Annotated in this window: 45 protein-coding genes and 1 tRNA gene (1 of these 46 running past the window's edge); 14 read left to right on the top strand and 32 right to left on the bottom strand. The window is 67.8% G+C overall.

Features of this window, described 5'->3' with window-relative positions; translation table 11 throughout:
• The 3 genes in view from ACJASC_RS09465 to pdeM are tightly spaced (at most 49 nt apart) and all read left to right on the top strand, a layout consistent with a single transcriptional unit that may run on beyond the window.
• Nucleotides 1–304, top strand: partial view of a MarR family winged helix-turn-helix transcriptional regulator gene (locus tag ACJASC_RS09465; RefSeq protein ID WP_021692692.1) — the 3' portion only. Its footprint begins 302 nt before the window's first position; 304 of the gene's 606 nt are visible here — the last part of the coding sequence; its start codon lies beyond the left edge, outside the window; the stop codon is at nt 302–304.
• A gap of 31 nt (nt 305–335) precedes the next feature.
• Nucleotides 336–2,768, top strand: a complete 2,433-nt coding sequence (locus ACJASC_RS09470) for a ligase-associated DNA damage response DEXH box helicase (protein WP_415145477.1) — start codon at nt 336–338, stop codon at nt 2,766–2,768.
• A 49-nt stretch (nt 2,769–2,817) separates the two neighbouring features.
• A complete protein-coding gene (pdeM, locus tag ACJASC_RS09475; protein ID WP_415145479.1) occupies nt 2,818–3,507 on the top strand; it encodes a ligase-associated DNA damage response endonuclease PdeM in 690 nt (229 codons plus the stop codon).
• 73 nt (nt 3,508–3,580) lie between these two features.
• Here pdeM and folD read toward each other — a convergent pair whose 3' ends face one another.
• The 20 genes from folD to ACJASC_RS09575 form a co-directional block, all read right to left on the bottom strand.
• Nucleotides 3,581–4,474 carry a bifunctional methylenetetrahydrofolate dehydrogenase/methenyltetrahydrofolate cyclohydrolase FolD gene (gene folD, locus ACJASC_RS09480; protein ID WP_415145481.1) on the bottom strand — a complete coding sequence of 298 codons (894 nt, stop codon included), beginning with the start codon at nt 4,472–4,474 and terminating at the stop codon, nt 3,581–3,583.
• Nucleotides 4,471–4,776: a chorismate mutase gene (locus ACJASC_RS09485; protein ID WP_021695484.1), complete on the bottom strand. Its 306-nt coding sequence runs from the start codon at nt 4,774–4,776 to the stop codon at nt 4,471–4,473. The genes folD and ACJASC_RS09485 overlap by 4 nt, the downstream gene beginning before the upstream one ends.
• 52 nt (nt 4,777–4,828) lie before the next feature.
• On the bottom strand, nt 4,829–6,505 hold the full coding sequence (locus ACJASC_RS09490) for a formate--tetrahydrofolate ligase (protein WP_415145483.1): 1,677 nt from the start codon (nt 6,503–6,505) through the stop codon (nt 4,829–4,831).
• Nucleotides 6,506–6,583: 78 nt separating this feature from the next.
• Nucleotides 6,584–7,183, bottom strand: a complete 600-nt coding sequence (locus tag ACJASC_RS09495) for an MOSC domain-containing protein (protein ID WP_415145485.1) — start codon at nt 7,181–7,183, stop codon at nt 6,584–6,586.
• A gap of 121 nt (nt 7,184–7,304) precedes the next feature.
• The gene (gene ftsH / locus ACJASC_RS09500; protein WP_415145487.1) at nt 7,305–9,221 is read right to left on the bottom strand and encodes an ATP-dependent zinc metalloprotease FtsH; all 1,917 of its coding nucleotides are present in this window, start codon (nt 9,219–9,221) and stop codon (nt 7,305–7,307) included.
• 83 nt (nt 9,222–9,304) lie between these two features.
• Nucleotides 9,305–10,543: a tRNA lysidine(34) synthetase TilS gene (gene tilS, locus ACJASC_RS09505; protein WP_415145489.1), complete on the bottom strand. Its 1,239-nt coding sequence runs from the start codon at nt 10,541–10,543 to the stop codon at nt 9,305–9,307.
• 10 nt (nt 10,544–10,553) lie between these two features.
• Nucleotides 10,554–11,387, bottom strand: coding sequence for a tol-pal system protein YbgF (gene ybgF, locus ACJASC_RS09510; protein ID WP_021695479.1), 834 nt, complete (start codon nt 11,385–11,387; stop codon nt 10,554–10,556).
• Nucleotides 11,387–11,944, bottom strand: coding sequence for a peptidoglycan-associated lipoprotein Pal (gene pal / locus ACJASC_RS09515; RefSeq protein ID WP_021695478.1), 558 nt, complete (start codon nt 11,942–11,944; stop codon nt 11,387–11,389). Before pal ends, ybgF begins: the two co-directional genes overlap by 1 nt.
• Nucleotides 11,945–12,017: 73 nt before the next feature.
• Complete coding sequence (gene tolB / locus ACJASC_RS09520) at nt 12,018–13,349, bottom strand: Tol-Pal system beta propeller repeat protein TolB (protein WP_021695477.1); 1,332 nt, start codon at nt 13,347–13,349, stop codon at nt 12,018–12,020.
• A 121-nt stretch (nt 13,350–13,470) separates the two neighbouring features.
• Nucleotides 13,471–14,697, bottom strand: a complete 1,227-nt coding sequence (locus ACJASC_RS09525; protein ID WP_415145492.1) for a hypothetical protein — start codon at nt 14,695–14,697, stop codon at nt 13,471–13,473.
• 12 nt (nt 14,698–14,709) lie between these two features.
• Nucleotides 14,710–15,204: an ExbD/TolR family protein gene (locus tag ACJASC_RS09530; RefSeq protein WP_415145494.1), complete on the bottom strand. Its 495-nt coding sequence runs from the start codon at nt 15,202–15,204 to the stop codon at nt 14,710–14,712.
• A 1-nt stretch (nt 15,205) separates the two neighbouring features.
• Nucleotides 15,206–15,880, bottom strand: a complete 675-nt coding sequence (tolQ, locus tag ACJASC_RS09535) for a protein TolQ (protein ID WP_415145496.1) — start codon at nt 15,878–15,880, stop codon at nt 15,206–15,208.
• Nucleotides 15,881–16,053: 173 nt separating this feature from the next.
• The gene (gene ybgC / locus ACJASC_RS09540) at nt 16,054–16,449 is read right to left on the bottom strand and encodes a tol-pal system-associated acyl-CoA thioesterase (protein ID WP_415145498.1); all 396 of its coding nucleotides are present in this window, start codon (nt 16,447–16,449) and stop codon (nt 16,054–16,056) included.
• Nucleotides 16,446–17,069, bottom strand: a complete 624-nt coding sequence (locus ACJASC_RS09545) for a hypothetical protein (RefSeq protein WP_415145500.1) — start codon at nt 17,067–17,069, stop codon at nt 16,446–16,448. The genes ybgC and ACJASC_RS09545 overlap by 4 nt, the downstream gene beginning before the upstream one ends.
• 63 nt (nt 17,070–17,132) lie before the next feature.
• Complete coding sequence (gene ruvB / locus ACJASC_RS09550; RefSeq protein WP_021695197.1) at nt 17,133–18,167, bottom strand: Holliday junction branch migration DNA helicase RuvB; 1,035 nt, start codon at nt 18,165–18,167, stop codon at nt 17,133–17,135.
• 49 nt (nt 18,168–18,216) lie between these two features.
• Nucleotides 18,217–18,906 (bottom strand): Holliday junction branch migration protein RuvA, encoded by a 690-nt coding sequence (ruvA, locus tag ACJASC_RS09555; protein WP_415145502.1) that lies wholly within the window; start codon nt 18,904–18,906, stop codon nt 18,217–18,219.
• The gene (gene ruvC, locus ACJASC_RS09560) at nt 18,903–19,424 is read right to left on the bottom strand and encodes a crossover junction endodeoxyribonuclease RuvC (RefSeq protein WP_415145504.1); all 522 of its coding nucleotides are present in this window, start codon (nt 19,422–19,424) and stop codon (nt 18,903–18,905) included. Before ruvC ends, ruvA begins: the two co-directional genes overlap by 4 nt.
• A 102-nt stretch (nt 19,425–19,526) precedes the next feature.
• Complete coding sequence (locus tag ACJASC_RS09565; RefSeq protein WP_415145506.1) at nt 19,527–21,578, bottom strand: ATP-binding protein; 2,052 nt, start codon at nt 21,576–21,578, stop codon at nt 19,527–19,529.
• Nucleotides 21,562–23,061, bottom strand: a complete 1,500-nt coding sequence (locus ACJASC_RS09570; RefSeq protein ID WP_021695202.1) for an ATPase domain-containing protein — start codon at nt 23,059–23,061, stop codon at nt 21,562–21,564. Before ACJASC_RS09570 ends, ACJASC_RS09565 begins: the two co-directional genes overlap by 17 nt.
• A gap of 110 nt (nt 23,062–23,171) precedes the next feature.
• Complete coding sequence (locus ACJASC_RS09575) at nt 23,172–24,761, bottom strand: alpha-amylase family glycosyl hydrolase (RefSeq protein WP_021695203.1); 1,590 nt, start codon at nt 24,759–24,761, stop codon at nt 23,172–23,174.
• A gap of 97 nt (nt 24,762–24,858) precedes the next feature.
• Here ACJASC_RS09575 and ACJASC_RS09580 point away from each other — a divergent pair, with 97 nt between their 5' ends.
• On the top strand, nt 24,859–25,884 hold the full coding sequence (locus ACJASC_RS09580; RefSeq protein WP_415145509.1) for a substrate-binding domain-containing protein: 1,026 nt from the start codon (nt 24,859–24,861) through the stop codon (nt 25,882–25,884).
• Between the two features lie 264 nt (nt 25,885–26,148).
• Nucleotides 26,149–26,355 carry a DUF1127 domain-containing protein gene (locus ACJASC_RS09585; protein WP_415145511.1) on the top strand — a complete coding sequence of 69 codons (207 nt, stop codon included), beginning with the start codon at nt 26,149–26,151 and terminating at the stop codon, nt 26,353–26,355.
• 132 nt (nt 26,356–26,487) lie between these two features.
• Here the strand turns inward: ACJASC_RS09585 and ACJASC_RS09590 are convergent, their stop codons facing one another.
• The 7 genes from ACJASC_RS09590 to ACJASC_RS09620 form a co-directional block, all read right to left on the bottom strand.
• Nucleotides 26,488–27,648 (bottom strand): ATP-binding protein, encoded by a 1,161-nt coding sequence (locus ACJASC_RS09590; protein ID WP_415145513.1) that lies wholly within the window; start codon nt 27,646–27,648, stop codon nt 26,488–26,490.
• The gene (locus tag ACJASC_RS09595; protein ID WP_415145515.1) at nt 27,645–28,643 is read right to left on the bottom strand and encodes a SpoIIE family protein phosphatase; all 999 of its coding nucleotides are present in this window, start codon (nt 28,641–28,643) and stop codon (nt 27,645–27,647) included. Before ACJASC_RS09595 ends, ACJASC_RS09590 begins: the two co-directional genes overlap by 4 nt.
• Nucleotides 28,640–29,047: an ATP-binding protein gene (locus tag ACJASC_RS09600; RefSeq protein ID WP_415145517.1), complete on the bottom strand. Its 408-nt coding sequence runs from the start codon at nt 29,045–29,047 to the stop codon at nt 28,640–28,642. Before ACJASC_RS09600 ends, ACJASC_RS09595 begins: the two co-directional genes overlap by 4 nt.
• Entirely contained in the window at nt 29,044–29,406 is a 363-nt protein-coding gene (locus ACJASC_RS09605; RefSeq protein WP_415145519.1) for an STAS domain-containing protein, read from the bottom strand. Before ACJASC_RS09605 ends, ACJASC_RS09600 begins: the two co-directional genes overlap by 4 nt.
• Nucleotides 29,399–30,280 carry an STAS domain-containing protein gene (locus tag ACJASC_RS09610; protein WP_021695210.1) on the bottom strand — a complete coding sequence of 294 codons (882 nt, stop codon included), beginning with the start codon at nt 30,278–30,280 and terminating at the stop codon, nt 29,399–29,401. Before ACJASC_RS09610 ends, ACJASC_RS09605 begins: the two co-directional genes overlap by 8 nt.
• A gap of 98 nt (nt 30,281–30,378) precedes the next feature.
• A complete protein-coding gene (locus ACJASC_RS09615; protein ID WP_415145521.1) occupies nt 30,379–31,545 on the bottom strand; it encodes a Fic family protein in 1,167 nt (388 codons plus the stop codon).
• A gap of 498 nt (nt 31,546–32,043) precedes the next feature.
• Nucleotides 32,044–32,133: transfer RNA gene (locus tag ACJASC_RS09620), tRNA-Ser, on the bottom strand.
• Between the two features lie 204 nt (nt 32,134–32,337).
• Between ACJASC_RS09620 and ACJASC_RS09625 the strand changes: the two genes are divergently transcribed.
• The 7 genes from ACJASC_RS09625 to ACJASC_RS09655 all read left to right on the top strand — a co-directional run bounded on the left by ACJASC_RS09625 (nt 32,338) and on the right by ACJASC_RS09655 (nt 38,843).
• A complete protein-coding gene (locus ACJASC_RS09625; protein ID WP_415145523.1) occupies nt 32,338–33,162 on the top strand; it encodes an SPOR domain-containing protein in 825 nt (274 codons plus the stop codon).
• Nucleotides 33,163–33,250: 88 nt separating this feature from the next.
• Complete coding sequence (locus ACJASC_RS09630) at nt 33,251–34,507, top strand: D-alanyl-D-alanine carboxypeptidase family protein (protein WP_415145525.1); 1,257 nt, start codon at nt 33,251–33,253, stop codon at nt 34,505–34,507.
• A 7-nt stretch (nt 34,508–34,514) separates the two neighbouring features.
• Nucleotides 34,515–35,144 carry a dTMP kinase gene (gene tmk / locus ACJASC_RS09635; RefSeq protein WP_415145527.1) on the top strand — a complete coding sequence of 210 codons (630 nt, stop codon included), beginning with the start codon at nt 34,515–34,517 and terminating at the stop codon, nt 35,142–35,144.
• Nucleotides 35,141–36,232 (top strand): DNA polymerase III subunit delta', encoded by a 1,092-nt coding sequence (locus ACJASC_RS09640; protein WP_415145530.1) that lies wholly within the window; start codon nt 35,141–35,143, stop codon nt 36,230–36,232. Before tmk ends, ACJASC_RS09640 begins: the two co-directional genes overlap by 4 nt.
• A gap of 6 nt (nt 36,233–36,238) precedes the next feature.
• Entirely contained in the window at nt 36,239–37,045 is an 807-nt protein-coding gene (locus ACJASC_RS09645; RefSeq protein ID WP_415145532.1) for a TatD family hydrolase, read from the top strand.
• Complete coding sequence (locus ACJASC_RS09650; protein ID WP_415145534.1) at nt 37,042–37,842, top strand: MBL fold metallo-hydrolase; 801 nt, start codon at nt 37,042–37,044, stop codon at nt 37,840–37,842. Before ACJASC_RS09645 ends, ACJASC_RS09650 begins: the two co-directional genes overlap by 4 nt.
• A gap of 71 nt (nt 37,843–37,913) precedes the next feature.
• Nucleotides 37,914–38,843, top strand: a complete 930-nt coding sequence (locus tag ACJASC_RS09655) for an AEC family transporter (protein ID WP_415145536.1) — start codon at nt 37,914–37,916, stop codon at nt 38,841–38,843.
• Nucleotides 38,844–38,927: 84 nt separating this feature from the next.
• Here ACJASC_RS09655 and ACJASC_RS09660 read toward each other — a convergent pair whose 3' ends face one another.
• The 4 genes from ACJASC_RS09660 to ACJASC_RS09675 form a co-directional block, all read right to left on the bottom strand.
• Complete coding sequence (locus tag ACJASC_RS09660) at nt 38,928–39,782, bottom strand: ABC transporter permease (protein ID WP_021692072.1); 855 nt, start codon at nt 39,780–39,782, stop codon at nt 38,928–38,930.
• A gap of 3 nt (nt 39,783–39,785) precedes the next feature.
• Nucleotides 39,786–41,342, bottom strand: coding sequence for an ABC transporter permease (locus ACJASC_RS09665; RefSeq protein WP_045319522.1), 1,557 nt, complete (start codon nt 41,340–41,342; stop codon nt 39,786–39,788).
• Between the two features lie 107 nt (nt 41,343–41,449).
• Entirely contained in the window at nt 41,450–42,574 is a 1,125-nt protein-coding gene (locus ACJASC_RS09670) for an extracellular solute-binding protein (RefSeq protein WP_415145539.1), read from the bottom strand.
• A 113-nt stretch (nt 42,575–42,687) separates the two neighbouring features.
• Nucleotides 42,688–43,788: an ABC transporter ATP-binding protein gene (locus ACJASC_RS09675; RefSeq protein ID WP_021692075.1), complete on the bottom strand. Its 1,101-nt coding sequence runs from the start codon at nt 43,786–43,788 to the stop codon at nt 42,688–42,690.
• Between the two features lie 530 nt (nt 43,789–44,318).
• Between ACJASC_RS09675 and ACJASC_RS09680 the strand changes: the two genes are divergently transcribed.
• On the top strand, nt 44,319–45,038 hold the full coding sequence (locus ACJASC_RS09680; protein WP_415145541.1) for a tyrosine-type recombinase/integrase: 720 nt from the start codon (nt 44,319–44,321) through the stop codon (nt 45,036–45,038).
• Between the two features lie 581 nt (nt 45,039–45,619).
• Nucleotides 45,620–45,931, top strand: coding sequence for a hypothetical protein (locus ACJASC_RS09685; RefSeq protein WP_415145543.1), 312 nt, complete (start codon nt 45,620–45,622; stop codon nt 45,929–45,931).
• 121 nt (nt 45,932–46,052) lie between these two features.
• On the opposite strand, the gene ACJASC_RS09690 is transcribed toward ACJASC_RS09685, so the two are convergent.
• A partial coding sequence (locus ACJASC_RS09690) for a hypothetical protein (RefSeq protein WP_415145545.1) occupies nt 46,053–46,240 on the bottom strand: 188 nt, incomplete at its 5' end.

A 46,240-nucleotide genomic window follows, 5' to 3' on the forward strand; every position in this document is an offset into this window, starting at 1 on the left:
CGTGTCGGACCTGATCGCCCGCGGCTTTGCCGAGCGCGCGGCGAGCCAAGCGGATGCGCGACGCACCATCGTGGCACTGACCGCTTCGGGGCAGGCGATCGTCGAGGCGGTGCGGCGCTACAAGTTTCTGCTTCTGGGCGGGTTCCTCTCGGGCTGGACCGCCGAGGAAACCGAAACCCTGCTGCCGCTGCTCGAGCGTTTCTCGCATTGGTCCGAGACCGGGGCCACGGCGACCGAGGCGGGCCTCGATGCGCGCATCGCAAGCCTGCGCGACGAACTGGCGCAGCGCCTCGCGGCGCTTTGAAAGCCGGGCCGCCGCGCCTAGATGGCAGGGGATGACCACCCTGCCCCCCTCCTTCGAGACCTGGTTCGCCAAACGCGGCTGGAGCATCCATCCGCACCAGCGCGAAATGCTGACCCGCGCCGATGCGCCGGCCTTGATGCTCATCGCGCCCACCGGGGGCGGAAAGACGCTCGCCGGGTTTCTGCCCACCCTCGCGGAGCTGGCCGACGGCGCGCATCAGGGGCTCCACACGCTCTACATCTCGCCACTCAAGGCGCTGGCCACCGACATCCGCCGCAACCTCACCATCCCGATCGAGGAGATGGACCTGCCGATCCGGGTCGAGGACCGTACCGGCGACACAAGGCAGACGGCCAAGAAGCGCCAGCGCGCCGACCCTCCACATATCCTGCTGACCACGCCCGAGAGCCTTGCGCTGCTCATCTCCTATGAGGACGCGCCGCGCATCTTCGCGGGGCTGCAACGGGTCATCGTGGACGAGATCCACGCGCTGGCCGAGGGCAAGCGCGGCGACCAGCTGATGCTGACGCTCGGGCGGCTCGCAACCCTGTCGCCCGGGCTACGCCGCGTCGGCCTTTCGGCCACGGTGGACGACCCCGCCGCGCTGGCGGCGCAGCTCGCCCGCGCGCCGGAACCGTGCGAGATCATCGAGGCCGATCCCGGCCCCGATCCCGACATCTCGATGTTGCACACCGAGGCCCCGCCGCCATGGGCGGGAGCGGGGGGCGGCTATGCCGTGCGCGAGGTTCTGGCGCAGGTGAAACGGCACAAGACCACGCTGATCTTCCACAACACCCGCGCGCAGGCAGAGATCTTCTTTCACAAGCTCTGGCTCGCCAACGAGGACGACCTGCCGATCGGCATCCATCATGGCAGCCTGAGCCGACAGGTCCGCGCCAATGTCGAGGCGGCGATGGTCGCGGGCGAGCTCAAGGCCATCGTCTGCACCGGCAGCCTCGATCTCGGGATCGACTGGGGCGACGTGGACCTCGTGATCCAGATCGGCGCGCCCAAGAACGTGAAACGCCTCGTGCAGCGGATCGGGCGGGCCAACCACCGCTACAATGCGCCCTCGAAGGCGCTTCTGGTGCCCGCCAATCGGTTCGAGGTGGTGGAATGCATGGCAGCGCTTGAGGCTGTGAAGGCGCGCGAGCTCGACGGCAACCCCAAAGGCCCCGGCCCGCTCGACGTGCTGTGCCAGCACATCATGATCACCGCCTGTGCCGCGCCCTTCGACGAAGACGCGCTCTTCGCCGAGGTGAAGACCGTCGGCGCCTATGCGGGCATCAGCCGGGCGCAGTTCGACGACTGCCTCGATTTCGTGGCGACGGGCGGCTATGCGCTGCGCGCCTATGACAAGTGGAAGCGCCTGCTCAAACGCCCCGACGGGCTGTGGCAGCTGCGCGACCCGCGCTCCGCCCTGCGCATCCGCATGAACATCGGCACGATTCAGGATGCCGACATGCTGAAGGTCCGTATGCGCGGACGTGGCGGACGCCCCTTGGGCGAGGTCGAGGAAGGCTTCGCGTCCTCGCTGACGCCGGGCGACACATTTCTCATCGGCGGTCAGGTCGTACGCTACGAGACGCTGCGCGAGATGACGGTCGAGGTCACCCGCCGCGCCGACCGAGAGCCGCGCATCGCCACATATGCGGGGGCCAAGATGCCGACCTCGGCGCAGCTTGCCCACCGCATCCTCGACACGCTGCAGCGCCCCGACTGGCCCGAGCTGCCACGCCATACGCGCGACTGGCTGCACCTGCAGCGCGAGGTGTCGCAGATGCCGCAGCGCGGCCGCATCCTCGTCGAGACGTTTCCGCATGACGGACGGCACCATGCCTGCTTCCACACTTTCGCGGGGCGGCACGCGCAGCAGACCCTGGGCCTTCTGCTCACCCGGAGGATGGAGACGCTTGGTCTGCATCCGCTGGGCTTCGTCGGCACCGATTATGCCACGCTGGTCTGGGGCCTCGACGAGCTAACCGATCCCGCCCCGCTGTTCGAAGCGGACGGGCTGCGCGAGGGGTTGGAGGGCTGGCTCACTTCCAACGCGGTGATGAAGCGGACCTTTCGGGGCGTGGCGAGCATCGCCGGACTGATCGAGAAGAACCTGCCGCAGCTGCACAAGACCGGTAAGCAGGCGACCTTCTCGTCCGACATCCTCTACGACACGCTGGCGAAATACGACCCCGAGCACCTGATCCTGCGCGTCACCCGCGAAGAGGCGATGCGCGGCCTCGTGGATTTCGCCCGCGTCGAGGAGATGCTTGAGCGCACCAAGGGCCGGGTCGATCTGGTGCGCGCCAAGCGCCCCACCCCGCTCGCCGCTGCGATGCTGCTGGAGCGCGACCGGGTGCCGGTGGCGGGCGCGGGGCGCGAGCGTCTGGCCGAGGAGGAGGCCGCGCGCCTGTTGAAGGAATCGGGCCTCGCGGCTTTCGGGGCGGCCACCATCGCGGGGGTGTGAGGCGCGGGGCGCTTGCACGCGGCGCCCCGCGCGGGCATGGGACCGTTCCATGAACGGAATCGAGATCCCTTTCCAAGGCGAAAGCCTGTGCGCGCTGGGCTCCGGCGCGCTTTATTGGGCCGCACGCGACCTTCTGATCGTCTCGGACCTGCACTTGGGCAAATCCGAGCGGATCGCGCGGCGGCGCGGCACCATGCTGCCCCCCTACGAGACCCGCGCCACGCTGGAGCGGCTGGCGGCGGACCTGAACGCCACCGGCGCGGGCGGCGTGCTATGTCTGGGTGACAGCTTCGATGATCTGGATGCCGCGCAGAGCCTCGACGCGCAGGATCGCGCGCAGCTCGTTTCTCTGATCAAAGGCCGCGCATGGCATTGGGTCGAGGGCAACCATGATCCCGGCCCGGCGGGGCTACCGGGCGCGCATCATGCCGAGATGGTCATGGGACCGCTGACCTTTCGCCACGTCGCCGAGCCAGGCGCACAGGGCGAATTGTCGGGCCACTACCACCCCAAGCTCGGCCTGCCCGGCTGCGGCGAAGCGCGGGCCTGCCTGCTCTTCGACGCGGCGCGGATGATCCTGCCCGCCTACGGCGCCTATACAGGCGGCATGCCTGCCACGGCGCCCGAACTGCGCGCGCTGATCGGCGCTCCGGCCTTCGCGGTGCTGACGGGGACGAAGCCGCTGCTCGTCCCCTATCCCGCGCGCACGGGCGCGGGGCGGGGTCGCCGACGGTTCTAGATCATCAGCGCCTCAGGCTCGTCGAACAGTAAGCCCTTCGAGCGGGTTCAGACGATGAGCCCTTCGGAGACGTTCAGACAGTAAGCCCTTCGGGCTCGGGCAGGCCGTTGGCCCGGCAGGCAGCGGTGAGCGTGTTGGCGAGCAGACAGGCGATGGTCATCGGCCCGACGCCGCCGGGTACCGGGGTGATCGCGCCCGCGACCTCCCGGACCTCGTCGAAATCGACATCGCCCACCAGCCGGGTCTTGCCATCCTCGACCTCCACCCGGTTGATGCCAACGTCGATCACCGTGGCGCCGGGCTTGATCCAGTCGCCCTTGATCATGCCGGGCCGGCCCACGGCGGCGACGACGATGTCGGCACGGCGCACGACATCGGCGATGTCCTTCGTGCGGCTGTGCGCGATGCTCACCGTGCAGTTTTCGCCCAGGAGCAGATGCGCCATCGGCTTGCCCACGATGTTGGAGCGACCGATCACCACCGCCTCCTTGCCCGACATGTCGCCCAAGTGATCGCGCAACATCATCAGGGAGCCCAGCGGCGTGCAGGGCACCATCGCCTTCTGGCCGGTGCCGAGCAGGCCGACATTCGAGATGTGAAAGCCGTCCACGTCCTTGGCCGGATCGATCGCGTTGATCACCGCGTCCGAGTTCATGTGACACGGCAAAGGAAGCTGCACGAGGATGCCATGCACCGACCTGTCGGCGTTCAACTGCTCGACCAGAGCCAGAAGATCCGCTTCCGAGGTCTCCTCCGGCAGGCGATGCGAAAAGCTTTCCATGCCGACTTCGCCCGTCATCCGGCCCTTGGACTTCACATAGACTTCCGAGGCCGCGTCCGTGCCCACCAGCACCACGGCGAGGCCGGGGGTGATGCCATGCGCCGCCTTGAGCGCCGTGACCTGTTCGGCCACACGGCCCCGGATGTCGGCGGCAAAGGCCTTGCCGTCGATGATCGTGGCGGTCATGTCGCGTCCCCCTTGCCCAGAACCTCTTCCTCGCGCGCGATGAAATGCTCCATCATCTCGCGCCACAGCCGCTCGGCGAGATCGGTATCGAGCCCTTCGGCATGGGCGCGCGCGATCACCTTTTCCAACACGTCGCGCACGCGGGTGTCGATCCGGGCGGGGAGCCCCTCGCCCGGCTTCAGCTCGATCGCCCGCTCGATCATCGAGGCGCGGCGTGCCAGAAGCCGCACCAGATCCGCATCGATCGCGTCGATCTCGCGTCGAAGCGTTGCCATGTCGCCGATTTCGGCCGCTGCACTCATCGGAACCCCTTTCGCAAAGCTGCTGGCGCGCCTTTTCCCACAGCTTGACGAGCTAGAACAGCCCCTCGACGTGACCGTCCTTCGACAGGCGGATACGCTCGGCGGCGGGGCGGCTCGGCAGGCCGGGCATGGTCATGATCTCTCCGCAGACCGCGACGACAAAGCCTGCCCCTGCCGAAAGCCGCACCTCGCGCACCGGCACGTCATGGCCCGTGGGCGCGCCGCGCCGGGTCGGATCGGTGGTGAAGCTGTATTGCGTCTTGGCCATGCAGACTGGCAAATGGCCATAGCCCTGCGCCTCCCACGCGTGGAGCTGGTCACGGATCTTGGCATCGGCGATGGCCTGATCGGCATGGTAGATGCGCCGCGCGATGGTGTCGATCTTGTCGAACAGCCCCATCTCGTCCTCATAGAGCGGCGAGAAGGCCGAGGCGCCGCTTTCGGCCAGCGCCACGACCCGCTCGGCCAGTGCCTCGGCCCCGCGCCCGCCCTCGGCCCAATGGCGACACAGCACCGCTTCCGAACCGTGATGGCGGACATACTCCATGACGGCGGCGATCTCGGTCTCGCTGTCGCCGTCGAAATGGTTGATCGCCACGACCACCGGCACGCCGAACCCCTTGAGGTTCGACAAATGCCGCCCGAGATTGGCGCAACCGCGCGCCACGGCCTCGGGGTCGTGGTGGTCCAGATCCTCCTTGGCGGTGCCGCCATTCATCTTGAGCGCGCGGATCGTCGCCACCAGCACGGCGGCGTCGGGATGCAGCCCGGCCTTGCGGCACTTGATGTCAAAGAACTTCTCGGCCCCGAGATCGGCGCCGAAGCCCGCCTCGGTCACCACGAAATCCGCGAGCTTGAGCGCCGTGGTGGTGGCAATGACCGAGTTGCAGCCATGCGCGATGTTGGCGAAGGGGCCGCCATGCACGAAGGCGGGGTTGTTCTCGAGCGTCTGCACGAGGTTGGGCTGCATCGCGTCGCGCAGCAGCACCGTCATCGCGCCGTCGGCCTTGAGATCGCGCGCGAAGACCGGCGTGCGATCCCGGCGATAGGCCACGATCATGTCGCCGAGGCGCCTTTCAAGGTCGTGCAGATCGGTGGCGAGGCACAGGATCGCCATCACTTCGGAGGCGACGGTGATGTCGAAGCCCGCCTCGCGCGGAAAGCCGTTCGAGACCCCGCCAAGGCTCGCCGTGATCTGCCGCAGCGCCCGGTCGTTCATGTCCATCACCCGCCGCCACGTGATACGGCGGATGTCGATGTCGAGCTCGTTGCCCCAGTAGATGTGGTTGTCGATCATCGCCGAGAGCAGGTTGTGCGCGCTCGTGATCGCGTGGAAATCGCCGGTGAAATGGAGGTTCATCTCCTCCATCGGCACGATCTGCGCATATCCGCCGCCAGCCGCCCCGCCCTTCATACCGAAATTCGGGCCCAATGATGCCTCGCGGATGCAGATCGCCGCCTTGCGCCCGATCCGGTTGATGGCATCACCCAAGCCCACGGTGGTCGTGGTCTTGCCCTCGCCCGCAGGCGTCGGGTTGATCGCCGTCACGAGGATCAGCTTGCCGTCGGGCCGCCCCTTGAGACTGTCGATGAAAGGCTGCGATATCTTGGCCTTGTCGTGGCCATAGGGGAGCAGGTCGCCCTCCTCGATGCCGAGCCGCGCGCCGATCTCGCGGATCGGCAGCTTGTCCGCCGCGCGGGCGATCTCGATGTCGGTTTTCTGCGCCATGTCTGAGCTCCCTCTTCCCTGTCCCAGCGTCGCGGCCCGGGCGGCGCTGTCCCGCACCCCGGCGACCCTTCGACGCGCTTAAACGTCGCTCTTGGCATCGGGACGCCACGCTCTCTGGTCCGGCAGATGCAGCCGCAGCGCGTCGCCCCGGCGCAGCGTGCCGGGCCGCTCGACCCATGCGGTGACGCCCCGCAGGCCATGGGCGGCGGCCTTGAACCCCTTGCCCTGCCCGGGATGGGCCGCCTCGATGGTCATCGCGGGAAACTGGCAGGGGCGGTTCTGCATGTCGATCACCAGCGTGCAGCCATCCGGCCCCTGCAGCCGCGCCGAGGGTGGCAGGTGGCTGAAGTCCGGCAGCCCCTCAACCACGACCGAGGCCCCGAGCCACGCAGGATCGATCCTCTCCAACCCGAGCTTGGCGGCGATCGTCGCCAGTTCCTCGGCCCCAACAATGCTGAGCTGGCGGCTGTTGCGGATCTCAGTGCCCCGGACGTGCTGCGAGGTGACGCGCGAGCATGAGGGCCGCGTCAGCCCCGCATGGACCTCCCCGGCGAGCCCGTCGAAGCCCAAGGGCATCTCCTCCAGCGCCTCGGTCTCGATCGGCTTGGCCTCTCGGTGCGGCACGCGACCGAGCCAAGTTATGCGGCCGTGAAATTCGGTAGGGGCAAGGGCGGGCATGGGCAACTCCGGACGGGAATGCGTCACTCTTGCCAGCCGGACGGGCCGCGCTCAAGCGGCCGCGAAAAAGCCCCGGCGCCTTTCGGTGCCGGGGCTTGCCGCCTGTTGCGTGAAACGCGGATCAGGCGCTGGGTTCGGGGACGCCGCCATCCGTGGGCTTGGGCTTGCGGGTCTTGGGGATCGCCGTGACCGACGCGCCGCCACCCTGTTCGGGCTTCTGGCTGTCGTCGTCATCGCCACGGTTGAGCGGCTCGCCGGCGATCACGCGGGTGATCTCGTTGCCGGTCAGCGTCTCGTACTCCAGAAGACCCTGCGCCAGACGCTCCAGATCCTCGCGTCGCTCGGTCAGAATGCGCTTGGCGGTGTCATAGCCTTCGTCGATGATCCGGCGGACCTCCTCGTCGATGACCTTCTGGGTCTCGGCCGAATGACTTGCCCCGCCCGAGTAGGAGCCGAGATAGCTCTGCTGCTCGTTGGCATAGTCGATATGGCCGATCTTGTCGGAGAAGCCGAACTGCGTGACCATCGCACGGGCGATCTTGGTCACCTGCTGGATGTCCGAGGTCGCTCCCGAGGTGACGTTCTCACGCCCGAAGATCAACTCTTCGGCCACCTTGCCACCCATCGCCATGGCGATCTTGGAGGTGTATTTGGTGTAGGTCACCGATAGCTGATCACGCTCGGGCAAGCTCAGCACGAGACCCAGCGCGCGACCGCGCGGGATGATCGTCGCCTTGTGGATCGGGTCGTGCTGCGGAACGTTGAGACCGACGACGGCATGGCCCGCCTCATGGTAGGCGGTCAGCTTCTTCTCGTCCTCGGACATCACCATGGAGCGGCGCTCGGCCCCCATCATGACCTTGTCCTTGGCACTTTCGAAATCGATCATCGTGACGAAGCGGCGGCCGACACGCGCGGCCATCAGCGCCGCCTCGTTGACGAGGTTGGCGAGATCGGCGCCCGAGAAACCGGGGGTGCCGCGCGCGATGATGCGCAGGTCCACGTCGGGGCCGAGCGGCACCTTGCGGGCATGCACGCCGAGGATCTTCTCACGGCCCTTGATATCGGGATTCGGCACCTGAACCTGACGGTCGAAGCGACCGGGGCGCAGCAGCGCGGGATCGAGCACGTCGGGACGGTTGGTCGCCGCGACGATGATGATGCCCTCATTGGCCTCGAAGCCGTCCATCTCGACCAGAAGCTGGTTCAGCGTCTGCTCTCGCTCGTCGTTGCCGCCGCCATAGCCGACGCCACGCGACCGGCCCACGGCGTCGATTTCGTCGATAAAGACGATGCAGGGCGCGTTCTTCTTGGCCTGCTCGAACATGTCGCGAACGCGGCTGGCGCCAACGCCCACGAACATCTCGACGAAGTCGGAGCCAGAGATGGTGAAGAAGGGCACGCCCGCCTCGCCCGCGATGGCGCGTGCCAGAAGCGTCTTACCGGTACCCGGAGGGCCCACCAGCAGCGCGCCTTTCGGGATCTTGCCGCCGAGACGCGAGAATTTCTGCGGGTTGCGCAGGAACTCGACGATCTCCTCAAGCTCGTCCTTGGCCTCGTCGATGCCCGCCACGTCGTCGAAGGTGACGCGGCCATGCTTCTCGGTGAGCAGCTTGGCGCGGCTCTTGCCAAAGCCCATGGCCCCGCCTTTGCCGCCGCCCTGCATGCGGTTCATGAAGTAGATCCACACGCCGATCAGAAGCAGGAAGGGCAGCAGCGACAGCAGGAAGGTGGTGAAGCCCGACTGTTCCTGGCTGCGCGCGCTCACCGGGATGTCCTGATCGATCAGCAGTTGCGTGACCTCGGCGTCCTCGGGCTTGATGGTGACGTAGTCGCGCCCGTCGGTGCCGCGGTAACGCACCTCCTCGCCGTCGAGCGTGACTTGCGAGACGTTGCCCGTCTCGACCGCTTCAACGAAGTCGGAATAGTTGCGGGTATTCGACTGGAGCGTGGACTGCCCGCCGCTGAACAGGTTGAACAGCGCCAGGATCAGCAAGAAAAGCACGACCCAGAAGGCGATGTTGCGCGCGTTGCCCAAGAGATTTCCTCCGAAAATTGGTTTGGCCGCGCAAAACGGAAGTCGCGGGCCACGAATTCAAAATAGAGATTGCCGCGCCATCTTCAATGCGGAAGCGTCGGATAAGGGAACTCCGCGACAATCCGCGCGCGATACGCCGCGTCGGGTACCACGCAAGGCGCCGCGATGAGCATCCCATCCCGCCAGATTGCCGGGCTCGACAGCAGCGCAGCCCTCGGCAGGCCCAGATCGCGCCAGCCCGGGCACTGCGCGAGACCAGGCTCATCAAGCGCCCCGATCGTAACACCTTCATCGGCCCCGCAGATCCGCCACCGCCTGTCCCAAATGGCACCCGCCGGTACCGGGGCTTCGACGCGCCCTGGCTCACGGCACAGCCAGAGCCGCCCGCCCTTTTCGGCCAGCAACACGCCCGACAGGCTGCGCCACCGTCCCTCACCTGCGCGACCCAGCGCGTCGCGCAGGCTTTCCAGACGGGGCCGGTAGTCGCACGCCCCGATCCAGCGCAGCGCCGCCGAGACGAGCCGCAGCCGGGTTTCTTCGGGTGCGTCGCGCAGTATCACGGCGTCGATCTCGACCGCGCCCGCCCGAAGCCGCACCGCCTGCAACGACAGCGTGGCAGCGAGATGTTCGAGCGCCGCGCGCGCCATCGCCATGCGATCCGCCGTATCGGCCAGCCCTCCTGCCGCGATGCCGACAGGAACGAGTGCATCGAGCGCCGCGCGGGCACGGACCCGTTGGAACCGCGGATCGGCGTTGGAGGGATCCTCGACCCAGCCCACGCCCTGCGCCATGAGCCAGCCGCGCAGATCGTCGCGCCGCAGCCCAAGGAGCGGCCTGAGCCATGTGAGCCCGTCTGCCTGCCGCCGCGACGCCATGCCCGCGAGCCCATCGACGCCCGAGCCCCGCGCCAGCCGCATCAGCACCGTCTCGGCCTGATCATCGCGGGTGTGCCCCAGGGCCACCGCGCCGAGACCGTGGCGCTGCGCCCAATCTGCGAGCAGCCTGCGCCGCGCCCGCCGCGCCGCGTCCTGCAGATTTCCGCGTCTGTCCCAGCCGGTCCAGTCGAGGATCTCGTGCGGCACGCCGAGACCCGCGCAAGCGGCCGCCACGGCCGCGGCCTCGGCGCGGGCCTCGGGGCGCAAACGATGATCCACCGTGGCGGCACGAAGCGTGATGCCCCGCGCCTGTGCCTCGGGCGCCAGCATGTGCAACAGCGCCATCGAATCGCTCCCCCCCGACACGGCAAGACCGAGCCCCTCGCAAGGCCCGGTCTCGAAACATGCCGCGGCGGCGCGGACGAGAGCGTCCGGCGTCAGGCTCATCGGCCCGCCATCACTGGCAGGACAGGCTCCGCATCGCGGTCTGCGCCTCGGCGGCGGCCGCATCGCCGGGGAACCGCGTGCCAACCTCGCCCAGCGTCACGCAGGCGTCGGGCACCTGCCCCAGCGCAGCGAGGGACTGGCCCAGCTTGAACAGCGCCTGCGCCGCGACCTTGCCGTCGGGATCGCCCGAGAAGCTGTCGAGATAGGCGCGCGCGGCCCCCGAGCTGTCGCCCAGACCCGACAGGGCCTCGCCGCGCTTGAACAGGGCCTCGGCGCTCAGCGCGCCGCCGGGATAGGTCTGGACATAGGCCGCAAACTGGTCAGCGGCGCCGCGAAAGTCACCTTGGGCGAGCGCCTCCGACGCCCGCTCGAAATCCGCCTGCTCGCCGATGGCAAGCGCGGGACCGGACCCGGTCGGAGCCGGGGCCGCAGGGGTGGGAACATTGGCGGCGCTGTCGACGCCACCGAGGCTGGGCGTGTCGCCCAGCTGGCCGATGTCGCACCCGTCCTCCAGCTCGCAGATCCGGAATTCGAGATCGCCGACCCGGTTGGTGCCATCGGTGGTGAGCCGGTTGATCCGGAACTCCAGCTCCTCGGTCTTGGAGGTCAGGCCCTGCAACTGCGCCTCGATGGCGTTGAGCCGCTCCAGCGCCGAATTGCCGCCCACCGCCGAGGGTGCGGCCCCGGTGGTGTTCAGCTCGGATTTGAGCGACTGGATGTCGCCATAGAGCACCGACAGTTCCTGACGAATGTCGGCGAGGGTCTTGTCTTGCTCCTGCGCCACGCCGGCGGCCGGGGCCGCAAGGGCACACAGAAGCGCGAGCGGGCGCAGAAGCGGGCGCATCAGCTCAGCGCTCCGGCTGCGATCACGGTGACGGCACGACGGTTCTGGGCATAGCAGCTCGGGTCCGAGCAGGTCGCGACGGGGCGTTCCTTGCCATAGGAGATGGTGCGCAGACGCGACGAGGGCACCCCACGCGAGATCAGGTATTCGCGCGCCGCGTTGGCACGCCGCGCACCCAAGGCCACGTTGTATTCGCGGGTGCCCTGCTCGTCGGCGTGGCCTTCGATCACTGCGAGGTAATCGCTGTTGGTCATCAGCCATTGCGCCTGGCCGTCGAGCGTCGCCATCGCCTCGGAGGTCAGGGTCGACTGGTCGACCGAGAACAGCACCCGGTCGCCGATGCTCTGGGCGAAGTATTCGGGGCTGTTGGGGTTGCCCGCGCCGCCGAGGCCGCCCTGGCCGATCCCGGCCGACTGGTCGAAGCCCGCGCCCGCACCGGCGCCCGCGCCGAGACCGTCGGCGCCCGCACCGGCACCCGCGCCGAAGCGGTCAGGCCGCGTGCAGGCCGAGAGCGCCAGAGCGCCGATGAGAATGGAAGCGGTGAGATACTTGTTCATGTGTCAGGTCCTGCCCCTCGAGGAGTGTTTGTCGGCATGCCTAGCACGGGGTCGCCCCCGTGCAAACGGCGCGTCATTGCTGCAGCGGTCCCCAGGAGGGATCCGAAGAGAAGCCGCCCGTCGGCACGGGCTTGAGATTGCGGCCCGAGATATCGACCGAATGGACCTGCGGTCCGCCGGAGGCGCCTTGGGTCTCGCGCGTGAACATCAGCACCCGGCCGTTGGGGGCCCAGGTCGGGCTCTCGTCGAGGAAGGATGAGGTGAGCAGCCGCTCCTCGGATCCGTCGGTGCGCATCACGCCGATGTGGAACCGGCCCGCGTTCTGCTTGGTGAAGGCGATGAGATCGCCGCGCGGCGACCAGACCGGGGAGCCATAGCGCCCTTCGCCGAAGGAGATACGCTGCGGCTCACCGCCGGAGGCGGACATGACATAAATCTGCTGGGTGCCCGAGCGGTCGCTCTCAAACACGATCCGGCTGCCGTCGGGCGACAGCGACGGCGAGGTTTCGATCGAAGGCGCCGAGGTCAGGCGGCTATGCGCGCCCGAGTTCAGATCGGTGCGGTAGATGTCGGTGTTGCCACCGGTGGAGACCGAGTAGATCACCGCGCCGCCATCCTTGGAAAAGCGCGGGGAGAAGGCCATCTCGCCCTCGACCGTGCTGATCTGCCGGCGGCCGACGCTGGCCACGTCGAGAAGGTTGATCCGGGGAAAGCCGCTCTCGTAGCTGGTATAGAGCACCCGGTCGCCATTGGGCGAAAAGCGCGGGGCCAGCACGAGGCTGTTGCTGTCGGTCAGGAACTGCCGGTTCTCGCCGTCGTAATCCATGATGCCCAGACGCCGCGCACGGTTGTCCTTGGCGCCGCTCTCGGAGACGAAGACGACGCGGCTGTCGAAATAGCCGCTTTCGCCGGTGATGCGGGAATAGACCGCATCGGCCACCTTGTGACCCATGCGGCGCCAACCGCCCCGCGTGCCCGCGAATTGCAACCCTTCGCCCAGCTCGGCGCCGGTGAACACGTCATAAAGGCGGAACTTCACAGTGAGTTGGTCGCCATTGACCGCGACGGCGCCGGTGATCAGCGCCTGCGCGTTGATCGCGCGCCAGTCGGGATAGGCCACCGGGCTGGCAAAGCTCCCGGGCGTCGAGATGAAGGAAGAGGACGGGATCTCGCGGAACAGGCCGGTGCCGCTGAGATCCTGCGCGACGACGCGGGTGATGTCGGCCGCAAGCTGCTCGGCTCCTGCAGTCTCGGCCTGAAAGCCCGGCACCGCAAAGGGCAGCGGTTCGATCACGCCTTCGGAGATGGTGATCCGCAAAGGGCCGCCCTGCGCGAGCGCGGGCGCCGGAAGAGCGGCAGCCGCGACGAGCGGCGCCAGCAGAAGCGCGATGGTTCTGGTCAGCATCATTGTCCTCGTTCCGTCAGGCCGCGGGGGTCTGTTCCCCCTTCTTGGGCAGCCGCATGTGGTTGGGCAACGCCCCGTTCGGGGCGCGGGTTCAACGGTGTCGCGGGCGAGAGGCGCGGCATCAGCGCATCCTCATGCCCGAGGGGTCGAAGGTCATCTCGACCTCCTTCCATTGCTCGTACTTGTCGGCGGGCAGCACGTAGCCGTCCTTTTCGCAGCGCAGGATGGCGCGGCGCGCCGACTGGTAGGCCGCCTCGATCGCCGCCTCGCTGCCGCCATCGCCCGAAACGCGGCGCACATCGCCCTGCACCCGGCCCTGCGGGTCGAGATCGAAGGCGACGGTAAGCGTCACTCGCGCCGCCTCGGAGCCGACATCGACGTTCCAGCATTGCTGCACCGCAACGCGGAAGGCGTCCTGCTCGCCGCCCGTCATCGGCGGGCCGGGATTGGCGGCTGCGGCGGGGGCCGACGGCGCGGGCGTGCTCGCCAGGGCTGCGGCCAGCGCATCCGCCACGGCATCGCTGGTATCAGTGCTGGGCGCGGGCGCGGGCTCGGGGTCCGGCTCGACGTCCTGCGACTGCGCGGGCTGGGTCTCCGCCGGGGTCTCCGGAGCCGGTTCGGGCGCAGGCGCCGCGCGAGCGGGCCGTGACGGCGGGCGTGGCGCGGAGGGCGGCGCGAGGGCCGCGACCTGCGGCGCGGGCGGCATCTCGGGGGCGCTCGCGGGCTCCTCGGCTTCGGTCACGATCTCCGTCGCGGCTTCCTCGGGCGCGGTCGCCTGTTCCTCGATCTCGGCGACCTCGGCGCTCTCGGCCTCCGGCGTCGCGGCCTCGCGCACCTCGTCTGCCACCTGCACGTCGGGCGGCGGCGGGGCGACGGCCTCGGGGGCCACGCGGGGCGCGGGGCGCGGCACCGGGCGCTCGGAAATGTCGGGCAGCGGGCTCGGCGGTGGGGCCGAAGCCGAAGCCGGAGGCGGCGGCGGCGGTGGCGCGATCTCCTCCACCGCCTCGGCGGGCGGCTCAGGCAGCGGTTCGGGCGCGGGCGGCGGCGGCGTCTCCTCGGACGGCGCCTCCGGCGGCGGCGGTGGCGGCGCGGCCTCCGTCGGTGTCTCTGGCGGCGCTTCGGGCGCGGGCGGGGTCTCCTCGACCACGGGCGTCTCGGGGGCCGGGGGTACCTCCGTCTGCGGCTGTGGCGAGGTGGCGGCGACGAGGGCGGCATATTCCTCGCCCGAGACCACGGACACGGGTGCCACCTCGAAATCCAGCGGTTCGCTGTCGAGACCCCAGCCCATGACGAGCCAGAGCAGCAGGCCGGCATGGCCGATGCCCGAGATGTAGCCCCCCGTGCTCATGACATCAGGGCCTCAGCCGCCCGAGGGCAGCGCGGTCGGCGCGCCCGCGCCGAAATCCGAGCCGCCCACGTCGGTGACGAGGCCGATGTTCGAAAAGCCGCCCGCATTGAGCGCGCCCATGACCTCGGCCACGCGGTTCCACGCGTTGGCCCCGTCGGCGCGCAGGAAGATGCGGTTGCTGGTGCGTTCGGATGCGATTGCCTGAAGCCGGGTGATCAGTTCGCCCTGCGGCACTTCGGTGGTCTGGATCATCAGACCACCCTCGGCGGTGACGGTGACGGTCAGCGGCTCTTCCTCGTCCGATGGCAGCGCCGAGGCGGCGGTCTGCGGCAGCTCCACGGGGATGCCCACTGTCATCAGGGGGGCCGCGACCATGAAGATGATCAACAGCACCAGCATCACGTCCACGAAGGGCGTGATGTTGATTTCGGCCATCGGCTGCGCCCGGCCCCGGCGGCGACCGCGACGATTGCCGCCGCCACCCGATTTCATGACACCTGCGCCCATCTCAGCTGTCCAGCTGGCGCGACAGGATGGTCGAGAACTCGTCGGCGAAGGCCTCGTAGCCGCCGATCAGCCGGTCGGCATCGGCCGACAGCTTGTTGTAGAAGATCACGGCCGGGATCGCGGCCATCAGGCCGAGACCGGTGGCAAGCAGCGCCTCGGCGATGCCCGGTGCCACCACGGCGAGGTTGGTGTTCTGCGCCTCGGCAATCTCGATAAAGGCGTTCATGATGCCGAAGACCGTGCCGAAGAGGCCGACGAACGGCGCGGTGGAGCCCGTGGTGGCGAGCACGGGCAGACCGCGCTGCAGGCGCGCGGCCTCCTTGGCGATGGCCACGTCCATGCCGCGGTCGATCCGCGCCTGCGCGCCCGCGATCAGCCCGCCATCCTGCCGGTGCGAGCGCCGCCATTCGGTCATCCCGGCGCTGAAGATGCGCTGCGACGCGCCATGCGGCTCGGCGCCGATTTCATCGAAGAGCTGGTCGAGCGGCTCGCCGGACCAGAAGGCGCGGTCGAAACGCGCGGCCTCGGCGCGGGCGGCGCGGTACTGGATGATCTTGTCGACGATCACGGCCCAGCACCAGATCGAAGCCAGGATCAATGCGATCATGACCAATTTGACGGTGATCGTCGCGCGGGCAAAAAGCGCCCACATCGAGAAGTCGGTTACCTGATCCATCTGCCTGCTCTTTGTGTCGCGCGCACGGCCTCTCGCGGGCCGCCTTGGCCGCGCATAACCGATCCGCCGGGCGAAATCCACTTCGCGCTTTGCACGGCGGCGTGACCTGCGACAGCCCCCGCCAATGCGCCCGCGCCCGGTCGGCGGAACTCCGCGCACCCCGGCGCGCGCCGTCAGTCTTCGGCGATGGCGCGCTTGAGAGCTTCGGGAAGTCGCTGCGGTCGCCCCGTGTTCGACAGGGCTACGAGCTGCACGCGTGCCACAAAGCACGTCTCGTCGTCCCGCCGCACCGTCTGCGTCAGCGTGATCCGCGCGCCGCCGATTTCCTCGACCCGCGTCTCAACCGCTAGCACGTCGTCGAATCGCGCGGGCGTCAGGTAGTCGGCCTCGACGCGGCGCACCGCGAAGACGATCCCCTCCTCGGTCTTGAGCCGCGACTGGTCGACGCCCAGACCCCGCACCCATTCGGTGCGAGCGCGCTCGATGAACTTCAGGTAGTTGGCATAATAGACGATGCCCGCGAGATCCGTGTCCTCGTAATAGACCCGGATTTCGAAACAGTGGCTCAATGGTCCATCCGCGCCGCCAGGCGCAGCGCGGTCGCGGGATCGTCGGAGGCGGCGGGCAGCACCGGGTCGTAGGCCGCGCGGATGAGCGAGGCGATCTCGGGTTTGAGCACCACCGTGCCATCGGGCACCGAGGCCAGAGGCGAGGCCGCGTCGAAAGCGGTCTCGGACCATGTCAGCATCGACAGCACCGCCTGGCTCAGCGCCAGCACGTCGGCCGGCGTATCAAGTGCCTCGCCCTTCATGCGCAAAAACACGATGCCCGCGCGGATCGCGCCGTCGGGCTCGAAGCGAAAGGCGCGGTACTGGCTGGCGTCGCCTTCTTCGAGCTTGGTCAGAAGTTCGGGCAGACCCGGCACCAGCTTGTCGAGATCGGGCACCGCCGTCAGCTCGTCCCATTCCCGGCAGAAGAACATCAGCAGGTTCACCCCAAGCTCGGGGTCGGTCTCGGCCATGTCGTGATCGGCAAGGTGGCACAGCGCCTGCAGCGCCGATTTCAACACCGAGAGCGTCTCGTCCTCGACGCCGAAGACCACCGGCGCAATGGGGCGGCCCCAGCGGGCGCACATGTAGCTGCCGTCACCTCGGGTGAACATCGCCTCGACGGTTTTCGCATCCAGCATGGCCGGTCCTCCTGTTTCACGAGGGAATACGCGGCGCGGCCCCGCGCGTCCAGCGCCGGAGGCTCAGTCGAACAGCACGCCCTGCCCCGCCTCCGGGGGACGCGGCACCGCCAATCCAAGGTGTCGCCATGCGGCATGCGCCAGCATCCGGCCGCGCGGCGTGCGCTGGATCAATCCCTGTTGCAGCAGGAACGGCTCGATCACCTCCTCGAGCGCATCGCGGCTTTCGGACAGAGCCGCCGAAAGCGTCTCGATCCCCACCGGGCCGCCGCCATAGGCCTCGGCAATGAGGCGCAGGTAGCGCCGGTCGGCTCCGTCAAGGCCCAGATCGTCGACGCCGAGCCGGGTCAGCGCGCTGTCGGCCAGCTCCTGCGTGACCCGCCCGTCGCCCTCGACAACCGCGAAATCGACAACCCGGCGCAGCAGCCGCCCGGCGATCCGAGGCGTGCCGCGCGCCCGCCGCGCGATCTCGCGCGCCCCTGCGTCATCGGCGGGCGTGCCGAGCAGGCGAGCATTGCGGGTGACGATCTCGTGCAACTCGTCGACGGTATAGAATTGCAGCCGCGTCGGGATGCCGAAGCGGTCGCGCAGCGGCGTGGTCAGCAGACCGAGCCGGGTCGTGGCCCCCACTAGCGTGAAGGGCTGCAGTTCGATCCGCACGGTGCGCGCGGCAGGCCCCTCGCCGATCACCAGATCGAGCGCGTAGTCCTCGAGCGCTGGATACAGCACCTCCTCCACAGCGGGGTTGAGCCGGTGGATCTCGTCGATGAAAAGCACGTCGCGCGGCTCGAGATTGGTGAGGATCGCCGCGAGATCGCCCGCCTTGGCCAGCACGGGCCCCGAGGTCATGCGAAAGCCCACGCCCAGCTCGCGCGAGATGATCTGCGCCAGCGTCGTCTTGCCCAGACCCGGCGGGCCGTGGAACAGCGTGTGGTCCATCGCCTCCCCCCGGATCCGCGCGCTCTCGATGAAGATGCGCAGATTGGCGCGGGCCTCGGCCTGACCGATGAATTCATTGAGCCCCTGTGGCCGCAAAGCGCGGTCGTGGTCCTCGGGAAGCCGTTCGGGGCGCAGCGCGGGATCAGGGGTGTCGGTCATGGTTCGGTCCTATGCATCGCGAGGATGCCGCAAAAGAGGGCGCGGCAACTCACCGCTCCTTGGGCGCAAGCTTGCGCAGCGCCGCGCGGATCAGCGCCGCGGTGTCGGCCTCGGGCGCCTCATGCGCGGATTCCGCCACCGCGCCCGCCGCCTCGGACAGCCCGTATCCGAGATTGCCCAGCGCCGAGAGCGCCTCGGCCTGCGCGGCGGCGCTGCCCTCGTCCTTCTTTCTGGCGGGCTTGCGCTTGGGCGCAAGGGTCTCGCCCGGCGCGTCCTCGATCACCGCATCGGCGTCTTCATCGCGCATCGCGGCGGGCTGTGCGCCCATCGACATGATCGAGGGCGCCTTGTCCTTGAGTTCGTTGACCACCCGCTGCGCGGTCTTGGGGCCGACCCCCTTGGCCCGCGCCACCGCCGACCAGTCGGCCAAGGCGATCGCCCGACCAAGCCCGTCCGCGCCCAGCGCGCCGAGGATCGCCAAGGACGCCTTGGCGCCGATCCCCTGCACCGTGAGCAATAGCCGGTGCCATTCCTTTTCGACCAACGTCGGAAAGCCGAAAAGTTGCAGGATGTCCTCGCGCACCAGAAGTTCGGTATAGAGCGCCACCGCCTCGCCCGGTCCGGGCAGCTGTGCCAGCACCCGATCGGAGACATAGACCACATAGCCCACGCCGCGCACGTCGATCAGCACGTGATCGGAGGCGCGATATTCGAGCCGTCCGGCGATGCGGCCGATCACGCCCGCACCCTCCCTGCCTCGGCGCGCGCCACCGCCGCCGCCAGATGCCCCGCCGATTGCAGGTGATGCGCGTGGCAGATCGCGACCGCAAGCGCGTCTGCGGCGTCGGCGCTGTCGAGCCTCACACCCGGAAGCTGAAGCTTGACCATGTGCTGCACCTGCGCCTTGGCGGCCGCGCCGTTGCCGACCACCGCCTTCTTGATGGTCGATGGCATGTATTCGCCCACCGCCAGCCCCGCCTCGGCCGGGATCATCAAGGCGATGCCCCGCGCCTGGCCGAGCTTGAGCGTGCCCGCGCCGTCCGAGTTGACGAAGACATGCTCCACCGCCGCCGCCTCGGGGCCATGCTCGGCGATCACCGCGCGCAGCCGGTAGGCCAGAGACAGAAGCCGCTCGGCAAGGTCGTCGCCCTCGGAATGGCAGGTGCCGTTGGCGACGTGACGTAGCCGCGCGCCCGTGCTCTCGATCACGCCCCAGCCGAGATTCCGAAGACCCGGATCAATACCGATGACTCGCATGTGCCCCCATCTGCCGATCGCGACTGCCCTGCGCCCCGGCCTTGTTCTACGTGGTTTTTCCGATCCCTAGCACAAACCACGAACGCAAACCATGCCGCGATGTCAAAGTCCCATCCGGGCGATCTCTTCTTCGAGCTGGCGTTGCATATATGGCTTGGCCAGTCGCGGCAGGTCGATCATGCCGCCCTCGGGCAGCTCGGCATAGCCGGTGGCCAACAGGATCGGCAGATCGGGCCGCAGGTCGCGGGCATGGCGCGACAGCTCGCCGCCATTCATTCGCGGCATCGAGAAATCGGTGATCATCAGGTCGATCTCCGCATCGCTTTCAAGCACCGCGAGCGCCTGTTCGCCGGACCCCGCCTGGGTGACGTGATGGCCCAGATCCTCCAGCAGATCGACGCTGCTCATCGCGATCAGCGCGTCGTCGTCGACAAAGAGAATCCTCAGCACCCCACGCGAAGCTTGCGCGGTGGCGGGCGGCGGCGCGGGACGCTCAGCGCCCTTCTCCTCGACCTGCGCGACCGGCAGCCACAGCTCGGCCCGCGTGCCCTCGCCGGGACGGCTCCAGAGGCGCAGCGCGCCCTGTAGCTGCTGGGCGAGGCCGTGGATCATCGACAGGCCGAGTCCCGTCCCCTTGCCCAACTCCTTGGTCGAAAAGAACGGCTGCGTCGCCTGCTCCAGCGTCGCCGCATCCATGCCAAGCCCGGTGTCGCTGACCGAAAGTCGCAGGTAGCGGCCCGCCGCGAGATCCTCGTCGCCCGTGGCCTCGCACAGGTCGACGGCGATGGCGAGCCGACCACCGCCGGGCATGGCGTCGCGGGCGTTGACCGCGAGGTTGAGCAATGCGAGGTCGAACTGGTTGCCATCCACCTGCGCCGGCGGCAGCCCGTCGGGGAGGCTGAAGCTCAGCTCGACCCCGTCACCGACGGAGCGGCGCAGCAGGTCCTCGGAGCCGCGCACCAGATCGGCCAGACCACGCGGTTCGATCTTGAGCTCCTGCCGCCGGGCGAAGGCCAGAAGCCTCTGGGTCAGCGCCGCGCCGCGCTGCGCGCCCTGGATCGCGCCGTCGATCAGCCGCGCCGCGCGCGGGTCGTCCGTGACATGGCGCGACAGCAGGTCGAGATTGCCAAGCACAGCCATCAGCAGATTGTTGAAATCATGCGCCACGCCGCCGGTGAGCTGGCCGATCGCCTCCATCTTCTGGCTTTGCAGAAGCTGGCCTTCGGTGCGTTCGCGCTGACGGATTTCCTCGAGCACGCGGGCATGCGCGCTTTCCAACTCGGCAGTGCGCTGCGCCACGCGGCGCTCCAGCTCCTCAGTCTGCTCACGGTGGTTGGTCTCGGCCTGCTTGCGGGCGGTCACATCCGATGTGACACCGATCAGCCGCGGCGTGCCGTCGGGATCGTGCTGGATACGCGCATGCGCCTCGGCCCAATGCAGGCTGCCATCGGGCCAGACCGTGCGAAACTCCACCGCGTAATCCCGACCCTCGATGGTCGCATTTTCGATCGTCGCCATCACCCGGTCGAGGTCATCCTCGTGAATGCTGCTCACGAAATCATGAAAATCGAAGGTCCCGTCCGCGGGTCGACCGAAGATCGTCCGCAACGTCGGAGAACAGATCAGCTCCCGGCTGGCGGGATGAAGTTCCCAAGCACCGAGCCGTCCAGCCATGAGTGCGGTGCGCAGCGTCTCATCGCTGCGATGCAGTTGCATGACGGCGGCACGGGTCTCGAACTGCCGCTCTCGGCCACGCCGGGCGCCGCGCACGACGCTTGCGAAGGTCGTGGCGTGAAACGGGCGCTCAAGGAAGGTGACATTGCCGAGGATCTCCGACAGCCGCGCGGCTTCGGGGTTGCGCTCGGGCCCGCCGCCATGCCGGGTGAGCACGATGAAGGGCAGCGCCGACCAGTTCGGCTGCGCGCTTATCGCCGCCAAGAGCGGCGCGAGGTCGGCATGGCGCACCGTTTCTTCTGTCAGGATGCCGAAGGCCGTGTCCTCTCCGAGGCCCGAGACGAAAGCGTCGAGATCGTCGCATATCTGCGAAGCCTGCCCGACCTCGGTGAGCAGGGCCGCCGCCAGTCTGGAATCCCGCCCATGCGGCGTCAGGATCAGAGCGCGCGCGCTGGCGAGAGCATCACCGGACGACGTCATTCGCGTTTGCCTCCATCAACGGGTCGGAGGCGCCGACGAAATCGGGCACGCCACGCAGCACCCCCTGGAAGCCGTACAAGGGCGCGCCAAGCTCGAGCCCGCGCTGCGTGATTTTGAACTCGCGGATCGTGTCTTCATGCGGGCCGGTGCGCTTCTTGACCACCGACACCGCCCGGCGGACCCGGCCCAGCGCCTCGAAGTAACGCAGCAGGATCACCGTGTCGGCGATGTACGTCACGTCGAGCGGCGACTGCATGTCGCCGACGAGGCCGTGCTGCGCCACAGTCAGATAGGTCGTGGCTCCCTGACGGTTGAGGAACTGCAAGAGTTCGTGGATGTGCAGTACCAGCGCGTTTTCTTGCGGCATCGCGGCCTGATAGCCGTTCATGCTGTCAATCACGACGGTGCGCGCGCCGTTCCGGGTCACGCAGTCGCGCACCCGCTGCGCGAATTCGCCGGGCGACATCTCGGCCGCGTCGATCTGTTCGAGCAGCAGCGCGCCGCTCTTGCGCATCGCCGCGATGTCGATGCCGATCTTCAAAAGCCGCATCTCCAGCAGGCCCAACTCCTCGTCGAAGGAGAACATGGCCGCCTTTTCGCCCCGTTCGATGGCGGCGATGGCGAATTGCAGCGCGAACAGGCTCTTGCCGGTGCCCGACGGCCCAAGAAGCAGAGTGCTCGTCCCGCGGTCGATGCCGCCGCCAAGAAGGCGGTCGAGCGCCTCGATGCCGCTGGCCTGCGCGTCGCGCTCGTAACCCACCCGATGTTCCAGCGCCACGAGGCGTGGAAACACCTCGATGCCGCCTGTCTTGATGGCGAAATCGTGATATCCGCCCCGGTAACGCTGACCGCGATACTTGGTGACGCGCAAACGCCGCCGTTCGGCACCGTAATCGGGCGCCAGCTCCTCGAGTTGGATCACCCCATGCACGACGCTGTGCACGGTGCGGTCCTGCGTCTCGGCCGTCAGGTCATCGAGCATCAGGACGGTGGCGTCCTGCCGCGCGAAGTAATGCTTCATGGCAAGGATCTGACGGCGATAGCGCAAGGAGCCCTGCGCCAGCAGCCGGATCTCGGACAGGCTGTCGATCACCACCCGCTCGGGACGGATCCGCTCGAAGGCGGCGAAAATCTGCCGTGTCGCCTCGCCCAGTTCGAGATCCGAGGAATAGAGCAGGCTCTGCTGCTGATCGGCGTCGAGCAGACTTTCTGCCGGGACCACCTCGAAGACCGAGATCCGCTCGTCGAGGGTCCAGCCATGCGAGGCGGCGCTGTCGCGCAGCTCTTCCTCGGTCTCCGACAATGTCACGTAAAGACAGGTCTCGCCCTTCTCCGCGCCTTCCAGCAGAAACCGCATGGCGGTGGTGGTCTTGCCGGTGCCGGGCGACCCCTCGACCAGAAAGACATGGCGCCGCGTCAGTCCGCCCGAGAGCACGTCATCGAGACCCGGAACGCCGGTGCGGGCAAAGTCTTTGGGCATCATCGATCGATCCTTCAAGCCAGTTGTGGCCTCCTAACAGTTTTGCCGGAACGCCAAAAGGTGGCTTGAGACGTGACGGCGCGGCCCCATGAGCCGCGCCGCCGATCGTGATCTCAGGCCAGGCGGGCGATCAGCGCGCCGTTGGGACCGAGCCAGACCTTGCCGTCGGCGGTCTCGGCCGAGTTGGCGAACAGCGTCTCGGCGATGCCGCCGATCTCGATCTCACGCGGCTGGTCCGACAGGTTGAAGGCGCAGACGGTCTTGTCGCCGCGATGAAAGGCCAGCACCGGCTCCTCGGTCTCGGCAAACATGGTGCGGCCCACACGCAGGTCGGGCGTCTCGCGGCGCAACTTCAAAAGCGCGCGGTAGGTTTCGAGCACCGACCCGTCGACGCCCTTTTGCGTGTCGACGGCGCGCGCGGCCTGCGGCGCCTTCACCGGCAGCCATGGCGCGTCGTTCTTGGAAAAGCCCGCATTCGCGGCGGCCCGCTCCCAGACCATCGGCGTGCGGCAACCGTCGCGGCCCTTGTCGGCAGGCCAGAAGTTGATGCCCTGCGGGTCGGTCAGCTCCTCGAACTCCAGCTCGGTCTCGGTCTGGCCCAGCTCCTCGCCCTGATAGAGGCAGATCGAGCCCTCCATCGACAAGAGCATCGCTGCCGCGAGCTTGGCCACCGCGTCCTGATCGCCATGCCCAGCCCAGCGCGTCACGTGGCGTGGCACGTCGTGGTTCGATAGCGCCCAGCAGGGCCAGCCTTTGGGAGCGAGCTTGAAGAACTGGTCGATCTGGTGACGAAAATGCTCGGCCGTGAAATTCGGCCCCAGCATCTCGAAACTGTAGGCCATGTGCAGGCGGTTGGCCGAGGTGTATTCGCCCATGATCTCGATCGGGTGATGGCTCTCGCCGACCTCGCCCACCAGTGTGCGGTCCTCGTACTCGTCCATCAGGCGGCGCATCTTCTCGAGGAAGGCGATGTTCTCGGGCTGGTTCTTCGAGAAGATATGGTACTGCATGTCGTAGGGCTTGACCGCCTGCGTCCCGCTGAGACGGAAATCAGCCGGGTCGTCGCGCAGGTGACGATCATGGAAATAGAAGTTCACCGTGTCGAGGCGGAAGCCGTCGACGCCGCGATCGAGCCAGAAGCGCATCGTCGAGAGCAACCAGTCCTGCACTTCCGGGTTGTGGAAGTTGAAGTCGGGCTGCTCCTTCAGGAAGTTGTGGAAGTAGTACTGCCGCCGCCGCGGCTCCCACTCCCAAGCGATGCCGCCGAAGATGGCCTGCCAGTTGTTGGGGGCCGAGCCGTCATGCCTGGGGTCGGCCCAGACGTACCAGTCGGCCTTGGGGTTGTCGCGGCTCGAACGGCTTTCCTCGAAGAAGGGGTGCTGGTTCGAGCTGTGCGACAGCACCTGGTCGATCATCACCTTGAGGCCCAGCTCGTGGGCGCGCGCGACCATCGTGTCGAAATCGGCGAGCGTGCCGAAGGTCGGATCGATGTCGGTGTAGTTCGACACGTCATAGCCCATGTCGGCCATCGGCGAGGTGAAGATCGGCGACAGCCAGACCGCATCGGCGCCAAGCTCGGCGATATGCGGCAGCCGCTCGGTGATGCCCCGAAGATCGCCGATGCCGTCATCGTTGCCGTCCTGATACGAGCGCGGATAGACCTGATAGATCACCGCGCCCTTCCACCAATTCGCCTTGCTCATCTCGAATCCTTTCGTCCCATGTGCCATCGGGTCGCGACGAGGCTTGCCCGAAGCGTTTCGGCTTGGCAAGGTGCCGCCAGCTATCGAGGGGACATTCATGTCGGCGACGCTCAAGGACATCGCGGCTTACACGGGGCTGTCGGTCACGCAGGTGAGTCGCGCGCTCAACGATCATGACGATGTCAGCACCGAGACCAAGATTCGCGCCCGAGAAGCGGCCAGAGCCTTGAATTACCGCCCCAATCTTTCGGCACGCAAGCTGGCTTCGGGGCGGTCCGGCATCGTCGGCCTCGTGCTGCCGCCGCAGGATCGCACCCCGCGCGACAGCATGTTCGTGCAGATGGTGCGCGGCCTGTCGAGCGCCTTCTCGCGGCAAGGGCGGCTGTTCGTGCTCAATGCCGCCGAGGAGGGCGAGGACGTGGTCGAGGTGCATCGCAGGCTCATCGACGGCGGCTCACTCGACGGCTTCGTGCTGATCGAGCCCGAGGACGCCGACCCGCGGGTCGCCTATCTGCAACGGCGCGGCGTGCCGCTGGTCATGCATGGGCGTGGCGCGCTTGCCCCCGACTACCCCTTCTACGACATCGACAACATCGCCGTAGGCCGCGAACTGGCGGCGATGCTGCTGCGCGCTGGGCACCGCCGGATCGGCTTCGTGAACGGGGTGCGGTCCATGTGCTACGTGGCGCACCGGCGGGCGGGCTGGGAGATGGCGCTGCGCGCGGCCGACGTGCCCGCCGATCCGATGCTGCACGAGCACGGCCAGATGACCGAGAGCGTCGGCGCCCTTGCCACGCTCAGGATGATGAGCATGCAGTCGGATCGCCCCACCGCGCTGATCGCGGGCAACATGCTGATCGCCAAGGGCATCTACAGCGCGCTGTCGATGCTTGGCCTAAAGGTGCCGGGCGACGTGTCGGTGGTGGTGCATGACGACATGCTCCCGGGCGAAGACCTGATGGCGGTGCCACCGACCTCCGGGACCCGCTCGGCGCTGGCGCAAAGCTGGGAGCCGCTGGCGCAGGGGCTGATCGGCGCGATCGAGGGCCGGGCGCTGGCCGATCTGCAATGCGTCGGCGATTTCGAGATCGTCGACGCCGGGTCGATCGCCCCGCCGGTTTGAGCGCCCCGCCGGTTTGAGCGCCCCGGCGGTTTGAGCGCCCCGGCGGCCAGCGACGCCCCGGATGACGACACCGGCCCGAAGCGGTTCGGATCACCCGAGGCCTCTGCGCCATCGCCATGCAGGGGCTGCAAGTCGCTGCGGCGTGGTTGGATGTGGTCTCCGACCGCCAAGAGGCCCAGATGGGGGTCAACGGCGCCGATGATGACGCCAGCCAGACACGCCGCCCCGAGGGGTGGCCCATCCAGACCCCGAGGAACGCAGATCATGACCAGCTTCACCACCAACCAGACCGCCCGCCCCTCCTTCTTCGCCCGTCTCGGCGCCAGCCTTGCCGAGCGCCGCGCCAAGTCACGCGCCTATCGCATCACGCAGCGCGAGCTTTCGGCTCTGAGCGACCGCGAACTCGTCGATCTGGGCATTCACCGCTCGATGATCGACGACATCGCCCTGCAGGCCGCCAAGCGCGCCTGACCCTTTCCTCGAAATGCCGCGGATCTTTTCCGCCGCATCGGGGTTTGATGGCAGGACAGCCTTCCTCCCGGGCGCGTCCGGTTCGAAATAGCGGCGGCTCTCCCTCCCTGGAGCCGCCGTTTTTTATGCGGTTCAGCCTTCGATCAGCCCGAGTTGCGCTTCTCCGAAGCCCAGCTCGACGCTTAGCCCGCCCTCTCCGTTCGAAGTGCGCACGAAGCCGCCATGCTTCTGCACCATGGTCCGGATCATCCGCCAACCGAGCGAGTCGGACCGCTCGGGCCGCTCCATTCCCGGCGCGAGGCCGCAGCCATCATCGGAAACGGTGAGCTTCAGCACCCCCTCCTCGCGCTTGAGAGACACATGCAGGCGCCCCTTCTCGCGCCCGGCGAAAGCGTGCTTGCAGGCGTTGGTCATCAGCTCGCCCGCCGCCAATGCGAGATCGGTCGCGGCGTTTCCCGACAAGAGCAACGTTTCGCCGGTGACGACAACCTTCACCTCCTGGTCAGGTGTCGAGAAGGCCTGCCGCGTCTGCTCGGCCACATCGCGCAGCAAGGGCAGCAAGGCGGCGCTGTCGGCGGCGGCGGCGCGCTGCAGCTGGTCGTGGATCGCGGTGATCGCCTTCACCCGCAATTCCAGATCGCGTAGCACGCCCCTCGTCTCCTCGGTCTTGGCGGCCGAGCGCGACAGCCGCATCAGTCCGGTCACGAGGGCGAGGTTGTTCTTGGTGCGGTGGTGCACCTCGGCCATCAGCAGGTCGCGCTCCTCGAGCGCGTCAAGCAGGTCGCGGTTCTGCTGGGCCAGCATCGCCGCTGGGTCGGCGCGGCGCAGCGCAGCCAGCGCCTCACCGATCCCGGCGGCGACCGGCGCGGCCTCGGAGGCGGCAAGGCGGGTGTCGAACCCCGCGAGGATGCGCGTCCCCTCGGCACCGCTCTCGACTTCGAAGCGATCGGCGATGCGCTGCACGCCGCGCAGCCCGAGCCCCAGACCCGGTGCCCGCGCCGTTCCGGGCAGCGGATCCGCGTTCGAAAGACGCGCGTCGAGATCAGGGATGCCCGGCCCCTGATCCACCGCCTCGACGCCGAGCGCGAGCCCGCTTCCCTGCGGTTCGAGCGACAGCGTCATGCGCCCGCCGCCGCCGTGCTGGACGATGTTGCGCCCCAACTCCAGCAGCGCCGTGACGATGCGGGTCTCGGCGAACTTGGCGAAACCGCAACGCCGCGCCACCTCTTGGCCGACCATGCGCAGCCGCACGATGTCCTCGTCGGCCTCGATCTTCAGAGTGGTCAGTCTCATGCGATATTCTCCGGGGCAAGCCGCGCCACCAGCGCACAGCAGTCGTCGCGGCCCTTGTTGCGGTCGCGGATCAAATGGGCGGCGATCATCGCGCAGCTCATCCCCGCCGTCGCCGGCAGATCGGCATGGCTGCGCAAGGTTGACAGCCCGTCGCTGTGCAGGATCAGCACGTCGCCCGGCCGCATCGTGGCCGTCTCCACCGGCGGCTGGCGCACAGCGCCGCCCAACCGACCCTCGCGGCTGATCAGCCGCCTCACCTGTCCGCCCGGCTGCACCAGAAGCGCCGCGATGTTGCCGATCCCGGCCAGCCGAAGCCGCCCGTCCGCCGCCTCGATCTGTGCCAGCGCCGCGACCGAGCCACGGCTCCCCGCGAGACGGGTCGACAGCTCGGACAGGATCCCCGACGGATCGTCGCCGCGCAATCCGGAGAGCCCGGCGATCGCCTCCTCGGCGGCGGCTTCGGCGCGCGCGCCGTGGCCAAGGCCGTCCACCGCCATGAGATCGACCCGTCCCGCCACGTCGCGGGCGAACACGCCGTCGCCGCAGGCGCGGTCCCCGGGATAGTTCACCAGGAAGGCGCCTACCTCGACCCCGGCCATCACCGGCGGCGCGCCAAAGCCGCAGACCGCCACGGTGCCGCGCCCCGGCGTCGAGCGGATCTCGAAGCTGTCGGCCAGCCGCCGCATCGCCCCGAGGCCGCCGCCGGCGCTCGACCCGGTCGAGAAGCCGTCCGACAGCGCGAGATCAATGTCGGGAATGCCGGGGCCGCTGTCGATCGCGGCCAGCGTCACCCGCCGCCCCGCGCCGGGCTGCGCCTGCAATAGAAGCTGGCCGCCGCCCGCATGGCGCAGCAGGTTGGTCGCCATCTCGGTGACGACAATCGCCAGCGCCTCGGCGCGGGTCGCATCGACCCGAGCCGAGGCGGCCAGCCCCCGTGCAAGCCGTCGCGATTCCGCCACGGCGCTGGGATCGGTGATGTCGACGGCGTGTCTCATGGCTTGGCCTCCATTTCGACGGTGGTGCCCGACCCCGGACGGCTCTCGATGCGGAACGCCTCGACCAGCCGCCGCGCACCGCCAAGACCCTTGCCCATGCTACGCGCGGTCGAAAAGCCGTCGGTCATCGCCTGATCCAGATCGGCGATGCCTGGCCCCTCGTCGCGGCAGCGGATCATGATCCGCAAGGGCCGCTCGAGCCGATAGACTTCGAGCACCCCGCCGCCCCCGTGGTCGAGCGCGTTTCGGGCGATCTCGCTCACCGCGGTGACGAAGCGGGTCTTTCGTAGTGCACGCGCCCCCATCGCGTCCATCGCCCGCGACACGGCGATCCGCGCGGCCGCGACGTCGCGCTCCTGACGCAGTTCCACCCGCGCCGCCGGTTCCGGCGGCGTGGCGCTCACGCCAGCCCCTTGGCCTTCAGGGACCGCAGGGCGTGGCTGAGCGACAGCGCGGTCCGCGATCCCGGCAGATCCATGCCAAGCTCCACAAGCGTCATCGCCACCGCCGGGCGCATGCCGACGATATAGGTCTCGGCCGCAAGCAGCCGCGAGATCGAGGAGAGCTGCGCGAGGATCCGGCCGACGAAGGTATCGACAATCTCGAGCGCGGCGATGTCGATCACCACGCCCCGCGCCGCCTCGTCGACGATCCGCTCGGAGAGATCCTCTTGCAGGTTGATGATGTCGGTGTCGGTGATGTTGTCGCGGATCGCCACGAGCAGGACCTTGTCGACGCTGTAGATCGAGGCCGCCTCAGACACGGGAATCCTCGATGCGGCTGATCTGGAAGCCGACCCGGCGGAACGCCTCGGCCAGCGCGGCGCGTATCGAGGGACGCGTCGTCACCTCGCCCACATCGACGCCAAGCTCGACCATGGTCTGGGCGATCTTGGGCGAGATGCCGGAGATGATCGCCTCGGCCCCCATCAGCCGCACGGCCGCGGCGGTGCGCAGCAGATGCTGCGCCACCTGCGTGTCGACGACCCGCACGCCGGTGATGTCGACGATCACCACCTCGGCGCTGTGCTCAACGATCGAGTTCAGAAGATTCTCCATCACTTCCTGCGCGCGCATCGAATCGAGCGTGCCGATCAAGGGGATGGTCAGAACCCGCTCCCAAAGCTGCACCACCGGGGTGGACAGCTCCATCATCTCGGCGCGCTGGCGTTCGATGATCTCGTCGCGCTCGGCGATGAAGTATTCGTTGATGTGCATGGCCAGCGCATCGACGATGCGCCCGAAATCGGCCGCGATCGACAGCAGCCTGTCGGGCGTGCCGGAGAGGCTTTCGTTCAGTTTCACGAAGACCGGCTGCTTGAGCGCCAGGATGAAGGCGGTCATTTCCCACGGGGCGACGCCGCGTTCGGTGCGCACCAGTGTGATTTCGGACAGCGCGAGGCGCAGCTCGGACCAGACATCGGCCTCGATGTCGACCGGCTCGGTGATGTCGATCCGGGCCAGCACCTCGGCAAAGGCGCGCAAGAGGTCCGACAATTGGCGGCGGCTCTCGCGGTCCGAGAACAAGTCGGGGCGGCGCACGCCCTCGCGCTTCTGGGTCGCGAACCAGGCGTCGAGCACGCCGTCGAAATCCTCGCGCAGGAGGCGGCTCAGTTCAGTCGTCGGCGCAACGGTCATATTCGGTCCTAACTGGTCACGGCGGCTTATCGATAGGGGCTGTCGCGCCGGAAGGAAAGCCTTGCGCCCGGCTCACTTGGCGGGAACCGGCCTGCGCCTCAGCCGCCGCGCCGCCGACCCAAGAGAGCATCCGCCCGGCCCAGCGCCGTATCCATATCCGCAAGGGCGCGCGTCATAGCCTCGCGCCCGGCCCGCGGATCGGCCTCCCTGCCCTGCGCCGCCCCGAGACCCGGGGCCGGACGGCGTGGCCGGACCGCCAGCCGCTCGGCCAGCCCCGGCACCGACCAGATCCGCGCCGTGCGCCGCCGCGTGATTTCGCGCAAGAGCCCCTGCTCGACCAGTGCGTCGATGAGGTTGGTGGCGCCGCGCGGCGTGACGCCGATGCGCTCGGCCAGAAGCCCCGAGGTCAGGCAGGGCGCCGAGGCGAAAGCCTGCGCCGCGTCGCCCAGCCGCGAACGCCCGTGCCGTCCCTCGCCGCAGGCCCGCGCCCGGCGCAGCCATTCGCGCGCCCGGCCGATGCGGCCGATCTCCATGCCCAGCACCGTGCCGAGCCCCTCGATCAGATCCGCCAACCCGCTGGCGGTGCCCGGCGACCACGGCCGGTATCGACCCACCGACAGCGCCAGCGCCGGCGTCGCGACCCAATCCGCATCGACCCGCCCCGAAAGGCCGCGCATCGGATCCTCCTCGAAGGCCACGACCCCGCCGGGCCCCGGCGTCGCCCGGCGCCGTGCCCCTTCGACCGCCATGAACAGGGCCCTCTCGACCATCGGGTTGGCGCGGCCGCTCGACCGCGCATAGGCCCCGCTCACCCGCAGCGCCGCAAGGATCGGCGGATCTTGTGGTCGCAGCGCCGCAAGGGCGGCGTCGAACGCGCCCGAAGCAAGGCTGTCCTCGCCCGCTGCCGCGCCGCGTTCGGCACCCGCGAGCCCGCCCGCCCGTCGCTCGAGCCGCGCGAGGGTCTCGGCAGGCCGCGCGATTGGATCGCCCGGGGCCTTGAGCGCGCGGATCAGCCCGAGCGCCAGCTCTCCCGCCACCGGATCGCCGCGCGATATCCCACCGCCCGCGACGCGCGGCAGCAGGTCCGCCTCGGACACCCGCCGCCCTTCGAGCGCCACGGAGGCCACCGCTTCGGCCACGGCCATCTCTGAGCGCCACAGGTTGCCCGCATCGGGATCGGCCCGACCGAAGGCTTCGATCCGCGCCGCGAGCACTTCGATCCCGAGCAGATCGAGCGCCCCTGCCGCGCTGTTCCTGCCTGCCATGCCCGTGCCCCCGCCCTTGATCGCCCGCCGATCAGACTGACCCGCCGCCATACGGCTTGTCCACCGGCTATCAGGCGCGGTCGAAGATGCCCGGGGGCTCGCATTGCGGACGCGCGCCTGTCACGGCGCGTGGTGCGTTGAGGTGGCAAGGTTCCCGCCCGCGTGCCAGCCGCGAGATCCGGCTTCCCCCAGACGAGGCCGCTCTCGGAACAGACCTCATCTGGTCGTGTCCCGGGGCGGGAGCGGGGGGCAACTTCGGCAAGCATATGAACTGACAAAGGTCCGAGCGGCCAGCCCGTCGCAGCACTTGGCACCAAGGGGCTTCGTATTGCGAAAGGCGCTGGGCGGGGATCAAGCCGGGCAGTAGCGGAGTTGGACGCCCCCAACTTAGCCCCGGCCTGTCGCATCGCAGCGCACCCAAGCGCAAACAGCATAATGGGCCCTATGGTGGGTAGGGTGGTCAAAATTGACGATGTATTAAACAAAATCAATGGAGCCTGGCGGAGGAGGTGGGATTCGAACCCACGGTACGCTCTCACGCACGGCGGTTTTCAAGACCGCTGCAATCGACCACTCTGCCACTCCTCCGGCGCACTCGCCCTAAGCACTGCGGCGCGATTCGGAAAGAGGTCCGATCACGCGATTTTCCGCGAGCTGACGCGCTACCGGCTTTCAAAGCCGCACGCCCCCCGATATGTTCGCCACGCATCGCCGACCACCCGATCGCGGGCGGCGGTGAACAGACAAGAGCGGACCGGGCAACGGTCCGAGCGGGCAATCGAGGGACGACACATGCCAGCCACCATTACTGCGCGGCCGGTCGCGATGCTGCTGGGCACGCTGCTCGCCCTCGGTGCCTGCGGCGAGACCGGCTCCGCCACCGGCCCCGGCGGCGCCGACCGCACCGAGATCGTCTCGCGCGACGTGGAGGCCCCAGGCGTGTTCCAGGTCACCGATTCCGGCCTGTGGGACGGGCGCCCCTCGCTGGGCGGCGTCTGGGTCGCCTATCCGGAGGTCGACGTCGAACAGATCGGTCAGGTCGTCATCCGCAACGAGGCCAATGGCCGCTTCGTGATCGGCGCGCTGTTTCGGCGCGAGCGCGAAACGCCGGGACCGGCGCTGCAGGTCAGCTCCGAGGCCGCCGAAGCACTGGGAATGCTCGCCGGTGCGCCCGCCCGGCTCAACGTCACGGCGCTGCGCCGCGACGAAAGCGCCGCCCCCGAGGCCCCCGGCGCCACCACCGATTTCGACGACCCCATGCCGATCGCCGCCGTGCCGCTGCCGCCCACCGACGGCGCCGCCGGGGCTCCGGCGGCGGCACCCGAGACCCTCGCCCCCGCGCCTGCGACGCCCGCCCTCGAGACGCCCGCCCCGAGCGGCGATCTCGATCGGCCCTTCATCCAGATCGGCATCTTCTCGGTCGAGGCCAACGCCCGCGACACCGCCACGGCGATGGAGGTCGAGGGGCTGGCCGCGCGCGTCGTCACCTCCGAGATCCAGGGTTCGAGCTACTGGCGCGTCGTCGTCGGCCCCGCCGCGACGGCGGAGGCCCGCGACGCGGCGCTGGTGCGCGTCAAGGCTTTGGGCTTCACGGATGCCTATTTCGTGCGAAACTGATCCGGGACCGGGCCGACGCATGGCCCGGTCTCGACCTCTTCTTCCCGGCCGCCGCCGCGTGGCCCGCCAACCGACCGGAGCGACCTTGATGATCCGTGCCGTCTTCCTCGCCGCCGCGACCCTCGTCGCTCTCACGCCCCTCGCCCATGCGCAGGGCTTCGAGACACCGGCCCGCGCGGCCTATGTGCTCGACCACACCACGGGCACCGAGCTTCTGGCCAAGAACGCCGACGAGGCGCTGCCGCCCGCCTCCATGTCCAAGCTGATGACGCTCTACATGGCCTTCGAGGCGATCGCCTCGGGGCGGCTGTCGGCCGATCAGCGTCTGCCCGTCTCCGAACATGCCGCCTCCTATGGCGGCTCTTCGATGTTTCTCGACACCACCGACCGTGTGCGGGTCGAGGATCTGCTGCGCGGGGTGGTCGTGCTGTCGGGCAACGACGCCTCCGCCGTGCTGGCCGAGGCGCTGTCGCCGGACGGAACCGAGGCGGGCTTTGCGCGGCTGATGACCGAACGCGCCCGCGAGATGGGCATGATGAACTCCACCTTCGCGAACTCCAACGGCTGGCCCGATCCGCGTCAGCGCATGTCGATGCGCGATCTGGGCATCCTCGCCAGTCACCTGATCTCGGATTTCCCGACCTTTTACCCGATGTTCGCCGAGCAGGAGTTCGAGTTCGATGGCCGCGTGCCGTCGAACAGCCAGAACCGCAACCCGATCCTCGGCCTCGGCATCGGCGCCGACGGGCTCAAGACCGGTCATACTTCCGAGGCGGGCTACGGCCTCGTCGGCTCGGCCAAGCAGGGCGAGCGGCGGGTGATTTTCGTGATCACCGGCCTCGACAGCACGGAATCGCGCCGCGTCGAGGCCGAGCGGATCGTCAACTGGTCATTCCGCCAGTTCGCGCAGCGCGACATCGGCGCCGCCGGCACCCGGATTTCGGAGGCCGAGGTCTGGATGGGTGAGCGGAACCGGGTCGGCCTGACGCTGGCCGAGGACGTGTCGGTGCTGCTGCCCGTCATGTCGGGCGACGATCTCGCCGCCGAGGTGGTCTATCAAGGCCCCGTCGAGGCCCCGATCGAAAAGGGCCAGGCATTGGCCGAGTTGGTGATCGCGCGCGAGGGGATGCCCGCGACGCGGGTACCGCTGGTGGCCGAGACGGGCGTGGCGCGGGGCGGCTTCGTGCCGCGGGTCAAGGTCGCGGCCTCGGTGCTGTTCGATCGCTTCGGTCCCGAGGGGCTCACGCTGCCCGGCCTCGATCCCTTGGCCGAGGACCCTGCCCCGGAAACCGACGCGACCCCCGAGGCGGAGCCCGCCACCCCCGCCACCGAAGACGAAACCTGATCCGCCGGTGTCCGGCCTCTTCATAAGCTTCGAAGGTATCGACGGCTCGGGCAAGTCCACCCAAGGGCAGCGTCTGGCCGAGACGCTGCGCGCCGCCGGGCGCGAGGCGGTGCTGACGCGCGAACCGGGCGGCAGCCCCGGCGCCGAGGAGATCCGGCGGCTTGTGCTCACCGGCGATCCGGCGCGCTGGTCCGCCGAGACCGAGCTTCTGCTCTTCACCGCCGCGCGGCGCGACCACCTGGAGCGGACCATCCGCCCGGCGCTCGAGGCCGACAGGATCGTCATCACCGACCGCTTCGCCGACAGCACCCGCGTCTATCAGGGCGCCACGCGCGGCGACCTGCGCGACACGGTGGACCGGCTGCACGCGCTGATGATCGGCACCGAGCCGGACCTCACCTTACTGATCGACATGGACCCCGCCACCGCGCTCGAACGCGGCCTCGCGCGGCGCTCGGGCGAGGACCGGTTTGAGGATATGGGGCTGGGGTTCCAGGAAACGCTGCGCGCGGGCTTTCTCGATCTTGCCGCCAAGGCCCCGGAGCGGTTTCGCGTGATCGACGGCGACCGCGCGCCCGACGAGGTGGCCGCCGAGATCGCGGCCATCGCCCTGCCCCGCGCCGGGATCGCGCCATGAGCGAGGATCTGCCCGATCCGACCGGCCTGCCCGGCCTGCCGCACCCGCGCGAGACGGCGCGGCTGATCGGGCAAGACGCGGCGGTGGCCGAGTTCCTCGCCACGCAGGCCGGGGGGCGGATGCATTCGGGCTGGCTCGTCACCGGGCCGATGGGGGTGGGCAAGGCGACGCTGGCTTACCGCATCGCGGCGCATCTTCTCGCCGGGCGCGACGCCTCCGAAGGGCTGGAGATGGCCGCCGATCACCCCGACCTGCGGCGTATCCGCGCCGGGTCGCATCCGCGTCTCTTCGTGCTCAAGCGCGGCCCCAACGACAAGGGCGACCGGATCTCGGCGCAGATCCGGGTCGAGGAGATGCGCAAGCTCAAGAGCTTTTTCCATCTCAGTTCCACCGATGGCGGCCACCGCGCGGTGATCGTCGACGCCGCCGACGAGATGAACCTCTCGGCAGCCAACGCGCTTCTCAAGGAACTCGAGGAGCCGCCCGCCAACACCACCCTGATGCTGATCTCGCACCAGCCCTCGGCCCTGCTGCCGACGATCCGCTCGCGCTGCCGGGTGCTGCGGCTGCGCCCGCTCGATCCCAAGCCGCTGGCTGAGGCGCTGTCGCAGGCCGGTGTCGCGAGCGAGGCACCCGAGGCGCTCTCGGTGCTGGCGGCGGGGTCGGTCGGTGGCGCGGCCCGCATCGCGCAGGCCGACGGGCGCGCGCTCTATGCCGATCTGGTGGCGCTTCTCTCGGGGCTGCCGCATATCGACCGGCCCCGCGCCATCGCCATGGCCGATGCCTGCGCCGGCAAGGGGGCCGAAACCCGGTTTCCGCTGATGCTCGACCTGATCGACCTCCTGCTGACCCGTGCGGCGCGCGCCGGGTTGATGGGCGCGCCGGATCTGGAGGGGGCACCGGGCGAGGCGCGGCTTCTGACGGCGCTGGCACCCGATGCCCGGGCGGCGCGGCGCGTGGCCAACCTGCAGCAGGAGTTGTCGGCGCGCGCCCGGCATGGGCGGGCGGTCAACCTTGACCCTTCGGCGCTGCTTCTAGATATGCTGTTGAGGATCGAAGCGATGGCGACCGGTGTCGCCGCAGCCTGAGGCCAGATGACTTCTCCAGATTTCCAACTCGTCGACGCGCATTGCCACCTCGACTTTCCCGACTTCGCCGAGGAACGCGAGGCGGTGATCGCCCGTGCCTTGCAGGCCGGCGTGACCCGGATGGTCACAATCTGCACCAAGCTGAAAAACGCGAGTGCCGTGCGCGCCATCTCGGAGGCGCACGACCCGGTGTTCTGGGCCGTGGGCACCCATCCGATGAGCGCCGCGGACGAGCCGCTCGCCTCGGTCGAGGATCTCGTGGAACTCGCCCGGCACCCCAAGATGGTCGGCATCGGCGAGACCGGGCTCGACTACCACTACACCGCCGAGAGCCGCGCGGTGCAGCAGGAGAGCCTGCGCATCCACATCGAGGCGGCGCGCCGCACCGGCCTGCCGCTCATCATCCACGCCCGCGACGCCGATGACGACATGGCGCGCATTCTCGCCGAGGAGCATGCGGCGGGCGAATACGCCTGCATGATGCACTGCTTCTCCTCCTCCGCCGCGCTGGGCCGGGCGGCGCTGGATCTCGGCTTCTACCTGTCGATGTCGGGCATCGCGGCCTTTCCGCGCTCGGGCGAGCTGCGCGAGATCTTCAAGAGCGCCCCGCTCGACCGCATCCTGGTCGAGACCGACAGCCCCTATCTCGCGCCGCCCCCCCATCGGGGCCGCCGCAACGAACCCGCCTATACCGCCCATACGGCCAAGGTCGGTGCCGAGGTCTTCGGCCTCTCCCTGCCCGAGTTCGCCGCCCGTACCTCGGCCAATTTCGACCGGCTGTTCTCCAAAGCCGCCGGCTGGAGCCGCGCATGAGCGACCGGTTGGAGGCGCGCATCCTCGGCTGCGGCTCCTCGGGGGGCGTGCCACGCCTTGGCAATCTCTGGGGCGATTGCGACCCCGCCGATCCGCGCAACACCCGCACCCGCTGCTCGCTCCTGCTGACGCGGCACGGGCCGGGCGGCGTCACGCGGGTGCTGATCGATACCTCGCCGGACCTGCGCGCGCAGATGCTCGACGCCCAGGTGGGCGAACTCGACGGTGTGGTCTGGACCCATGCCCATGCCGACCACGTGCATGGCATTGATGATCTGCGGATGATCGCCTTCAACATGCGCAGCAGGCTGCAATGCTGGGCCGACGCGCCCACCACAGAGGCGCTGATGCTGCGCTTCGGCTATGCCTTCGAGACGCCCGCGGGCTCGGCCTACCCACCGATCTGCGACTTGCACCCGATCGACGGCGACGTGGTCGTGACCGGTGCCGGCGGCGAGATCCGCCTCTCGCCCTTCGACCTCGTGCATGGCAACATCACCGCGCTGGGCCTGCGCTGCTGCGGGCTGGCCTATCTCCCGGACGTCAACGAGATCCCAGAGGCGGCATGGCGGCACCTGCAGGGCCTCGACTGCCTGATCGTCGACGCGCTGCGCCGCAGCCCGCATCCGAGCCACGCGCATCTCGCCCTGACGCTGGACTGGATCGAGCGCGCCGCCCCGGGGCGCGCGGTGCTGACCAACATGCATTACGACCTCGACCATGCCATCGTCGCGGCCGAAACCCCCGACCACGTGACACCTGCCCATGACGGGATGACGCTGGTCTTCGAGCTCTAGGCAAGGGGTCCCGCCCCTTTCGATCCGATATCACGCAAATCCGCGGCTCCGTCCCGCGCGGAGGCCCGAACATGCTGCTGCTGCTGACCGTCACGCTGCCGGTCTTTCTGGTGCTGGGCTTCGGCTATCTCGCCGCGTGGCGCGGCTGGATCGGCGAAAACGCGATCGACGGGGTGATGAAGTTCAGCCAGAGCTTCGCGATCCCCTGCCTTCTGTTTCTGGCCATCGCCCGGCTCGATCTGGGGCAGGAATTCGATCTCGCCCTCTTAGGCAGCTTCTATGCGGGCGCGCTGGCGGGGTTCTTCGCGGGACTGTTCGGAGCGCGGCTGATCTTCGGTCGCAGCTGGGAGGACGCGGTGGCGATCGGTTTCGTCGGGCTGTTCTCGAACTCGCTGCTGCTGGGCCTGCCGATCACCGAGCGCGCCTACGGGGCCGACGCGCTGCAGGCCAATTTCGCGATCATCGCGCTGCATTCGCCGTTCTGTTACGCGGTGGGGATCACCGCGATGGAGCTGGCCCGGGCGCAGGGCAAGAGCCTGCGGCAGCTGCCGCTCAAGGTGCTGCGCGGCATGGGGCGCAACGCGCTGATCCTCGGCATCGGCCTCGGGGCGCTGGTCAACCTGTCGGGGCTGGTGCTGCCCGAGGTGGGGATCGAGGCGCTCGAGATGATGGCGCGGGCGGGGTTGCCGACCGCGCTGTTCGGCTTGGGCGGCATCCTCTACCGCTACCGCCCCGAGGGGGACATGCGGGTGATCCTCTATGTCGTCGCGGTGTCGCTGGTGCTGCACCCGGCGGTGGTCTGGGGCGTGGGCTCTCTGGCGGGGCTACGCGTCGAGGCGTTCCGCTCAGCGGTGATCACCGCGGCGATGGCGCCGGGGGTGAACGCCTATCTCTTCGCCTCGATCTACGGCTCGGCCAAGCGGGTGGCCGCCTCGGCGGTGCTGATCGGCACGGTGGCCTCGATTCTGACCGCGACGCTCTGGCTGGCGCTGCTGCCCTGATCCGCATCGGACGCGAAACGCCCCGCAGGTGACCTGCGGGGCGTTCGATGCCGTGTCACGGGTGGGCCCGGCCTCAGTCCGGCCTCAGCCCGGCGACATGCCGCGCAGCCGTTCGGAGCGGCGCCGCAGCACCTCGAGCGTGACCAGAAGCACCACCGAGATCGAGATCAGCACCGTCGCGGCAGCGAGGATGGTGGGCGAGATCTGCTCACGCAGGCCGGTGAACATCTGCCAAGGCAGCGTCTTCTGCCCCGCGGAGCCCACAAAGAGCACCACCACCACCTCGTCGAAGGAGGTGATGAAGGCGAACAGCCCGCCCGAGACCACGCCCGGCAGGATCAGCGGCATCTGCACCTTGAAGAAGGTGCGCACCGGCCCCGCCCCGAGGTTCGCCGCCGCCCGCGTCAGCGAACGATCAAAGCCCACCAGCGTCGCGGTGACGGTGATGATCACGAAGGGGATGCCCAGAGCGGCGTGGGCGAGCACCACGCCCCAATAGGTCCCCTGCAGGCCGATCCGGCTGTAGAAGAAATACATGCCCGCCGCCGAGATGATCAGCGGCACGATCATCGGCGAGATCAGGATCGCCATGATCGCCCGGCGGAACGGCACGTGCGGCTGGCTCAGACCGATCGCCGCGAGCGTGCCGAGCGCCACCGACAGGAAGGTCGCGACCGGCGCGATCTTCAGCGAGTTCCACAAGGGCACCTGCCAGTCGGGGTTGGTGAAGAAGTCGCGGTAATGCTTGGTCGAATAACCCTCGGGGTCGAGCGCCAGCATCTCGGGCGTGAAGGTGAAGAAGTTCTCGGCGTTGAACGACAGTGGGATGATGATGAGGATCGGCGCGATCAGAAAGAAGAAGATCGCCGCGCAGATCACGAGGTAGGAATAATGCCAGACCTTCTGGCCGGTCGAGGCATAGGGGGGAAGTCCAGCCATGTCTCAGCCTCCCAGCTTGACGTTGTCGATGCCGACGATGCGGTCGTAGACCCAGTAGAGCGTGAGCACGAGCGCCAGCAGGATGGTGCCCAGCGCGGCCGCGAGGCCCCAGTTCAGCGACGACGAGATGTGGTAGGCGATCCGGTTCGAGATGAAGACGCCGGAGGTGCCGCCGACGATCTCGGGCGTGATGTAGTAGCCGATCGACAGGATGAAGGCGAGGATGGAGCCCGCGCCGATGCCCGGCACCGAGAGCGGGAACCACACCCGCCAGAAGGCGGTCCAGTCGTTCGCCCCCATGGATTTGGCGGCCCGCATGTAGGAGGGCGGGATCGTCTTCATCACCGAGTAGAGCGGCAGGATCATGAAGGGCAGCAGGATATGCGTCATCGCGATCACCGTGCCGGTGGCGTTGTTGATCAGCTGCAGCCGGTTGAGATCGTCCACCAGCCCGAGCCAGACCAGCGTGTCGTTGATCACGCCCTGCTGTTGCAGCAGCACCTTCCAGGCGCTCGTCCGCACCAGAAGCGAGGTCCAGAACGGCAACAGCACGAGGATCATCAGCACGTTCGCCGTGCGCAGCGGCAGCGTCGAGAGCAGGAAGGCGATCGGGTAGCCCAGCAGGATGCAGGAGAAGGTGATCGCCATCGACATCCACATGGTGCGCCAGAACAGCTTGAGATAGATCTGCTCGCTCTCCGGGCGCCATTCGGCCTCGCCGCCGGGGCCGTTCATCATGTCGACCGAGTTGAGGAAATAGCCGTCGGTGTAGTTCGGGCTGTAGGTCTTGATGACCTGCCAGACGTCGGGGTCGACCCAGTCCTCATCCGACTCCTCGAACAGCGCCTTGATCGAGACGCTTTCGAAGTTCGAGACATCGACATCGGGAAAGCCGGAGGGCGACGCGCCGTTCGCGAAGTCGCGGTAGAGCGCGGTATAGACGAAATCCTCGACATCCTCTTCGAGCGGGTCGTCCTCGTTGGCCTCGACGGTCAGCGTGACCCACGCGTCCCACGCGTCGGCGGTAAAGGGCAGCGCCTCGCGGATTTCGTCGTCGGCCATCCAGTTCGACCACGCGACGGGGTCCTCGAGCGCAGGTGCGGCCTCGACGAACTGGTCGGTGTAGATATCGGTGTCAAAGCGGCCGACATCGCGGCCGGTGCCGCGGAACAGCGAACTCAGGCCGGTCGATTCGTAGTTCAATCGGCTGCCCAGACGGGTGTGCGACTTGTATTCCGCAGCGATGAAAAGATCGGTGTAAAGCGCCTCGTAGACCGGCTCGCCGGGGGCCGCCTCGGGCAGGTTCTGGTCCTCGCGCAGCGCCGCCACGGTGCGCGGCAGCGTCTCCGAGACGATCTGGTTCTCGACCGAGCGGAACAGCATTTCGGCGATCGGGGCCACGAAGGCAACGAGGATGAAGACCAGCAGCGGCGAGATCAGCAGAAAGGCGCGCAGCTTCTCGCGCCGCAGCGCCCGGTTCAGGCTGTGCTTGAGAGGTCGGCCGTCGGCGGCCAGCATCGGGCCGTTTTCGGTCACCTCGCCGCCCGGAAGCACCGCCATCGGCTGGCTCGGGGGTGTCGTCGCGCTGTCGGTCATCATGCCTCCGGGATTGGGGGTGGGACGGGGCCATGGCGGCCCCGCCCCGTCATGCGGTCAGGCCGGAGGCCTTACTGCGCGAGCCAGGCCTGGAACTTGGCGTCCAGATCGTCGCGGTAGTCGGCCCACCACTCGTAGTTCTGCACGAAGGCACCTTCCGAGTTCTCGGGGTTGGTCGGCATGTGCGGCGCCATGTCGATGCCGAGCGTGGCGTGCTCGCCGACCAGCGGCGCCGAGGATTTGCGGGCCGGGCCGTAGGAGATGTACTTGGCCTGATCCGCGAGGCGCTGGGTGTCGGTCGCGAAGTAGAGGAAATCCTTGACCCGCGCGAGCTGCGGCTCGTCGAGGCCCTCGGGGATGATCCAGCCGTCGAGATCGTAGGACTGGGTGTCCCACATCATGTTGACCGGCTGGTCCTGCTCGACGATCAGGCTGAACAGGCGACCGTTATAGGTCGAGCCGAAGACCACCTCGCCATCGGCGAGAAGCTGCGGCGTGTCGGCGCCCGAGGACCACCAGATGGTCTCGTCCTTGATGGTGTCGAGCTTGGCGAAGGCGCGGTCCTGGCCTTCCTCTGTCTCGAGCACGTCGTAGACGTCCTCATAGGCGACGCCGTCACAGATCAACGCCCATTCGAGGTTGTTGTGCGGGCGCTTCTCGAGGCTGCGCTGACCCGGGAAGGTCTCCAGGTCGAACACGTCGCAGACGCTCTCGGGCTGCTTGCCGTCCCACTCGGCCACGTCGTTGCGATAGCCGAAGGTGTAGGAGTAGGCGATCTGCGGGACAAAGCAGTCGGAGACCAGCATCTCCTCGCCGAAATCCTCGGAGGCCGGGGTGCCGTCGGGCGCGGGCGCGAGGTCCTCGTCCGCGTCGATCTCCATCGCGAGACCTTCGTCGCACAGGCGCATCGCATCGGCGGCGGTGGCGTCGACCAGATCCCAGGTGACGTTGCCCGCCTCGTTCTGGGCGCGCAGCTTGGCCACGGCCTCGGCCGAGCTTTCGTCCCAGGTAACGGTGACATCCGGGTTGGCCTCGAGATAGGGCTCAACATAGGCCTTGAGCTGGCTTTCCTGATAGGCGCCGCCCCAGCTGACGATGGTCATCTCGTTGGCCATCTCGGTATGCGCCTCGGCGCCCGCCATGGTGGCGGTGGCCACGAGCGCGGTGGTCGCTGTCAGTAGACGAGTGATGTTCATTCAGAACTCCCGTTGTATACCCGGTTCTTGGTGTCACTGGGGGCGCTGTCCGGGTGGCGGCACCCCGCTTGGCCGCGCCCCTTTCCGTTGCCGGGGGGCGCGGAGACGCACGCTCAGGCGTCGAGCGCGCGGCAATCCTCGGCGAGCCAGCCGATGCGGATCTGTTCGCCCGGCTTCAGGCGCGGCTGGTCGGGGGCGTTGCGCGTCTTCATGATGAAGTCATCGCGCCCGGCGACCTTGAGCCGCGTCCGGAAGGTGTCGCCCATGTAGATGAACTCCTGCACCGTGGCGGGCAGCGTGTGCGCATCCGCGTGCAGGCGTTCGAGGTTGGATTCGACCCGTTCGGGGCGGATCGAGACGCGGGTGCGTTCGCCCACCTTCGAGACGTTGACCGGCAGCGCGTCGATCAGCTCGCCATCGTCGAGCCGCACGAGGCAGGAGGTCGCGTCGATCCTCTCGACCACGCCCTCGAGCGTGTTGTTCTCGCCGATGAACTGCGCGACGAAGCTGTTCTGCGGCTTTTCGTAAAGCTCGTCGGGCGGCGCGAGCTGCTGGATCCGCCCGTCATCGAACACCGCGACGCGGTCCGACATGGTCAGCGCCTCGGTCTGGTCGTGCGTGACATAGACCACCGTGATGCCCAGGCGATGCGCCAGATCGGTGATCTCGAACTGCAGCGTCTCGCGCAGCTGCTTGTCGAGCGCGCCCAGAGGCTCGTCCATCAACACCAGCTCGGGTTCGAACACCAGCGCCCGCGCTAGGGCGATCCGCTGCTGCTGACCACCCGAAAGCTGGGTCGGACGGCGGTTCTTGAACTCGCCCATCTGCACCATATCGAGGGCGCGGGCGATCTTCTTCTCGCGCTCGGACTTGCCCAGCTTGCGCACCTCGAGCGGGAAGGACAGGTTCTCGCCCACTGTCATGTGCGGAAACAGCGCATAGTTCTGGAACACCATGCCGATGCCGCGCTTGTGCGGCGGGATGTTGTTGATCGACTTGCCGTCGAGCCGGATCTCGCCATGGGTGGCGGTCTCGAAGCCCGCGAGCATCATCAGGCAGGTGGTCTTGCCCGAACCCGACGGCCCGAGCATGGTCAGGAACTCGCCCTTGGGCAGCGAAAGATTGAGATCCTTCACGACGAGCTTCTCGCCGTCATAGCTTTTCTGCACGCGTTCGAACTCGACGAACGCCTCTGAACTCGAGCCTTGGGCCAAGCCTTGCTCCCTGTTGTAATGCCGGCGGATTTTTTCCGCACTTGTCGAGCAAGACTAAAACAAGCTGCCCCCCGCATTGCAACCGAATAGCCGACCCGTGACCATGACGCCGGGTCACATCTCAAAGGGGCTGCGTCGAAGTGCCTGCCACGCAGGCAGTGTCGGAGTTCAACGCGGCGCGATGCCGCAGTCAATATGGGACCAAAACGGAACAACCATGAGATGTATTTTTATAGCATTTTCACTTTTTGCGAGTCTCGGCTGTCGCTGATGGACAATCTCCTGTCGGATTTTGCCTCCGCCCGGTTGCCCGAACGGGCCTCCACCGCGCCATCAAAAGCCGCCCCTTCCAGCTGCATGACGAACGAAAAAGGGCCAGCGTTTCCGCGGCCCTGCAATCCGATGCTCGTCTGCTTTGGGAGATCCGGCGGCCCGCCTTGCCGGCGGGCCTGCCTGAATGGTGCGGTCGAGAAGCACCGAAGCCATACCGAAGGGGGTTGCGTAAACCCGATAAATAGTCACCAGATTTCATGTCACTAACCGGCATTTCACCGATCAGCGTCGACCAAGAACGACGCGAAACGATGCTCACTTTGTGGGGCAAACTGTGGGGTCACGATATGGCGCTAACCGCCCTCAAGCTGAAGAACCTCGGACCGGGGACTTACCATGACGGCGATGGTCTGATGATTGTTCGAACCACAAACGGCGGCAGTTGGACCTATCGGTACAGTCATCTCGGGAATCGGCGAGACATGGGATTGGGGTCCTATCCAACCGTTTCCCTCGCCATGGCAAGGCAAGAACGCGACCGCTGGAAGCTGCTCTTGGCTCAAGGACAAGACCCAATTGGAGTCCGAAGGTTGCAGAGGGCCGCAACAGCTGCCGACAAAACTCGCAAGGATCCAACCTTTCGAGAAATGGCTGAGATGATCCTCGAAGCAAAGAAGGCTCGGCTCCGTGGAGACGGCACCCGCGGTCGCTGGATGTCCCCCCTGGAGACACACCTCTTCCCGGTCTTCGGCAAAAAGCGCGGATCAGAACTTACTGCGCAAGACATCGTCGACGCACTGAAACCAATCTGGCGGACCAAGCATCCGACTGCAGAGAAGGCCGTTCAGCGCACCCGCTTCATTCTCCACGAGGCACAGATCATTGGCTATCCTGTGGATCCGATAATAGTTGAGCAAGCCACGCGAATGCTGGGTGCCCATGTCCACACGACCATCCATATCCCCGCAACCCCATAGCAGTCCCTTCCGGAACTTTTCGCGAAATTACCCGACTCGAATGTCGGGCAGTGCTTACGGCTCATGATTCTGACCTAGTTCGTCTAAATGGCTGCACAGGGGCCCGCTTCGAAGAGTTCAGCGCGGACATCTGGACCGTACCCGCTGAACGCGTGAAGGGCACTGTAGGCAAAGTTTCAGATTTTCGCGTTCCGTTGTCGAAGGCAGCTTCGGCGCTCGTGACGGACCAATCTAATTTTTTTGATGATTTCTTATTCCCTGGAACCAGCGGTAAGCCCATCACTGACCGTGCCCTTGAATTGTGCCTAGATAGCTTGGGCGAGAGCGGTAGGCCTCACGGGTTCCGGTCGAGTTTCCGCAGCTGGGTACAAGAAACAGAAGCGTGTTCTTGGGAGATCGCAGAAACTATCTTGGACCACCGGATTGGAAATACGGTGGAGCGCAGTTATGCCCGTTCGGACATTCTAGACCGACGGCGACCGGTAATGGAAGCGTGGGCGGCCCACGTTATTGGCTTTCAGTCGAAAGAAGGCCCGCCCGACCCCATCGCTCATTCTTTGTCTGTATAAAGGACTAGTCCAATGGAAAAAAATGATGCCCTTCTCGTAGAAGTAACGAAGACATATCTGGTTACGCCGGAGCAAGCGCGGCAGGCGCTCGTGGCGGCCAAGGCTCAAGCGGAACAGATAGTTTATTATTCCCGATCACCAGACGGTACAGAAACACAAGTCCAAGGTAATGAATACCTAAATTCTGACGGCCAGCCCGACGTCGCAGCCGCCATTGCCGACCTAGATGATCCGACCGGTATGATCGGCGTCGAAGAGGTTGGGGCCGCGTCTCGCACTCTTTCACCAGACGAAGTTGAAAAACTAACAGCTGGATGGGAGTAAAGCCGATGGTCTAATCGCGCAAATACCAAATCTCGGGTTTGATGAAAGTACAGCCTTCCTCAGCTTAGCGAGGTCTTCATTTCCGGGACAGGCTCGCGGCACTGCCAAGTTTCCCCATGGGTCATGCCATCGCTTTCCGGCAGGCACTCTCATGGGCGTCGGCAAGCTTCACTCCACACCAACTGACCTGCCCCCCTCGAGATCCCTCAGTCTGATGTAGAGTTTGCTCAATTGCAAAGGAGCAGACGATGCGAAAGAGCCGCTTCACCGAGGCGCAGATCATCGGGATGATCAAGGAGCAGGAAGCCG

This window comes from Limimaricola cinnabarinus (assembly GCF_047631075.1).
Lineage (GTDB): Bacteria > Pseudomonadota > Alphaproteobacteria > Rhodobacterales > Rhodobacteraceae > Limimaricola > Limimaricola cinnabarinus.

Excerpts from the sequence above, each read along its gene's own strand:
- ACJASC_RS09470 (WP_415145477.1), top strand. The coding sequence starts at position 336 with ATGACCACCCTGCCCCCCTCCTTCGAGACCTGGTTCGCCAAACGCGGC.
- pdeM (WP_415145479.1), top strand. The coding sequence starts at position 2,818 with ATGAACGGAATCGAGATCCCTTTCCAAGGCGAAAGCCTGTGCGCGCTG.
- folD (WP_415145481.1), bottom strand. The coding sequence starts at position 4,474 with ATGACCGCCACGATCATCGACGGCAAGGCCTTTGCCGCCGACATCCGG.
- ACJASC_RS09485 (WP_021695484.1), bottom strand. The coding sequence starts at position 4,776 with ATGAGTGCAGCGGCCGAAATCGGCGACATGGCAACGCTTCGACGCGAG.
- ACJASC_RS09490 (WP_415145483.1), bottom strand. The coding sequence starts at position 6,505 with ATGGCGCAGAAAACCGACATCGAGATCGCCCGCGCGGCGGACAAGCTG.
- ACJASC_RS09495 (WP_415145485.1), bottom strand. The coding sequence starts at position 7,183 with ATGCCCGCCCTTGCCCCTACCGAATTTCACGGCCGCATAACTTGGCTC.
- tilS (WP_415145489.1), bottom strand. The coding sequence starts at position 10,543 with ATGAGCCTGACGCCGGACGCTCTCGTCCGCGCCGCCGCGGCATGTTTC.
- ybgF (WP_021695479.1), bottom strand. The coding sequence starts at position 11,387 with ATGCGCCCGCTTCTGCGCCCGCTCGCGCTTCTGTGTGCCCTTGCGGCC.
- pal (WP_021695478.1), bottom strand. The coding sequence starts at position 11,944 with ATGAACAAGTATCTCACCGCTTCCATTCTCATCGGCGCTCTGGCGCTC.
- tolB (WP_021695477.1), bottom strand. The coding sequence starts at position 13,349 with ATGCTGACCAGAACCATCGCGCTTCTGCTGGCGCCGCTCGTCGCGGCT.
- ACJASC_RS09525 (WP_415145492.1), bottom strand. The coding sequence starts at position 14,697 with ATGAGCACGGGGGGCTACATCTCGGGCATCGGCCATGCCGGCCTGCTG.
- ACJASC_RS09530 (WP_415145494.1), bottom strand. The coding sequence starts at position 15,204 with ATGGGCGCAGGTGTCATGAAATCGGGTGGCGGCGGCAATCGTCGCGGT.
- tolQ (WP_415145496.1), bottom strand. The coding sequence starts at position 15,880 with ATGGATCAGGTAACCGACTTCTCGATGTGGGCGCTTTTTGCCCGCGCG.
- ACJASC_RS09545 (WP_415145500.1), bottom strand. The coding sequence starts at position 17,069 with ATGCTGGATGCGAAAACCGTCGAGGCGATGTTCACCCGAGGTGACGGC.
- ruvB (WP_021695197.1), bottom strand. The coding sequence starts at position 18,167 with ATGACCGACACCCCTGATCCCGCGCTGCGCCCCGAACGGCTTCCCGAG.
- ruvC (WP_415145504.1), bottom strand. The coding sequence starts at position 19,424 with ATGCGAGTCATCGGTATTGATCCGGGTCTTCGGAATCTCGGCTGGGGC.
- ACJASC_RS09565 (WP_415145506.1), bottom strand. The coding sequence starts at position 21,578 with ATGACGTCGTCCGGTGATGCTCTCGCCAGCGCGCGCGCTCTGATCCTG.
- ACJASC_RS09570 (WP_021695202.1), bottom strand. The coding sequence starts at position 23,061 with ATGATGCCCAAAGACTTTGCCCGCACCGGCGTTCCGGGTCTCGATGAC.
- ACJASC_RS09575 (WP_021695203.1), bottom strand. The coding sequence starts at position 24,761 with ATGAGCAAGGCGAATTGGTGGAAGGGCGCGGTGATCTATCAGGTCTAT.
- ACJASC_RS09580 (WP_415145509.1), top strand. The coding sequence starts at position 24,859 with ATGTCGGCGACGCTCAAGGACATCGCGGCTTACACGGGGCTGTCGGTC.
- ACJASC_RS09585 (WP_415145511.1), top strand. The coding sequence starts at position 26,149 with ATGACCAGCTTCACCACCAACCAGACCGCCCGCCCCTCCTTCTTCGCC.
- ACJASC_RS09590 (WP_415145513.1), bottom strand. The coding sequence starts at position 27,648 with ATGAGACTGACCACTCTGAAGATCGAGGCCGACGAGGACATCGTGCGG.
- ACJASC_RS09595 (WP_415145515.1), bottom strand. The coding sequence starts at position 28,643 with ATGAGACACGCCGTCGACATCACCGATCCCAGCGCCGTGGCGGAATCG.
- ACJASC_RS09610 (WP_021695210.1), bottom strand. The coding sequence starts at position 30,280 with ATGACCGTTGCGCCGACGACTGAACTGAGCCGCCTCCTGCGCGAGGAT.
- ACJASC_RS09615 (WP_415145521.1), bottom strand. The coding sequence starts at position 31,545 with ATGGCAGGCAGGAACAGCGCGGCAGGGGCGCTCGATCTGCTCGGGATC.
- ACJASC_RS09625 (WP_415145523.1), top strand. The coding sequence starts at position 32,338 with ATGCCAGCCACCATTACTGCGCGGCCGGTCGCGATGCTGCTGGGCACG.
- ACJASC_RS09630 (WP_415145525.1), top strand. The coding sequence starts at position 33,251 with ATGATCCGTGCCGTCTTCCTCGCCGCCGCGACCCTCGTCGCTCTCACG.
- ACJASC_RS09640 (WP_415145530.1), top strand. The coding sequence starts at position 35,141 with ATGAGCGAGGATCTGCCCGATCCGACCGGCCTGCCCGGCCTGCCGCAC.
- ACJASC_RS09645 (WP_415145532.1), top strand. The coding sequence starts at position 36,239 with ATGACTTCTCCAGATTTCCAACTCGTCGACGCGCATTGCCACCTCGAC.
- ACJASC_RS09650 (WP_415145534.1), top strand. The coding sequence starts at position 37,042 with ATGAGCGACCGGTTGGAGGCGCGCATCCTCGGCTGCGGCTCCTCGGGG.
- ACJASC_RS09655 (WP_415145536.1), top strand. The coding sequence starts at position 37,914 with ATGCTGCTGCTGCTGACCGTCACGCTGCCGGTCTTTCTGGTGCTGGGC.
- ACJASC_RS09660 (WP_021692072.1), bottom strand. The coding sequence starts at position 39,782 with ATGGCTGGACTTCCCCCCTATGCCTCGACCGGCCAGAAGGTCTGGCAT.
- ACJASC_RS09665 (WP_045319522.1), bottom strand. The coding sequence starts at position 41,342 with ATGGCGGTGCTTCCGGGCGGCGAGGTGACCGAAAACGGCCCGATGCTG.
- ACJASC_RS09670 (WP_415145539.1), bottom strand. The coding sequence starts at position 42,574 with ATGAACATCACTCGTCTACTGACAGCGACCACCGCGCTCGTGGCCACC.
- ACJASC_RS09680 (WP_415145541.1), top strand. The coding sequence starts at position 44,319 with ATGTCACTAACCGGCATTTCACCGATCAGCGTCGACCAAGAACGACGC.
- ACJASC_RS09685 (WP_415145543.1), top strand. The coding sequence starts at position 45,620 with ATGGAAAAAAATGATGCCCTTCTCGTAGAAGTAACGAAGACATATCTG.